This is a genomic window from Gordonia jacobaea (assembly GCF_001186365.1).
GTDB lineage: Bacteria > Actinomycetota > Actinomycetes > Mycobacteriales > Mycobacteriaceae > Gordonia > Gordonia jacobaea.
On record NZ_LDTZ01000021.1, the window covers coordinates 115,343 to 173,013 of the forward strand.

Sequence of the window (57,671 nt, forward strand, 5' to 3'; positions counted from 1 at the left end):
CAAGATTCACCAACACGCGGCCGAGTAGTGTCCATCCGAAATCGGGATGCTCACGCGGCGAGATCCACAATTCGGATACGACGGCCCGGATACTGATCCGACCCTTGTCGTGTCGCGGGTTGGGCGGATCGTTCAGGTACAGCACGAACGGTGCGACACAGGCGATCAGCAAGACCGCGAAGAGTGCGTACGACGGGAGAAATCCGAGTCCGAACGCAGACACCAGTGCGATACCGATGATCACACCGATCGCTTGCGGGGCCGACACCCAACTCGACACGACACCGCGTTGGAAGACCGGAACCTGATCGCTGATCAAAGCGGTTAGCGCCGCCGACACGGCGCTGAAGCCTGTCAGCGTCGCGCACCACCCGATGGTGATCGCAATGATGTTGTCGGAGAAGCCAAGTGCGATGAGTCCCGCCGCGAACAGCGCCGTACCGCCGACGATCCATGGTCGACGCCGTCCGTATCGGCTCGTCGTGCGATCCGACAGCGAACCGGTGAGGGGAAATGCCACGAGCGCGAAGGCCGCAGAGATTCCCGATACCACGCCGAACGTGAGAACGCTTTGCTTCCAATTGCTTTCGTCGACATTGGTGCCGATATCCAGCCAGTCGTTGATCTGGTTGGGAAGGGTGAGCTGGAACGGTGCGAGTTGCGCGAGCCAGATGCCGAGCCAGGAGAGTCCGAAGAGGCCGATCCACTTCGACGAAACGCGTTGCCACGGCGTCGTCGGACTGTGGTGGGCGTCGTGGTCGAGGGTCACCGTGCGTCGGTTTCCGGCGACGTCGGTGTTGTTGCCGGTGCCGGGGTCGGTGATGATGTCGGGTCCGCCGTCGGAGCGGCGAGTGTGACGATTGCGGTCGCGAGTACGTCGATGTTTCGACGCGCAGCCTCGGTGTCCCGGTCGGTCAACCACGACAGCGTGAGACCGTCTATCGCAGACGTCACCAGGTGAGCGACCTGCGTCAGCGGTAGCTCCCACGTGATCGACATGCGTTCGGCCAGATAACTCAGTGCGTCGGCGACGGCGCTGCGGTAGGTCTGCCACTGCTTGTTCACGGCCGCGCGGTCGTGGCGGATTGCGTGCGTCGCCACTTCGAGGAGCGCGAGCTCACGCGCGGGATCTTCCTCGAGCATGCGCAGGTAGCCGAGCATGGCCTCGCTGAGTACCTCGTGGAGGCTCGCGTCGTCGGCCACCATGTCGGCAGACAAGACCGCGGTGAGGCGCTCCTGCTCGGTGATGTGCGTGATGACCTCGGTGATCAGCGCATCGCGGGACGAGAAGATGTAGAAGAGCGCGCCCTGAGGCATCCCTGCCTCGCCGACGATCGCCCTGGTCGTCGCGGCGGCCAGCCCATCTCGTGCGATGACGCGAACGGCGGCATCGACCAGCGCCTGCCGCCGGTCCTCGAAAGTCATTCGACGCAACGAATCCCCCTGGTCATCTGTCGTGTGCGAGTTGACCATACGATCAACTGTCGACAAATGTGCGGGATTCGCTCGAAATCCGCAACAGGAGCGCTGCGATTTAACCGCGCCGCAATCGGCGCCGCCGTCAGGCGGGTTCGAGTTCGCCGACGGTGATCAGGGTGCCGTCGTGCAGCATGCGCACGATCTCGTCGGCGACGTCCTCGGGGTAGGTGTAGTCGTCGATGGGTCGCGGATTTGCAGGCGGTGGAGTTGCTGATTCTGCTACCGCGGCTGGCGGCGTCAGCTCGGCTCGCCACCGCTCGAGTTTGTCGTCGATGATCGCGTCGAGATCGTGAATGTTGTTGGTGCGCAGCGCAGTAGGCTTCCCGGGGAATGCCGGGTCCGGGTTGGAGCGCCAACCGTATCTCCCGCGGTCGGTGCCGTCGGGGATCTTTTCGGTGGTGAACTGCCCGGGACCGTCGCCGACCGCGCGGTTGTGGGGTCCGCAGGCTGGTGCGAGCTCGTCGATGTCGGTGCGTCCGCCCTTTGCCCAATCCTGTTCGGCGTGGTGGATTTCGCAGTGGCTGAAGGGGCGGGGGCAGTCGGGCATGGAGCATCCACCGTAGTTCGCGAACAGCATGAACCGCTGTGACTCGTTCGCGAGGCGGTTGGCCGTGCCGAAGTAGAGGGGTGCACCGGTGTGCTCGGAGAACACCGCCAGGTGCATGACCGATTGTGCGGCCAAACGGATCAGGTCGGGCATCGGGATGTCGGCGCCGGTGGTGGTCTGTCCGAAGCCCGCGTACTCGCGGAGCTGAGTGTCGGAGATGCGTACGACGAGGTGTGGCGGAAGTCCGCGATGGCTGGCGCCGAGCAGCCCGCCGTCGAGGACGGCCCTGAGAATCGCGGAGAGCGCGTCGTGGTTGCGTTGCGACTGGGTGCGAGTGTCGCGGGCCGCTGCCTCCTTGAGCGCGTCCACATCGGCGAACTCGTTGCTGCCGGTGGGCGAGGCCTCGTCGTCGGGATTGTTCATTCCGGGTGCTGCCCATGCTGCGAGTGCTGTATCGAGCATCGCGCGGGTCGTGGGATCGAGGGTGCCGAGGATTCGTGACATCGACTGTGTGTCCTGATTGTCGACGGTGAGTCGGCGCTGACGCTTGCGGTCATTGTCGTCGGTGATCGTGCCGTCCGGGTCGAGGTAGGCGAGTAAACGGTTGCCTGCGGCGAGAATCTGGCGTGGCGCTAGCTTCTGTGCGAACTCGGCGACTTCGGCTTCGGCGCGGGTCAGTTGCTCCGCATCGATGCCCTCCGGAATCTTGTTCAGCACGGTGAGTGCTGCGGTGAGGTGATCGGCACCGAGCGTGCCGCTGCGCAGTGCGTCGGCGAGCAGCGGGTAGAGCGCGGGCATCGTGTCGCCGGTGATCGTGAAGGTCTCGTTGAGTGCCAGGATCTGCCGCCTGCGCTTGGTTGCGTCGTGCAGGCGCAACGCGCCCATCATGAAGTCCGACAACGAGTGTGTGCCGACAGCGCGATACGCCGCACGATTGGACACATCCATGATTCGACTGTTGCCGATCGAGATCATCCTGCGCGCCGCACGCTCGTGTTCGATCGCCATGGCCGCCACCTCGGCCTCCGTTGCGCCGCTGGTGTCGACGTCGTCGATCTGATCGAGCAATGCGTGCAATTGCTCATACAGCGCAACAGGATTCGGCGCAGCAGTCTCTCCGGCCAGGTGCCCCTCGTGGATGTCTGAACTCTCGGTCCCCATGCCCGCCCCCGCCTCCGGTGTCGAACTGACGTTCTATTTCCAACGTACCCGTCAAATCGGACATGTCAAGGAGAATCTCTTTGCTTGTTGAGTACTGCCCGGGTCGGCCACGTCGACTTCATTCTTGACTCGACGCCTTCCCGACCGCGAGGGTGGAGCACATGGTCACAGTCGACGACACCGCAGCCGCCCGCGCCAGGCTGGCGTACGAAACACTCGAACCTTTCCACGTCCTCGCCTACTTCAACCCGGGACTCGCTGAGGCACAGGGTGATCTGAGCCTCGACCCGCACGCCTTCTACGTAGGAGCGCGAGGGGCTCCACTCGGCGATTGCGCAGCCCCGGTCGTCGTCTCGTCGTTCTACAACTTCGCGCCCGAACTCATCACCAACGCGTGGGAGTCCGCGCGCAAGGTCGGTCTCGACAAGGTTGCCGCGCGTCGAGAGCAGATGCTCGACGCCCAGTTCCGCGAGATTCTGGGCGAGCGGGTCGTCGAACCTGAACTTGCTTCTCTCGCAGAGCGTTACCAAGAGATCGCATCTTGTCTCCCGATGGGAGGTAGGCCGCTGGCCTCGGCATGGGCGGCTCTGACACCGCCGGATTCTCCGCACCTCGAGCTCTGGCACGCGCTGTCCGTACTGCGAGAGTGGCGGGGAGACAACCACATTGCGGTCCTCGTCCAGAACGGTCTCGACGGAATCGACGCGGCAACCTTCCACGAGGCAGGACTGCCCGACCCGACAATTCGACGTCGAGCACTGGGCCGACGACTCGCTCAGTTGACCCGCGGATGGTCGGACGAGGCGTGGGAGGCTTCGGTCGCCAGGCTGGTAGAGCGAGGGCTTGCCACCAGGATCGACGACGATGGGCACGAGTTGACCCCGGCCGGTCTCGATCTCTACCGCGCGATCGAAGCCGAGACAGACGCCATCACCGGTTCGGCTTGGGCGAGTGAGGATGTCGACGAACTGCTCGAGCGTTCCCGGCCGTTCGTGAAGGCCGTGATCGACGCGGGCGTGCTTCCCGGAACCAAGAAGAAGTAGCTGGGTGATCCGATTCTCCTGACCTGATCCCCGTCGGCGCCGCATCGGGCGGCGCCGACGGACCGGCTCACGCGAATCGTCTGTGCGGCAGAGTCGCTGGCTTACAGGTCACTGAATTTGCATGTCACTGAATCTTGGCCAGAGCGGGTTCGACCTTCTTGATCGCCCACGGCACGGAGTAGATCGACGGGCTGCTGAAGGCTGCCGCGTTGTTGTTGTCCAGGTACACAGTGCTGCCGCGCTGTACTGCGGGTAGCGACGTGAAGCCCGGAACCTTCTCGAAGACCTCGGGTCCTCCCGCCAGTGGCCAGAGAATCAGCAGGTCCGAGCGGAGCACGTCGATCCGCTCAGGGGACACGAGAGTGCGATCACCGTTGGGGGACAACGACTTCACCGTCGGGTCGAGTACCAGACCCATCTGACCCATCAGCTTCGACGCCGCATCACTGTCGGAGGTGATCACGCCGAGCTGATTCTCCTGAGTGAACTGTGCGAACGAGAATGTCTTGCCCTGGGCCTTCGGATACGTCGACTTGACCTGCGCCAGTTGATCATTGACCTCTGCGACAGCATCGGCGGCTTGCGTGCGCTTGTCAAAGATCTCGCCTGCCGTGGTGGTCACGTCCTCCCAGCTATCCACCTGGGTGCCCTGCTCGAGCACGGGGATGGTGGGGGCGATCTGCTGCAGGCGTTCCCACGACGCCTTGTCGGGAAGGAAGCCGGCCAGGATGACGTCCGGCTTGTACTTCGCGAGGGTCGCGATATCGGGGGTCGCGGTGTAGGGCACGACGGTCGATGAATGCGCAGGCGTCCACTCGAACCGGTTGTTCTCGCCCGAGTAGCCCTCCAGAACGAACTCTGCGGTGATCGGAACGTCGAGTTTGATCAGAGAGTCTGCCCAGGTCCAGTTCAACGTGACAGGGCGCTTGGGCGTGCTGGGGATCTCGGTGGTGCCGTACTGGTGTGTGATCGTCACCGGCCCGGACGACGACGATGACGAATCGGAATCGGAATCGGCGCTCGAACAGGCTCCGACTACCAGTGACACTGCTGCGAGCACCACCGCGAGATGGCCGAACTTGAATCTCATTAGGCAAAGCTAACTTATGTCCGGTTTGTGCGATAGGCCTGACGCGAGCGGTTGTGCCCAAACGCCCCCGCCGACCGGTCGCGCGGAGTAGACGTTGGGCATGGACGATCTCGAGCAAGTGAAGGCGCTCAAGTACCGCTACCTGCGGGCACTCGACACCAAGGATTGGGATGCATTCGCCGCGACGCTTACCGAGGACGTCACCGGCGACTACGGCGAGAAGCTATCCTTCGGTGACAGAGATGAACTCGTCGGGTACATGCGCAGCTCCGTCGGACCGGGTGTCATCACCGAGCATCGCGTCGATCATCCCGAGATCGTCGTCGCCGGCGATTCCGCTACCGGTCGGTGGTATCTACAGGATCGCGTCATCGTGCCGGAGTTCTCTTTCATGATGATCGGAGCGGCGTTCTACGCGGATACTTACCGCCGAACCGACGACGGCTGGCGCATCTGCGCGACGGGCTACGACCGGACGTACGAGGCGACCGTCGATCTGAAGGACGTACCGAGCTTCTCCGTCACGGTTGGCCGGGCGATCACTCTCGCCACTTCCTCGTGAGTCCGGGGTACCGGTTATGTCGTACCTGTTCGCAGATCGAGCCGATGCCGGGCAACTATTGGCCGAGCGCATCAGGGCCACCGGAGGTCTCTTGCCGGGTTCGTCTGCAGAACAACCGCTTCCGCTGATCGTCGGCCTCGCACGAGGTGGTGTGCCTGTCGCTCGTGAGGTCGCAGAGGCTTTCGACGCTCCGCTCGACGTGCTGGTTGTGCGCAAGCTCGGCGCTCCCGGTCAGCCGGAGTACGCGATGGGTGCTATCGCGGCGGGGCAGGTGTTCGTGGCCGACGACGTGCCGCGGCGACTAGGGGTGTCGGATCGGCAATTGCATGAGATCGTGATGCGCGAAGACGCGCTGCGTATCGAGCGAGAAACGAAATATCGCCAAGAGCGGCAACCGTATTCGTTTGCCGGAAGGTTCGTCGTCCTGGTCGATGACGGGATCGCGACGGGTGCCACGATGGCAGTGGCGGCGCGTGCCGTTCGTGCGGCGGGCGCTGCTGGGATCATGATCGCCGTGCCGACCGCTCCGCGCGATGCCCTGCGCAGATTCGCAGACGATCCCGACATCGACCGGGTGGTGGCAGTCGACGTTCCCGAACCCTTTAGTGCCGTTGGGTTTTCGTACCGCGATTTCGGTCAGGTCCCCGATGATGACGTGGTGAGTTGTCTACGTGATCGATGATGCGGGGCTGCAGCTAGGGGTGCTCCAGGGTCAGGCGGCTGGCCGGGTGCGCACCTGTGCAATGAAGACGGCGAGGCCGATTGCCTCGAGAAGCACCGCTCCCCACAGCGCCGGGCCGATCGTCTGCGCAACGCCTGCGCCGCACAGTGCGCCAACCAGAAAAGCGAGCACCACGATGGCGGTGGCGACAGCGGCGCGGACCTGCGCCGACGACCTCCCGCGTACGAGGTCTGCTGCCGCGGCGACGAACCGCATCAGGTTGCCCGTTGTCGCGATACTGACGAACGAGATTCCGCCCGCGGTGCGGAACAGTTCGAGCCGTACCCCGCCCACGAACGACAAGGGGATCACGAACAGTGCGGCAGGAGCGCTCGACGGCAGACATGCCAGCACGGTGAAGACGACGAGTTGGAAGACGAGCACCGAGCCGAGCGCGCGCGCCGGGAGCGTCGGGACCAGTGTGCGAAGCACTTGGGCGGCAACGAGACCCGCAAGGTAGGCCAGCAACGGCCAGGCGAACTTCGCCCATTCGTCACCCTTGACCAACCCGACCGCCAAGAACACGACGTTGCCGGTCTGTGCGAATCCGAACACCTGGTGTCGCAGATAGAGGAAGGCGTCGACGTACCCGCCGACGACGGTCATCAGCACGGCACTGATGAGTCCGACTTCGCCCCGAGTCGGCGGAAGGAACGCCCGTGTTGCTGCCATCGCCGAAACCTTCCAAATGTCTTGCGTACTCGTGGCGGGTCACCGAAACCTCGCACAGGGACGTGTGTGGTGACCGTGTGTGGTGACACATTAGCCGCGCTGGCCATTATCGGTGATGGCAGTGAACGTCATTGTGTGAATCGGCACCGCCAGACAGTGGCGGGAGAAGTCGCGTATGACGCTCGGCGAGTGGACTCGCGACTTATCCTGTAGGTGGCTCGACAGAGAGTGGACACCATGACCGCCACACCGACCCGACCAACGCCTGTGGAACTCACCCACCACAATCATCTCGCCGGGATCTTTGCGCCGCAGCGAACCGAGGTCGACGTCGCCGACCTGCCGGTGACAGGCGAACTGCCCGAATCGCTGACCGGCAGCTACCTGCGCAATGGACCCAACCCGCGGTTCGATCCGATCGGGTCCTACGTGTACCCCCTCGACGGCGATGCCATGGTGCACCGCGTCAGCATCGAGAACGGGCGGGCGTCGTACATGAATCGCTTCGTCCGCACACCCATGGTGGTAGCGGAAGAGGCTGCCGGACAAGCGATCTGGTCGGGTATCACCGACGGGTACACGCCACCGGCGGAGGAAGTGGGAGACAAGCTTGCCGGGACCGTCCGCGAGCTCCCGGACATCAACATCGTCTCGCATGCCGGCAAGCTGATGGCGATGGCCGAGGCCGATCAGCCGTATCTGCTCAACGCCAAAGACCTTGCGACACTGGGGCGCACCGACTGTTCCGGCGCGATGCGGGTGGGTAGCACCGCTCATCCGAAGCTGGACCCGTCGACCGGCGAGCTCGTGTTGTTCAACTACACGCTTGAGGTTCCATACCTCACGTGGTCGGTGATCAACGCCGATGGCACCACGAAGGTGGAGCCGACGCCCGTCGACGGTCTCACCGACGCGGTGATGATTCATGACATGGCTCTCACGAGCACTTACATCGTATTGTTCCTGTGCCCCTTGATCTTTGACCTGGAAGCGGCGATGACCGGTGGCTCGTTGCTGTCGTGGCGTCCGGATGATGGCACTCGCATTGCGCTGATTCCCCGCGACGGTGGTGCGGTGCGTTGGATCACGACCGACCCGTTCTGGGTGTGGCACTTCGCCAACGCCTTCGACAACCCCGACGGCTCGGTGACCGTCGACTACGTGGAGTGGAGCTATCCCGGCGGTTTCGCGACGGAGCCGAACCCGTCGTCGTCGACCTTGAATCGGGCCGTGGTGTCCCCGGATGGCCGCCTTTCGCGAACCGCCCTCAGCAGAAGAGACACCAACATGGAGTTCCCACGTGTCGACGACCGACTGCTGACCCGTGATCATCGCCGTGTCGCCACCGTGGCCAAGGGGCCCGGTGACGTTGGCGATCAGGACAGTCTGTGGTTCCACGACCTGGTCGCGGATACCGAAACCTGCTGGACCCCCGGCGTTGCCATCGGCGAGCCGATCTTCATCCCCGGCGCCGAGGGCGATTTCTGGGGCGCGATCGGCACCGACCCCGCAGACATGAGCTCGCGGTTCTATCTGCTTTCGGCCGACGATCCGGCGTCCGGTGCGATCGCGACGATCGACCTGCCGCAGCGCGTACCGGCGGGCCTGCATGGGGCGTGGCTGGCTGGGTGAGCATCGTGCCGGTCGGCGGGCAAAGTGCGATCTGCGGCATGTTCGCAACCACTGCGACCTTGGACCTCGATTAGCTGTCCCCGGTATCGGAGGCGGCGAGGAAATAGCAGAATCAGCGGCATGAGTGGTCTGTCGACCGACAGCCCCCGCAGCGGAGCATCGTCGGACATCGTCGCGCACGCCTGGGCGGCGACAACCAGCGATGTCACGAGCGCGCTGGAGACCGGTCCGGGTGGCCTGACCTCGGCGGAGGCTGCGGCCCGACTCATGAGAGACGGTCCGAACGCGCTGCACACCGTGCATGTCCGGCCGCTGCACATCCTGGTCAACCAGTTCCGCAGCGCCCTGATGGTGCTACTGATCGCGACGGCCATCCTCGCCTTTGCGCTCGGCGACCGCAACGACGCGGTGGTGATCGGCATCATCCTCGCGGCGAGCGTTCTCGGTGGATTCGTCAACGAATACCGGGCCGCGAAGGCCACCGAAGCGCTGCACGACCGGGTGCACCACAGCACAACCGTGATCCGTGACGGCACCGCGCAGACGATCGACGTCACCGGACTCGTGGTCGGTGACGTCGTCCGTCTGGTGCTCGGGCAACTCGTGCCCGCCGACATCCGGCTGACCGAGGTCACCGATCTGGATTGCAACGAGGGCGTGCTCACCGGCGAGTCCACTGCCGCCGCCAAACAGATCGACCCACTGCCCGCCGATACGCCATTGGCCGACCGCACCAATTGCGCATACATGGGGACGGTGGTGCAGTCGGGTACCGCTACCGGGATCGTCGTCGCGACCGGAGCACACGCGGAATTCGGTGCCGTCGCAGCAGGTCTCGGGGGCGATCCGCCGCAGACCGCGTTCCAGAAGGGCCTGTCCCGGTTCTCGGTGCTGCTGCTGCAGGTGGCGATCGTCCTGACGGTGTTCATCATCGCTGCGAACCTCATCCTTGGCCGGCCGCTCGTCGAGTCGTTGCTCTTCGCCCTCGCGATCGCGGTCGGAATCACCCCGCAACTGCTGCCCGCCGTCGTCACCACCGCCCTTGCCGCCGGCTCCCGACGACTTGCCGCGGCAAAGGTGCTGGTCAAACGTCTGGTGGCGATCGAGGACCTCGGCGACATCGACATCCTGCTGACCGACAAGACAGGCACCCTCACCGAGGGGCAGATATCGCTGATCGGCGCGCTGGCCCCCGACGGCCGACCCGACGACGACGTACTGCTCACCGGTCTGCTGGCCACCGACGCCGCCGACACGCAGTCGTCGAGCGGCAACGAACTCGATACGGCGCTATGGCGCGGCGCCGGGCCGGTCGCGGACCGGGTGACCGCTTATCACCGAATCGCCACACGGCCGTTCGATCACGTCAGGCAGATGGCGTCGGCGATCTCGGCGGGACCCGATGGCCGACACACTCTGGCCGTCAAGGGCGCACCGGAGCGAATCCTCGAGCGCTGCACTGGAACCGGACCGGAGGCCGAGGAGACGCTCGACCGGCTGTTCGCGCAGGGCTCGCGAGTGGTGGCGCTGGCCACTCGGGAGATGCCCGCCACTCAGACCACGATCGGCGACGACGACGAACGCGAGCTGACCCTGGTCGGTTTCCTCGTGTTCCTGGACCAGCCGAAAAAGTCGGCGGCACAATCACTTCGCGATCTCGACAACCTGCACATCACGGTCAAAGTGGCCACCGGTGACAACGTGGTGGTGGCCGACAAAGTCGTCGCCGACCTCGGTATGACGTCGGGTGGCAGCATCACCGGGGCCGAACTCGACCGTCTCGACGACGAGGAGTTCACCCGAGCGGCCCGGGAGCGCACAGTGTTCGCTCGGGTCACACCGGAGCAGAAGGCACGGATCGTCAGCGCGCTGCAGACGCACGGGCAGTCCGTCGCCTTCCTCGGCGACGGGGTCAACGACGCCCTGGCCCTGCACCGCGCCGACGTCGGCATCTCGGTCGACAGCGCCACCGACGTCGCGAAGGATTCCGCTGATGTGGTTCTGCTGGAGAAGGACCTCGGTGTGCTCGCGCGGGGCGTTGCCGAGGGACGACGCACCTTCGCCAACACGATCAAGTACGTGCAAATGAGCGCATCGAGCAACTTCGGCAACATGTTCAGCGCGGCCGGTGCCTCCGCGGTCCTGCCGTTCCTGCCGATGATGCCCAGCCAGATCCTGCTGAACAATCTGCTCTACGACTCGAGCCAGCTTGCGATCCCAAGCGACCGGGTCGACGCCGAAGCCCTGCGGTCGCCGTCGCACTGGGATATCGCTGCGATCCGGCGGTTCATGGTGTTCTTCGGTCCGATCAGTTCGCTGTTCGACTTTCTGACCTTTGCCGCGCTGATCAAGATCTTCCATGCTCAGGCCACCGAGTTCCACACGGCATGGTTCGTGGAATCGCTGGCGACTCAGATACTGATCGTGTTCGCGATCCGCACTCGTCGTATCCCTTTCTTCCGCAGCCGCCCGTCGGCGCTGTTGATCGCGGCGGTCGGAATAGTGCTGGTGATCGGGGTGGTGCTGCCGTTCACTCCGTTGGCCAGGCCACTTGGCTTCGAGGCGTTGCCAGTGTCGTTCTACGTGTTCCTGCTCGTGATGGTGATCGGCTATCTGGTCGTCGTGGAACTCGCGAAACACGTGTACTACTCGACCGCGACGTTCCGGCCACAGCTGCCGCCGCGCTGGCGTGGGCTTCAACACCGCCTGGAACGCCGTTCCTCACGCTTCACCGCTGTGGCGTGACCGAGAGTGGGTGTGACCGGGAGTGGCACCTCGAAAGCACTTGCGAAAGAATGCCATTCGGCGCGGCCCCCGGTTCCCGCAACATAGAATCCGAGAGCAAAAACAGGACCTCGGAGTGGATGTGCACAACTCACAATCTTCGATAATCAGATCACTCCGGGTGTACGACCCGGGCCACACCTGGCTGATCTATGCCACGTCGACGACGATCGCGACGGCGTTGGGGATTCTGGTTGCCCACTTCGTCATCGTGGCCACCCACGGACCCGACATTCTGCTGGTGACAGGCGGAATCATCGGCATGGTCGCGTTCGGAGCGACCGGTGACGTCACGGCGAAAGCCCGCTGGCTGACGTCGGTGACCGTCGTCGTCCCGGGGCTGGCCGCAGCGGCGCTGGGTGTCGTGCTGACGCATCATTCTCCTGCTGAGATCGTCGTGTCGATACCCATGGCCGGATTCTGTATCTGGGTACGACGATTCGGTTGGCGCGGCCTGGCCGTGGGTGGTGTGACTTTCTTCGCCTACCTGATGGCGATCTTGGCCATGCGAGAGCCCGGGGCGAACCTGCAGCAGATCCTTCTCGTCGTCGGAGGCGCACTCCTCTGCGGTGTGCTCCTGCGGACGGTGATGCTGATCGAGTTCCCGGCACGCCGACTCAGGTTGCACCTGCGGCAGTTTCGGGCGTCGTGCGCCGAAGCGCTCGAGCGGTCCCAACGACCCGGAACCGACGCCGAGATCCTGGTGCCGGTGAATCACCTGCCTGACCTCACCCTTGCCATGGCCGGGTGGCTACAACAGTTTGACGTCGCGTCGCTCGGAGTGGACCCGAACACGCTGCGCCGCACAATGTTCGACGCACAAAGCGCAACTGAGCTGGCATGCGAACAATTGCAGTCTCTAGCGAAATCGGGTGTCGATCCGCATTCGGATGCCACGCTCTCCGGTGTCCTTGATGCGCTGATGACCGTCGTTAGCGGCACGCCGTCGAGCCACGACGTCGCGGCCGTGGAACTCACGGCACGCTCGGCGATCACCACGGTCGACCCGTCGACTCCACTTGGCCTGACAACGCTTTTCGTCTCCCGCGCGCTGCTCGCCCAACTCGACCTCGACGACGCCGCGCGTGGCGATGCCGACGTGGATAACCCCAGCCCGCCCGAACCCGTCGTGTCTGATGCCGATGTCTCCACTACCGATGGGGCCGCCACCGACGACCACGTCACCAATAACACTGCGGCCGTGGTGCGTTGGTGGGACCACCTGCGGCCAACCTCGCGGATGGCGATTCAGGTGATGGTGGCGACCGCCATCGCAGCGGGTGTGGGACAGGCGATCGCAGCGGGGCGTTGGTACTGGGCGGTGATGACGACGTTCATTGTCTTCATGACCGCCGCCACCCGTGCCGACGTGCTGACCAAGTCGTCGTGGCGCGTTGTCGGGACTCTGGTGGGGGTGGCATTCGGTGCGGTGGTGGCAATCCTGCTCGTCGGGCACCCGCTCCCGCTGTCCATCCTCTTCTTGGTCTGTGTCTTCTTCGGCTACTACTACCAGGGCGCCAACAACGGTATGCCCACCATCTTTTTCACGATCCAGTTCGCGGTCATCTACGCCCTCCTGGGCTTCCACAACTGGACGCTCGCCTTCGTTCGACTCGACGAAACCATCGCGGGTGCGATCGTCGGCGTGGTGTGCGCTTACATCGTCACGTCGCAGCGATCCGACGGTGCTGTGGCCGCCAGCGTCGACAAATACTTTGCGGCACTTGATCATCTGATCGTGTCGTGCGGTGAGGCGCAGACGTCCGCGCATCAGTCGAAGCCCGTCGTCGACGCGGCGATCGCACTCGACAACGCGCATCAGGGGGTTCGGTCGACCCTGTCGAACATGGCGGCGGCGATGCTCGTCGGTCTCGGCGCACGACGCCGCGCTCGTTCACTACAACTCGGCCGCCTCACTCGAAGTGCACACGTGCTGGCGCAGACTTCGAGTGCGCTGTCTGCCGACCCATCACTCGTGTACACCGGGCACGACGCCGAGGTGGTTGGGGCCGCGGTCAGCCGACTGCGAGCCGACGCCGAGGACCTCCATCAGGTCTTTCTGGAACAGCCCGTGGCACACGCCGAACGAGGTGAATCGTTGGCGCAGTTGCTCAGTGGCGTCGACGCCCGACCGGATACCGCCCGCGGCGCAGGTGTCGCTGCGTCCGTGCGCCTGGACCATCTCCTCCGCACGCTTCCGGATACCGTTGCCGCTCCCGTCGCGTCTACTACTCCGAGCCGACAATGACAGCACCCAGGCGACGGCGCACAAGGGGCCACGTTAACCAGAGCGGTTACGTCGGCGGCGGCAGTGTGACCACTGGACACGGATACGTGGCGCCGGGAGGGTCACACTCGACGTAGGCGCACACACCGCCGGAATTGAACTGACTGCACAGCATGACCGGCGGCACCCCGTCGAACTCAGGGCCGCCGCCCCGCAACGTGATGGTCACCGAATCGATCGAATCAGCGTCCACATCAACGTATTTCGACAGAATCGCGTTCACTTCCAGTAATGCCTCAACGGCTGCGGATCGCAGCACGCGCACCCGCTCCAGGTCACCCGCTGATATGGGAACGCCCTCTTCGTTCGGCGTTTGCGCCGGACTCGCATCATCTCCACAACACATGATTCCTCCGATCGACGGTCATCCGATCGCCCACATGCGGGGCTTGTAACAAGAATGGGCCGCCTCACCTGCCAGCGCCGCCTGAAAGCCAGTTTCTGTCGGTTGATCGATCGATATGGCTGATCGCCGTCGGCTGCGTGATGGTCGTGGCGAACGCGGCCGCCTCTCAAGCCTGTGCTGTCTCGCTGATCGAATAGCCAGGCGAGCGCACGCCCTTCGGCACGCTCGCGAGCTCTCTGCTTAGAGACCGCCGAGCGTATCGAGACTCCCGAGCGATGCGAATCTCGTTCAGCGCGAGCCGGATTCGGCGCGCTGCGCCACGCGCTTCGCTTGGGCGCACTGCCAGAGGTAGCGAGGTGACGGGGGGAACCAGCCCAGTTGCTGTCCCATCCCGAGGTCGTCACGGTTGGCCCAGTGTTCGGCGCACAGCCCGTCGCGCATGCGGAACCAGTGGGTCTGGGTTACCGCGAAGGTCTTGCCGGTCGGCGCGAACACCTGCTCCACGCGGCCGGCAGCGTCGTAAACGACGAACGGTCCGCGGTGTGTGCCGGACATTGTCGCGTGGACGACCACCAATTCGCCGTCGACGACGGCGACATGCGGTTCATGACGCAGATCCGGGAAGGCGGCCCGCAACCAGAGCGCGGACGCCCAGAACGCTTCCGGCCCCACGCCGCGACAGTTCGGTGGCTCCGCGTGCGCCTCCCGATTCACCGCATCGGGATGCATCGTCGCGTCGAACGCTGCCCGGTCGCCGGCACCCATGTCGGTCACTGCGCGAACGGCCACCCCAGCTGGTTCCTGAATACTCATGACGACCTTCGACTTTCGATACATAGAGACTGTATTGAAAATCAAGTATTGATTACAGGGTGACTGGAGTCAATAGAAGGCGAGGCTACGACGCGTCGGGGCGACGCGACCAGGCCCGTGCCCGACGGCGCCAGATCGTTCTGTCCGCCACAGAGTTGTTCGAGCGCAACGGTTTCGGAGTCACGGTCGCCGACATCGCAGACGCCGCCGATGTCTCCCCCGAAACCATCTACAAGTCTTTCGGCGGCAAGGCCGGACTCATCAAGGTCGCCTTCGACCAGGCATTGGCTGGCGACGACCAAGAAGTCGAGGTGGCCGACCGGCCCGAGACCCGGGCCGTCGAGACCGAACCCGACCCCCGCCGCAAGCTCGAGTTGTACGTGGCGGCAGCGGTGCCGCGGATGGTCCGTGCCGGACGGCTGATGCTGGCGATCCGCGACGGCGCACGCACCGATCCAGCACTACGCGAGCTGTGGACGACTGCGCTACAGCAGCGACTGTTCGGGATGACCAAACTCGCCGAGCACCTCGCCGACTCCGGCAGCCTGCGGGCCGGGGTCACCGTCGAACACGCACGGGACACGCTCTGGACATTGATCGCGCCGGAACTCTATGAACTGCTTGTCGTGATGCGTGGCTGGACGATCCCCGACTACCGGGACTGGATGGTCCGCGCGATGATCGCCGAACTGGTCTGAGCCGAACCGGTTCGGGCTACGTGACATCGCGGTGATATGAGAGCCGATGACGGGAATCGAACCCGCGTATTCAGCTTGGGAAGCTGATGTTCTGCCATTGAACTACATCGGCGTGCGAGGTCTGCTCGCGAACGACAGCCTAGCAAACCCAGGCCCCGATGACGGTGACCGGCCGCGACGTCGCGGCTATCCTCGCGACCAGGCTCGCGTAGGCGCCCGGTGCGACACACCGCCTGCGACACACAGCTGCGACAGACAAACGACGACGGGGAGACCACTCATGGAGTACCGCAACCGCACAGCACTCATCACCGGGGCGAGCGGAGGGATCGGCGAACAGTTCGCGCGCGCCCTCGCGGCACGAGGTGCCGACCTGATCCTGGTCGCTCGCAGCGAGGACAAGCTGGTCGCGCTCGCCGACGAGTTGGCGTCGCGCCACGGAGTCCGCGCCGAGGTCATCCCCGCCGACCTTTCGATACCGGGCGCAGTCGACAAGGTTGTCGCCGACGCAGATGGCCGCGGGCTGCGCGTCGACGTCCTGGTCAACAACGCGGGTTTCGGCACCTTTGGATACCTCGCCGACGCCGACCCGTCGCGCATCCGCGACGAGGTCCAGCTCAACGTCGGCGCACTCACCGACTTCACCACGGTCTACATCAAGCGCATGGCTGAAGCGGGTACAGGGGCGATCGTGAATATCGCCAGTAATGCTGCGTTCCAACCGGTTCCGAGCATGGCGGTCTACGCGGCCACCAAGGCATACGTGCTGTCGCTGAGCGAGGCGCTCTGGTCGGAGGGCAAGCGCAAGGGCGTCCACGTCCTCGCCGTCTGTCCCGGAGCCACCGACACCGAGTTCTTCGACGTTGCGGGCGACGGCTCGGCGATGAAGTCGCGGCGCACGACCGAGCAGGTCGTCGACACTGCGTTCAAGGCGCTCGAGGCCGGCAAGCCGAGCGTCGTCGACGGTCTCGTCAATCGCATCGGTGCGTACGGTGCACGGCTCGCTCCGCGTCGGCTCGTGCTGGCTATCGCCGAGCGCGCCGTGAGCTGAGCAAGTAGTCCATTACCGGCGCCAACCAGCGGCGGACGGAGTAAACCGATTGCCATGCGATCGAGATGGGTAATGCTGGCAGCGGCGTCGGTTCTCGTCCTCGCGGGCTGCGCCACGGACTCGGGCACCGCGACGACCACCAGTCAGCACAAATCGAGTGCCCCGGCAGTCACGGTGACGGTTACCGCGTCGACGCAGACGCCCACGGTGACGACCACCGCACCGCCGGAGACACCCACAGTCGCCCCGGTCAACGAGGGTGCCCAGTGCGGCCCGATCGGGGCGACCGCAGTATTCGCGGACGGCTCGACGGCCTACTGCTCTCGTCTCGCGGGTACCGATAACGCGGTGTGGTCCAGCGTTCAGGGTGTCGCACCCAATCCGAATCTGCCTGAGACCACCACCGCGGGACCGGCGCTCGGCGACAACTGCATCGGCGCGGACATCGGCCGGACAGCCGTCGACGCCAACGGCAACGCCATCATCCGCACCGACTATCAGTGGCAACTCAACACCGGTCAGACTCCCGAGCACAAATGGGCCGACGACCAGCGGGCGTGGTCGGACTGCATCCAGACCAAGACAACCGAGGAGTGCCGCGCAGAGCTCAATTCCGGGGGTTGAGGCGCCCTGCGTCGCACGGTTCCGTCCCGATAACCCGGTGTGAGACCGCAGAACGCCGTCGTCGTACCTGCACCAGACACCGTCCGATACGCTCGCAGGCGTGCTGCTCTCCGATCGCGACATCCGCTCCGAGGTCTCCGACGGCAACCTGTCGATCGACCCGTTCGATCCTGCTCTCGTGCAGCCGTCGAGCGTCGACGTCCGGCTCGACAATCTGTTCCGGGTCTTCAACAACACCCGCTACACCCACATCGACCCGGCGCAGCGGCAGGACGAGCTGACAACGCTCGTCGAACCCGCAGACGGCGAGCCGTTCGTTCTGCATCCGGGCGAGTTCGTCCTCGGCTCGACGCTGGAGATCTGCAGCCTGCCCGACTATCTGGCAGGCCGACTGGAGGGCAAGTCGTCGCTCGGCAGGCTCGGTCTGCTGACACATTCGACGGCGGGCTTCATCGATCCGGGTTTCTCCGGCCACATCACGCTCGAACTGTCTAACGTCGCCAACCTGCCGATCACGCTCTGGCCCGGCATGAAGATCGGGCAGCTCTGCCTGTTCCGGCTCAGCAGCCCGTCGGAAAATCCCTACGGCAGCGCCGCGGTCGGATCGAAGTATCAGGGCCAGCGCGGCCCGACGCCGTCGAAGGCGTATCTGAACTTCATCCGCGACGCCGACAAGTAGTCCGTCAGCTCGACTCCGCCAGGTGTGCGTAGGCGACGTGCACGAAGATCCGCAGATAGTCGAGCAGAGCGTCGTCGTCGGCGTAGAAATCCGGTGAGTGATTCGACGCGAGGCCGCGCCCACCCGGCGTCGGAGTCAATCCCTTGGCGCTGACCTGAGCGTCCTGCACGCCGTAGGTGAAGTAGGCGCCGCCGAAGTCGCGCACGAACACCGAGACGTCGTCATATCCGAGCGCTCCGGGCACGTCGACGACGCGCTCCTTGCCGATGACGTCGTCGATCACAGGTCGAATCCTGTTGACCCACTCCGGTGTATTGACCACGGGCGGAACATCCTGCAGATACTCGACGGTCGCGCTCGCGCCGTACGCCGCAGCGGTGTTCTCGGCGAGACGTCGGAGTTTGTCTTGTACCGCAGTCATATCGGCGCCGTCGAGGCAGCGGATGGTGCCCCAGAGCGTCACTGTCTGGCCGATGATGTTGAAGCGTCCGACGTCGTCGACGTGTCCGAACGACACCGTGATGGCGTCGTTCGCGGGCACCTGCCGGTAGATCTGCGCGCTTCCGGAAATAATCTCGGCTGCAACGGGATACGGGTCGATTCCCATCCACGGTGTCGACCCGTGGACCTGTTTGCCCTCGACGGATATCTTGATCATGCACGACGCCGCGTACTGATTTCCCACGTGTACACCGACCATCCCGATCGGCAGCGGCACGACGTGCATTCCGAAGACCATGGTTGGGGTGTGGTCGGCGAAGGCGTTGTCGTCGACCATCGCCTGCGCGCCACCGCTCTCGCCGACGGGCGCTCCTTCTTCGGCCGGCTGAAAGATGAACATGACGTCGCCGGGCAACCGATCGCGAACCGAGGCCAACACATGCGCGGCAGCGAGAACCGTTGCCGTGTGGCAATCGTGGCCGCACGCATGCGCAACGGGGAACGGGCCGCCCGGATAGTCGTTGTCGACGACGGTCGACGCGAAGTCGACCCCTGACGTCTCCTTGACGGGCAGTGCATCGATGTCTGCACGGAGCGCGGCCAGGCGTTTGTCGCCTTCGCCTTCACTCTCGCCCCCGCGGAGGATGGCCACCACGCCGGTGCCCGCGATACCGCTGCGGATCTCGTCGATACCTGCGTCGCGTAGACGTTCGACGATGAACTCCGCGGTGTGATGCTCGCGATTGGAGAGCTCGGGATGAGAATGCAGGTGGTGTCGCCAGGCGACGAGGTCATCGAAGACATCGCGTGCTGCGGAATCGAGGGCCGAAGCGATCGTCGAGGAGGTCACATAATCGAGTGTGCCCGCGAACCCGGTCCGGCGGTGCCGAATTCGCCGGTGATGTCGGTATTCTCTTGCCGAATTCGACGAGGCGTTGTCCTGCGATTCTCCTGCCGGGTCACCTCGATTCGACTGCCGTTCAACACCTGAACACGACGTTCACACGCGCGCCTGCGACTGGTCACGTGCTCGTAGCAAGTTGGCAGATCGGCCCACGTAGTCACTTCAGGTATGAAGCTGACAGTGATCGGGTGTGGATACCTGGGGGCGACACACGCAGCGTGTATGGCCGAACTCGGACACGACGTGCTCGGCGTCGACGTCAATCCGGATAAGGTGGCTCGCCTGTCGTCGGGCGAGGTTCCGTTCTTCGAACCAGGACTCGGAGACATTCTGCGCCGCAACATCTCTGCGGGAGGACTCTCGTTCACCACCGAGGCCGACGCCGCTGCCGCACACGGTTCGGTGCACTTCATCGGGGTGGGTACACCGCAGCGGGCACGTGGGCATGCGGCCGACACGTCGTATGTCGAAAGTGCGGTGGACGCACTGGTGCCACACCTGCGTGGTGACCACCTGATCGTCGGCAAATCGACTGTCCCAGTGGGCACCGCAGCGTCGCTGGCTCGACGGATCAGCACGTTGACGGCACCAGACGCCACTGTTGACCTCGCGTGGAACCCCGAGTTCTTACGCGAAGGCTACGCCGTCGAGGACACGCTTCGTCCCGATCGGCTGGTTATCGGCACCGATCCGGATTCCGACGCGCGGGCCGCACGTGCGGTGCTGCGTGATGTGTACCGCGAGATCATCGACACCGGGCTTCCGGTCATCGAAACCGACTGGTCCACAGCAGAGTTGGTGAAGGTATCGGCGAATGCCTTTCTCGCTACGAAGATCTCGTTCATCAACGCGATCAGTGAACTCTGTGAGATCGTCGGCGCTGATGTCTCGACGCTCGCCGACGCGATCGGTCACGATAAGCGGATCGGGCGCCGATTCCTCAACGCGGGCCTGGGATTCGGCGGCGGGTGTCTGCCCAAGGACATTCGGGCGTTCGAGGCGCGCGCCGAAGAACTAGGGGCGCATGGAGCTCTCCGATTCCTGCGCGAGGTCGACACGATCAACATGCGACGACGCTCCGCCATGGTCGAGCTCATCGCACAGGTATGCCCGCGAGAGTTGTTGGGCGCCAACATCGCGGTACTCGGCGCGGCCTTCAAGCCAGAGAGTGACGACGTGCGCGATTCACCCGCGCTGAGTGTCGCAGGACAATTGGCACTACGCGGGGCGTCGGTCACGGTATTCGACCCGAAGGCCAACGCCAACTCCCAACGGATGTATCCGATGCTCGGCTATGCCGATTCGGCCGCAGAGGCCGCCCAGGACGCCGACGTCGTCGCAATCGCCACCGAATGGGCGCAGTTCGTGCACATGGCGCCATCGGAACTCGATCCAGTCGTGCGTTCACGCGTTATCGTCGACGGTCGTCGCTGTTTGGACCCACAGTCGTGGCGGCGAGCAGGCTGGTCGTACGCCGCGCTCGGTGGCGCGGTTGCGACTCCGGAGAACGCGTTCGACGCAGATCAGCGTGCTTCGGCCGGTCTCGGCCGCGGGTCCTTCGAAGGTGCGACACAAGTGGCGCACCGCTGACGTCATGCTAGGTTGAACACTCAGAAGTGCGGGGGAGTGGTCGAACGAGCGCGGCACGGGTGAACGAACACAGGTTTACCGGGCCCGACTCACGAGAATGCGCGTGGGGTTTCTCGATGACGGGGACTACCGAACTATGGACAACGGGGCGATCCCGAACGGGGTGATCGAAGACGGGCGGGTTATCGACGCGTCCGTGATCAGTCGTGTCTCCGACCACCTCCGACGCCGCCACTCGACGCTCGTCGACTCTTTCGCTGTGGTGAGCGTCGCCGAGGACGGTGTCGATGTGACGCTCGTCGACGTCGAATCCGGTGCGGCCGTCGTACGCAGACGCGCCGCAGGCACAAGCGGAGCCGAACTCGACGCCCTCATCTCCGACCACCTCGTGCGCGCGGGCCGCGTCGACGCCCCCGACTCCGACGAGTGGACGGCAGAACTGCACCTCCTGAGTCACAAGGGCCGATACCGCCTCGCCGAGTCCGACGGCACGTTCATCATGGGCGAGAAGCACGTCCGACTGTTCCGTGTCACACGACGCGACGTCGCACAGTCGACACTCGCCCGCGCCGAGAACGTGCCCGACGCTGTCGCGCAGTGCGCGGAATCGACGGGTCGTCAGGTCAGCGCGATGGTCTTCGATTCGACGCACACCGTGTGGCCAGGACTCCCGGAATTGCTCGCTCCGGTCGCCGACGTCCCGATCGTCGTTCTCGACGACGTGACACTGGCGATGCCCGACGCTGCCGCCGTGCAGGGGCCAGCCGCGGTACGGGGGCCAGAACCAGTGGCCGAGACCACCGATCACGTCGAGGTCCACCGCGAGCCGGTCGCGCACGTGGGTGCAGACCCCGTCGCGGAGCCCGAGGGTGCCCCCGTCGCGGGAATCCGTGGCGACTCGGTCGTAGAAGCGGGCCATGCACAACTGCCACTCGACCCGCCGCTCGCTCCGCCGGCGCGGTCCGTCGACAACGAGTTCGATGTGACTGATCGGATCGAGCCCGTCAGGCTCGCGTACTCAGATCCGTCGGCGCCCGCGTATCTGCACTCCGTGGGTGTTGGGCGAAACACCGAAAACTACTTTCCGGCAGACGAATTCGTTCCGATATCCCCCAGAATCGAGCCTCGCGAGCAAGAAGCCGTAGCGGTTGATGCGGCAGCGGTTGACAAGACACCGCCGCGCGGTCGAAAGAGGATCCTGATCGGTGCCGGCGCAGTCGGCGTCGTCGGAGTTGCCTTGGCTGCCACCGCACTTGGGCTCAGTGGTGGTTCCGCTTCGCCATCGGCGTCGAACCCGGTCACCACGACGCACAGTTCGACGACAACGCAGCTGTACGCAGATCTCGCCGACCTCAACGAGGCTCGCGCACCCGCTGCTGCCTACGTGCCTCCACCCCCGCCGCCGCCGCGGACCAAGGAGTCGCAGCGCGCCGAACAACCGCGCCCGCGCAGCAATCCTCGGCCGAAACCCAAACCGCGAGCGGTCATTCCGCTACCCGGAGGGTTACCCCCGATCGTCGTTCCCTGACCGCTTTCGTCCCTTGGCGGTCGAGCTCTGGCGTTCGCCCCGTATGTCGAGCGGATCCTGGTCGACGGAGTCGTCGGCGATGGCGAGATAGTCGTCGAGCTGACGAGCCATGTCGCGATCGAGCGCGCGGTCGAGAGCATTGTGCGCGATCGTCGACCCCGCTCGTCTGAATTCGACGAGAAGGTCACGCACCCAATCTGCCTCGGCAGCGGTCTGCGGTATCCAACCGTCCTTGTATTCTTCGGCGATCGTCCCGCGTCCGGCCGAGATGAGTGCCTCCGCAACCGAATCCATCTGTGTACTGAGGTTCTCATGCACGGAGAGAATTGAATTCAGTGTCAGACCGCGCCGCACGAGGCGGGCATATGCGTCGATGGTGTCTTGGTCGAGCACCGTGAATGACGTTGGGGGATCTGCTGTCCCCTCCGGCTTGATCAATCCGAGGTCGGTCAATCGCGTGAAGTATGCGGGGTTGCTGTTGTTGAGCAACTCGCGCAGTTCGTCGGCGCTCACCGAGGTCTTCGTCGTGTTCCCCCACGGGGCGGCGACCACTTCGCGCAGCCCGAGGACGTCGGCGAGGTCGTCGCCGCGCTGGATTCCGGTGAGGAATTCGCCGATATGGCGGATGGTGAATCCACGGCGGAGCAGATCGTTGATCACCCTGAGGCGATCGAGGTGAAGGTCGGTATAGATCGCAATGCGCCCGCGGCGCAGGGGCCTCGGCAACAGTCCGCGATCCTGATATCCGCGGACGTTGCGTGTGGTGGTCCCGGCCACCCGCGCCAGATCATCGATCCGGTACTCGTTGGTGGCCTTGTCGTCGCTGCTCATCGCGCTCATTCTCGCATCACGCGCTCAGGCCGCGGAGCACCACGGCCAAGACGTGCTCGTAGTTCTCGTCGGGATCGATCGTCGGGGGATGGGTACCTGCGAGTTCCAAGGACACCGCACCGTGAACGCAGCTCCACACCTGCATCGTCGCCTGATGGGGATCGGTCTTCACCAGTAGTCCCGCGTTCTGGCCATACCTGATGTGTTCGGTCAGCACCGAGAAGGCGTGTTCGGCGACGTCGGAGTCGGGGTGGTGCTCGCGCGAGAACATCAGCGAGTACGCGACCGGGTAGCGCAGCGCGAACTCCCGGTACGCCCTGCCGCTGTGCGCCAACCTCTCTCGGGCGTCGTCGTCTGTCACGTCGATCATGCGCGCGAACTCGACGAAGGCGTCGTTGACCAACGCGTCGAGTAACCCCTCCTTGCCGTCGAAGTGGTTGTAGACCCCCATGGGTGCGACGCCGGCGTCGGTCGCGACCACGCGCACGGTGAGGCCGGCGACACCGTCTCGTTCCAGAATTCGACGCCCCGACGCGATGAGGTTCGTGCGTACCTCGGTCGCCGGGGTACGACGCGTACTTCGTGTGGGAGCCATATTGACAACCTACTAGAACAGTGTTCTTCTAGAAAAGAACGGCGTTCTATAACAGTAGAACGACAATCCACTCGGAAGGGATTTCGCATGCGTTCTCGCTGGTTGGCGCTGTGTGCGCTGTGTTTGGCTGAGCTCTTGGTGATGGTCGACAACACGATCGTCAACGTCGCGTTGCCGACAATGTCGCGCGATCTCGGGGCGGGAATCTCGGGATTGCAGTGGATCGTCGACGCCTACACGCTGGTCTTCGCCGGGCTGCTTCTCACGGGTGGTTACCTCGGCGACCGGTTCGGGCACCGTCGGATGCTCCTGGTGGGTATCGCGGGCTTCGCGGGGGTGTCGGCCCTCGCCGCCTCGTCGAACACGTTGGGCCAACTGATTGCTGCGCGTGCCGGCCTGGGAGTGTTCGCGGCGCTGGTGTTTCCCGCAACCCTCGCACTGATCGTCGCGATCTTCCCGGAAGGGAAGCAACGTGCCACGGCGGTCGGCATCTGGGGTGCGACGTCGGGAATCGCCGTGGCGATCGGACCGGTGCTCGGAGGGTGGCTGCTCGAGCACTACTCGTGGGCGTCGGTGTTCTGGGTCGGACTACCCATCGCGGCGGTGACCGCGATCGCTGTGCTCGCGGTGGTACCTGGCACACGACCGGAATCGGTGTCGCGGTTCGACGTCGTCGGCCTGGTGCTGTCGGTCATCGGACTCGGCCTGCTGACCTACTCGGTGATCGAAGGTCCTCACCACGGGTGGACCGATGCACGAACCATCGTGGGAATCGTTGTGGCGATTGCGGTTATCGGACTCTTCGTCTGGCGTGAACTCGTGGTGGCGCACCCGATCCTCGACGTCACGCTGTTCGCCAATCGCAGGTTTGCGACCGCAGCGGGAATGGTGGCGGTCGCGTTCTTCTCGCTGTTCGGATTCATCTTCCTGATCACCCAGTTCTTCCAGGCCGTGAAGGGATACGGGCCGTTCGAAGCAGGCCTGCGCACACTGCCTTTCGCGATCGTGACCGCGGTGTGCTCGCCTGTTGCCATGGCGCTTGCGCATCGGTTCGGGCCACGCTGGGTGGTGACCGCGGGAGCGGTGCTGATGTCGGCAGGCTTTGCGCTGGTGGAGATCTCGTCACGGATGTCTGGTTACTGGGAACTCATCATCTGGTCGATGGCGCTGATGGCGGCGGGCCTCGCCGCGATCACGGGCCCGTGTACGCATGTGATCATGAACTCGCTGCGACCGGAGCAGGCTGGCGCGGGCAGCGCCGTCAACGACACGACGCGCGAGATCGGCGGAACATTGGGCGTAGCCGTACTCGGCTCGGTGCTCACCTCGGTGTATGCGTCTTCCGTATCGGAAAGGATTGGCGCGCTCGGGCTTCCGCGTCAGATCGCCGAGATTGCCGAACAGTCGGTGATGGGCGGAGCGGAAGTCGCTGCCCGCGCTCCTGAGTCGATCTCCAGCCCTATGACCATCGCCGTGCAGGAGGTCTTCGTCGAAGGGCTGCACAGCGCAGTCTGGGTGGCGGTCGCGGTGACCGCCGTGGCTGCCGTTGCCGCTGCGGTTCTACTGCGCGGCGAAAGTCACTCGCGCGGCGTCGAACTCACGTCGGATGCGCACTCAGAGGTCGACGGTCAGGTGATCGCCACCGGCGCGTGAGACGCAGGTGAGGATGGAGCCCGCTGCGCGCTCCGGCTCGGTCAGGATGTTGTCGCGGTGGTCGATTGCCCCCGACAACGTCCTGATCTTGCATGTGCCGCAGAAACCCTGGCGGCATGAATACGGCACCGACGGAACCTCTTTGCGGAGCGCGCTCAGCAAGGTCTCGTCTGCCGCGACGTCGATCTCCTGCCCGGTCGACTCGATCGTCACGGTGAACGGACGACCGTTCTCCACCGGCGGCGGACTGAAGCGCTCATAGTGCAGCTCGATGTCGGGGCGGTCGTGTAGATGGCGCCGCAACGACTCCAACATCGGTACCGGGCCGCAGCAGTAGACTGCGAGACCCGATGGGGCCCTACCGGTCTGCGGGTCGATCGGTCCGAGCAATTCCTCCATGCTCGGCAGTCCGTGCTCGTCGTCGGTGCGGATGGTGATCTTGTCGCCGAATCGCGCGACCTCGTCGCGGAACGGGATCGAGTCCATGCTGCGACCGGTGTAGATCATCGACCAGTCGAGACCGAGGCGCTCTGCGGCCGCCAGCATGGGCAGGATCGGCGTGATGCCGATGCCCGCGGCGACGAACCGGAGTGAGCGGGCTTGCGATCCGTAGCCGGGCAGTGCGATCGGAAATGCGTTGCGCGGACCCTTGATCTGAACGGTGTCGCCGACGCGCAGGGTGTCGTGCACCTCGACCGAACCGCCTCCGCCGTCGGGGATGCGCCGCACGGCGATTCGGTAGGTCTTCCTATCGGCGGAATCGCCGCAGAGGGAGTACTCGCGCATCCTGCCCGACGGCAGCAGGAGGTCGAGATGCGCTCCTGCGTGCCACCTTTCGAGAAGCTGATCGTCGAGTCCTGCGAAGGTCAGTGCGACGACGTTCTCGTCCTGCGCGACGACCTCTCGTCCCACGATGCGCAGCGTCGTGACACCGTCGTACTCAGCGGTCGACCGCAGTGGCGAGAACGGACGCCAGAACGGCAGCCACGTCTTGGACAGCACGGTGCCGAAGGTCATCAGGGGATCATGGCGCCACCGTCCGTAGAGATGTGGTGGCACCGAAGTCATTTCGGTGGTGTGCGGGTGTGCCCGTTGATTCATGGTCTGTTCGGTTCCGTGTGTACTCAGGAGGCGTTTCGTGCTGCCGGCGAGGACGCCAGGTAGGCGACAGCCTGTGCGGTCGAACCGATTTCGGTTGGATGAAAGCCAGGCCTGAAGTAGCTCGCCGTTGCGAAGAGCACACTGCGGATCGTCGGGAGAACGCCTGCCCGCACGCCACGCGCGTAGTGATACTGGCGGTAGAAGTAGTTGTTGTGCTTGATCGCCGGATCCTGATGGGTGATGAAGCGGAAACCGCGGAAGAGTAGGAGCAGCAGGGTGGGCAGTGCGATCAGCATCGCCCGACCGCGCCGGAGGTAGCTGTCACCGAAGTAGACCGCGACGTCGTGTGCGACGGCTCGGTGCTCGACCTCCTCGGCTCCGTGCCAGGTGAACAGGTCCGACATCGTCGGATCGGCCCCGACTTCGGTCCAGGTGTTGTTGAGCGCGAAATCGCCGAGAATCGCGGTGTAGTGCTCGATCGCGGCGATGAGCCACAGTCGTTCGATGAGGTGCTTCTGCTTGGCCTCTACGCTGCCCTTTTCCAGAGGGCCCAACACCTTTCGGAACACCCACTCCATCTGGCGGCAGTACGGCCGAGGGTAGATTCCGTGATGGTCGAGGAACTCCCAGAGCACGTGGTCGTGCGCCTCCGCGTGCATGGCTTCCTGGCCGATGAAGCCGCGCATCGTCGCGGCGAGCTCCTCGTCACGAACCAGGGGGAGTGCTTCGTTGTAGGTCTGGACAAACCAGCGCTCTCCCTCGGGGAGAAGCAGGTTGAGCACGCTGATGAAGTCGGACGCGATCGGATGACCCGGAATCCAGTGCAGCGGAACGTCGCTCCAGTCGAATGTCACGTTGCGGGCGTGAAGCTCGACGTCGCCGGGATCGGTGTCGTTGTTCTGAGGTGGGACTACGTGTGGTGTGGACGGGTGTGGTGCGAATGTGTGAGCTGAGGTGGTGTCCACCTTCTCGGCGTGTGCGTGCACGGTAGAAACTCCTTCGCGATGGCAGGTCAGCGGATAGCGGCGCGGTCGGGGATGGTCGCGGTGGATGTTCGGGCGGCGATGCGTCGTACGAAGTCGCGGATCGAGTCGGCGACGTAACCGGGATTGGTCGTCGGGGCCCAGTGGGTGGTCGGTGACTCGAGACGGGTGAGATCGGGGGCGAATCGGTTCGTGTTGCGCAGCAGGTGTGTTCGCACCGCGAAGTCGCGGGTGTTGACCATCTCCAGCACGGGGACGTTGGTCGTGCGCGGGTTGGGTTTGCTCACCTTGCGCACCATGTTGGCTCGGTAATAGCGCGCGCCGGAACGCATGTCGCGCCGCAGCGATGGCGCGACGACGATCTGCTCGGCGGGCGTACCGTCCATGAGTCGCAGAAAACGTCGCCATGCGCCGGGCGAGCCGAGCGTCGCGGAGATCAGCGTCGGACCAAATGGCAGGTGCAGCAGCACGATGTACGTCGAGAAGAAGGACTGCAGGAGGGTGTCGAGCGCTCGACGAGGCGTCGGATGAGAGATGTTCTCGCGCAGGAGCACTCCCACGTGGTCCAGGCACGGGCCGGAGATGGTGGTGAACGACGCGAAGTGATCTGCGGCATCGGGGCGCGACACCGCTTCCCACGACTGGATGGAACCCCAGTCATGCGCGACAACATGGACGGGCGCGTCGGGGCTCACGGCACTGGCGACGGCGTACAGGTCGTCCGCGAGCGTTTCGATGCGATACGCCGACACCCCACGCGGGTTGTCGCTGACTCCGAGCCCGCGGGTGTCGTACGCGACGGCCCGGACGTCGTCGGAAAGACGCGCCGCAACCTCGGTCCACACCTCATGCGTATCCGGCCATCCGTGCACGAACAGCACCGTCGGACGCTCGGCGTTTTCGGGAGTAGCTGGGCCGGCGGGGTTGCCGGCTCCCGAGACGGCGGATGTGTCACCGGCAGGATCGTCGAACTCGAAAGTCGCGAGCCGTACGCCGTCGACGTCGATGAGTCGTTTGACCCACTGCTTCATGCGTCACCCCTTCGGTACCGTGATCTGGTTAACGTAACCGAGCGTCACAGCTATGTCCAGAGATGGTGACAACGAAGAGTGTCACATAACGTGCAGGCGGGGATCAGCGAATCGCGCAGAAGGTGCCGCGCTGCAGGTCATCGTGGGTATTTCGGCCCGTGAACTACTGGCGATACGACGACAGGAAGTTGCCGATCCGTTCGACGGCGTCCTTGAGATCGCGCGACCAGGGGAGCGTGACGATGCGGAAGTGGTTCTGATCGTCGAGGTTGAACCCGCTGCCCTGAACGACCAGGATCTTCTCCTGCAGCAGCAGGTCCTGGACGAAGAGCTCGTCGTTGTGGATCTCGTAGACCTCGGGATCGAGGCGCGGGAACGCGTAGAGCGCGCCCTTGGGCTTGACGCAACTGACGCCGGGGATCTCGTTGAGCTTCTCCCACGTCACGTTGCGCTGCTCGTAGAGGCGTCCTCCGGGCGCGACGAGCGCCTCAATGCTCTGGTATCCGCCGAGGGCCACCTGAATCGCGTGCTGTCCGGGAACGTTCGCGCACAGGCGCGTCGACGCCAGGATGCCAAGGCCCTCGATGAAGCCCTTGGCGTGGTCCTTGGGGCCGGTGAGCACAACCCAGCCAGCCCGGTAGCCACAGACGCGGTACGCCTTCGAGAGCCCGTTGAACGTCAGGCAGAACAGGTCGGGGGCGAGCGACGCGATGTTGATGTGCTCAGCGTCGTCGTAGAGGATCTTGTCGTAGATCTCGTCGGCGAGGATGAGCAGCGAGTGGCGTCGGGCGACGTCGACGAGTTGCTCGAGCACCTCGCGCGAGTAGACAGCGCCCGTGGGGTTGTTGGGGTTGATGACGACGATCGCCTTGGTGCGGTCGGTGATCTTCGCCTCGATGTCGGCGATGTCGGGGTTCCAGTCGTTGTCCTCGTCGCAGCGATAGTGCACAGCTGTGCCGCCGGAGAGGGCCGTCATGGCCGTCCAGAGGGGATAGTCGGGCGCGGGGATCAGCACCTCGTCGCCGTTGTTGAGCAGCGCCTGCATCGTCATCGTGATGAGCTCGGAGACACCGTTGCCGAGGATCACGTCGTCGACGTCGAAGTACGGGAAGTCGGGGAGGAGCTCGTAGCGCGTGACCACGGCGCGTCGTGCCGAGAGCACACCCGCCGACTCCGAGTACCCCTGCGAGTACGGCAGCGCGTGGATCATGTCGCGCATGATCACGTCTGGGGCCTCGAAGCCGAACAGCGCCGGGTTGCCGATGTTCAGCTTCATGATCCGATGGCCCTCGGCCTCGAGTCGCGCCGCATGCGCGTGCACCGGCCCACGGATCTCATAGCAGACGTTCTGCAGCTTCTCGGACTGCTCCAACGGCTTGAGGTTCTGGTTCAGGTGCGATACATACGGCCTACTCACGGGTTCAATTGTCTCAGCCGCAGGCAAATCGATTTTTTCGGGCCGTCGGAAATGCAGAAACACGCGCCTCTGACACGTGCGAGCGATACTTCACTCGCAGGTGTCAGAAACGCGTGTTTCTGACGGGCGGCGGATTCTTACCGGCGGCCGATCAGCGCTGGCCGGGCCGCTTCTTACCGGCGGCCATGCCGAAGCCCTTGGCCTTCGACGCTCCGGTCTCGGCGATCGTTCGGCCGTCATCAGCTGCGCCAGCGGGGGCACTGCCGTTCGACGACGCTGCCGCGCCCTCGGCCGCTGTGTCCGTGGACGCCTCTGCCGGGGTTTCTGCCGGTGCTGCTTGGGCTGACTCGGCTTCGGGCGCCTCGGCCTCTGGTGCAGCGGCTTCTGGTTCCGGAGTCGACGCTGCGGGAGCCGTCGACGCTGCCGGAGCTGCGGCCTTGGGAGCCGACGCCCCGCCCGGGCGCTTCTTGCCCGCGGCCATGCCGAAGCCCTTTGCCTTGGCGGGCTTCTCCTCGGTCACCGCTGCGGCCGACGCTGTTGCAGTCGACGCCGTTGCAGCGGGCGTCTCCTCGGTCGCGCTGGCCTCGCCACCGGTCTCGGGCTGTGCCGGAGCGGATTCTGCCGGAGCGGACTCGGCCGCCGACGTCTCAGCAGGTGCCGAAGCCTCCGCAGCCGAGGCGGCAGGCTTGGCAGCCCCCGACCCGGTGCCTCCCGGCCGCTTCTTGCCCGCGGCCATGCCGAAGCCCTTGGCCTTGGCAGGCCTCTCCTCGGTCACAGCGGCGGGTGCGGCAGCAGAAGTGCTTGCGGCCGTTGCCGATTCGGTGTCGGCGGTCGGGGCGGCGTCGGGTGCGGACTCGGTCTCTGCAACCTTGTTCTCCGCGGCGGCGGTCACTCCGGCATCGGACGCGGCCGCATTTGCGGTACTCGCTGCGCCCGGCTTCTTGGCGCCGGGACGCTTGCCGGCAGCCATGCCGAAGCCCTTGGCCTTGGCCGGCTTCGGCGCATCGGCTGTGGCACTTGCTGCCGTATCACTCGCCGCGTTCTCGACTGCCGCCGACGACTCGGCCTGAGCAGGTGCGGGCTGCGCGGACGCCGACGCGGGCTTGGCCGCCCCGCCGGGCTTCTTCATGCCGCCCTTCATGCCGAAGCCCTTTGCGGCGGGCTTCTTCTCGGCTGTGTCGGTCGACGCTGTCTCTGCCGGTGCCGACGCTGCTGGCGCCTTGGTCGCTGCGCTCCCGGCGCCGGGCTTCTTGCCGCCCTTCATCCCCAACCCGACCTTGGGTTTGGGCTTGGCGTCGGTTGCAGCACCTGCTGCGGCCGCGGCAGGCGCTGCGGCTGCCACCTTCTCGGGCTCGGGTTCCGGCTCGGGTGCGGGCTTGGCGACCGGTCCGAGGAAACGGCCGCCCCGCTTGACCTCCGGCAGACCACGCTTGACCGAATCGAGCAGCATCTGCGAGACGTCGACGACCTCGATCTTGCCCTCGTTCTCGGTGCCGGACGTCCGTGCGGTCACACCGTCGGTCAGCATGACGCGGCAGAACGGGCAGCCCGTCGCGATCTTCTGCGGTGCCTCGCCGATGCTGCCCGAAGCCCCATTGCCCGAAGCCCCCTTCGCGGAAGCCAGTGTGTCGAGTGCCTCGTCGACGCGGTCGATGTTGATGCGCTTGCCGATCTGCTCTTCCATCCACATACGCGCGCCGCCGGCGCCACAGCACATGGAACGCTCGCCGTGGCGAGGCATCTCGCGCAGCGTCGAACCCGATGCTTCCATCAGCTCACGCGGGGCGTCGTAGACCTTGTTGTGTCGTCCCAGGTAGCAGGGGTCGTGGTAGGTGACGCCCTCGCCCATCGGTGCCACGGGCACCAGGCGCTTCTCCCGCACGAGGCGGTTGAGGAGCTGCGTGTGGTGGACCACCTCGTACTTCGCGCCGAGCTGCGGGTACTCGTTGGACAGCGTGTTGAAGCAGTGCGCGCAGGTCACGACGACCTTTTTGCGCTGCGTCGGCGCCGTCTCGAAGACCCCGTTGATGGTCTCGATGTTCTGCTGCGCCAGCATCTGGAACAGGAATTCGTTGCCGGCACGTCGTGCCGAATCGCCGGTACAGGTCTCACCCTCGCCGAGGACCATGAAGTTCACCGCGGCGATGTCGAGGAGTTCTGCGACAGCCTTGGTGGTCTTCTTTGCGCGATCCTCGTACGCGCCTGCGCAACCGACCCAGAAGAGGTACTCAAAGCCTTCGAACGATTCGACGTCGGCACCGAAGACCGGGATCTCGATGTCCATCTCGTCGATCCAGTTGGTGCGCGCCGACGCGTTCTGACCCCAGGGATTGCCCTTGTTCTCGAGGTTCTTGAACATGCCCGCGAGCTCGGTGGGGAAGTCGGACTCGATGAGCACCTGGTAGCGCCGCATGTCGATGATGTGGTCGACGTGCTCGATGTCGACGGGGCACTGCTCGACGCACGCACCGCAGGTGGTGCAGCTCCACAGGGTCTCGGTGTCGATGACAGCACCGAGCTGCTCGGGGTCGAATGCGCCGTCTTCGTCGACGATGCCCTCGCCGCCGCCCATCGCGCCCTTCGACTCACCGACCAACTTGCGCGACGCCTCGGCCCGCGCGGCCTCGGGGATCTTGGCGAGCTTCGCCTCATCGACGTTGCCCTCTGCGTCGACGAGACCGACCTCGTCGCCGCCCATGTCCTTGCGGCCGCCGGCGATCAGATAGGGCGCCTTGGCCTGTGCGTGGTCGCGCAGCGACATGATGAGCAGCTTGGGGCTCAACGGCTTTCCGGTGTTCCAGGCAGGGCACTGACTCTGGCAGCGACCACACTCGGTACATGTCGTGAAGTCGAGCCAGCCCTTCCACGAGAAGTCCTCGACCTTGCCCGCGCCGAACGCGTCGACGTCGGGGTCGGCGGTCTCCATGTCGAGGACCTTGCCCTGGCTCATCATCGGCTTGGCGGCACCGAGCGCGACGCCGCCGTCCTGCTCACGCTTGAGATAGATGTTGAAGAACGCGGCGAAGCGGTGCCACGCGACACCCCAGTCGATGTTCGCGCCGACGACTGCCAGCCAGATCATGCCGCTCATCAGCTTGACGACAGCGGCGGCGGTGACCCAGTAGACCGACGAGCCCTCGAAGAGTTGCGCGAAGTAGTGCGTGAAGAACGACGTCCAGATCGGCGGGTCCTCGATGCCCGACGAGATCTTGAACGTCTTCACGAAGATCATGCCGAGGCCCTCGATCAGGACCACGAGTTCGACGAAGTACGCGGCACCGAAGCGTGAACCCGAGAAGCGGGACAGCCGCTTGGGCATCCGCGGGTGGTTGAGCTGGCGGATGATGATCAACGCCATGATGCCGATGACGGTGCCGAGGCCCAGCACCTCGTCGGCGAAGATGTAGATGTTCCACGAGCCGATCACGGGCCAATGGAACTCGGGGTCGAAGATCTGGCCGTATGCCTCGAACCAGAAGATCGCACCGATCATGAAGCCGAACATCACCAGCCAGTGCGCCCAGCCGACGGTCCGGAACTTCACCATTCGCGTGTGGCCGACGAACTCCTTGAGCATCGTCCACAGTCGCGGGCCGACGGGCCAGTAACGGGTGCTGTCGACCTTCTGGCCCTGGGCGATCGCGCGCACCATGGTCCACACGCCGCGCAGGAAACTGGCCCAACAGAACAAGCTGATGACCGCGGCAATAGTGCCGATGGTGATCGTCGTGGCATTCACGGCGTCCCGGCCCCTCTCATATTGATCATCGACCTAGTCGCGCAGGGCTGACGTGCGCGGGGTCGGACGTCTACTACAGGTAACCGTAATTCTTCCTCGGTACCTCGCGCTGCCAAGGCTGCCCTTACCTGGAGCTGGTACTAGGCGTTGCGATATAGGAATGATACTCACGAGTAACTGACTATCCAGTCAGTTCCGAGTGACGTAAACCTCTCTCGCTGCCCCGCCGGTGCCATTTTGCTTGATGAAGGGTCTCGCTGTGTGCTGCGGTCGCGCTCGCCGAAGGAAATAGAGTGATCCACGCCACATATATTGGATAAAGCGTCGCACGTCTCAGCAGAAAGGAGTTTATTCGTCCACGGAATTGGGGACAAAAACCGTTTCGTGTGGCGCACAAATTTTGTATTTGGGTAAACAATTCAAATATGTACACCAGACGGAGTACGGCGGGTTGCGGGTGCCCCTGAACTGGGCAAGAATCGTGGATGAGCTGCGACGAGGCGGGTCGATGTTGTGGGATCGATGTCAACTCGGAGGTGGGGATCGTGGGGCCAGCGCGGCTGTTTGCCGTCAGAATCATTTCCATTCTTGTGGTTTCTTTCGGCTGTGCCTATATCTTTTGGCGATGGAGTGACACTATCGCCTGGTCCGCTTGGTGGATTGCTATTCCATTAGTTATTGCGGAAACATATTCGCTTTCTGAGTCCATTCTTTTCGCATTTATGATGTGGAATGCGCGGGAGCGCCCGGCTCCACCCATGGCGCGACCCGGCCTGACCGTGGACGTATTCATCACCACATACAACGAGCCCCTCGAGCTCGTGGTCCGCACCGCGATCGGCGCGCGCGATGTGAGATACCCCCACAACACCTGGATCCTCGACGACGGTGATCGCGAGGAGTTCCGGATCGCGGCGGCTGCGCTGGGCGTCGGGTACCTCACGCGAGGCGAGGAGTGGAACGGGCGCCAGCGGCATGCCAAGGCCGGCAACATCAACAACGCGCTGTTCCTCACAGACGCGGAGTTCGTGGCGATCCTCGACGCCGACCAGGTCCCCAAGCCGGAGTTCCTCGACGCCGTCCTCGGCTACTTCGACGACGACGCCGTGGCCTTCGTGCAGACGCCGCAGTACTTCTGGAATGTGCCTGACTCCGATCCGCTGGGTAGTCAGGCCGAACTGTTCTATGGCCCCATCCAGCAGGGTAAGGACGGCTGGGGTGCTGCATTCTTTTGCGGCTCGAACGCTGTCCTGCGGCGCGAGGCTCTGATGGCGCTGGGCCTACGGACGTACTCGCGCGGCGCTGACCCGCAGGTCAGAAGGGCTATTCGCGACGAATGGGCGCGCCTCGAGGGTCTCATCAACGAAGCGGGGCATGGATCGGGACTGCGCATCCCACTCGAGGATGCGCTCGACGTCGTGCGTGGCGCGCGACGCAGGTTGCGGCGTGGCGCGCCAGTCGGCGAGGTCGCCTTCGAACTGCGTGCCGGTATTCACGACGTCCTCGACTCGCACCCGTGGCTACCGGAAGAGGTCGTCGACGAGCTGCACAAGACAATGGACTCGGTTGAAGTGTCTCGGATCGACCAGGCATTGGCGATCCAGCCGATCAACACCGCCACGGTGACCGAGGACATGGCGACCGCCATGCATCTGCACGCCATGGGTTGGGAGAGCGTCTACCACCACGAGGTGTTGGTGGAAGGCCTCGCACCCGACGATCTCGCGACAATGCTCGGCCAACGCCAGCGATGGGCCACGGGGTCGATGCAGGTCTTCTTCGCCGACAACCCGCTCTTCCAATCCGGGCTGACGTTTGCGCAGCGGTTGATGTACCTGGCCACCATGACCTCGTACCTCAACGGTTTTGCAGCGGTGGTCTACATCGCCGCGCCGATCATCTACTTCACGCTCGGTGTGTTCCCCATGAACGCCTACCCCCTGGACTTCTTCGCCAGGTTCATCCCCTTCTTCGTTTGCTGTCAGTTGCTGTTCCAGGTGGCCGGGTACCGGTCCGGCGGTCTGTGGCGTGGGCAGCAGATGTCGTTCGCACTGTTCCCGATCTGGATATCGGCCACCCTCTCGGCTGCCGCGGCAGTCTTCTTCCGACGCCACATCTCCTTCTCGGTGACCTCCAAGGAGCAGGTCGACGCGCGCGTCGACTACCGGCCGATCATCCCGCAGATAGTCGCCATGGTGGCACTTGTCGCATCATCTGTTGTCGGCATCCTGCGCTGGAGTCACGGCGATGCCGAGACTTTCCCGACCTTCCTGTCACTCGGGTGGGTCGGACTCGATCTCCTCCTGCTTTCGTCCGTCGTCCGCGCCGCCCACTACCGCCCGACACCCACCGACCCGGTCGACCAGTACATCAATGGTTCTGTGTTGACCAATAGCCCTGCGCCACAACGTTCTACCTGATTGACGACCTCCCAGCCCCCTGAATCCTGGAGAAGAACATGTCACTGGCCCACGAAGCATTCGCAGAGTTCGACGATGAGACCGCCGACGTCCGGGTATCCGGCCGGCTAGAAGTTAAGTCGCGTCTGTGCGACGACGTTGCCCGCGCATGTTCGGGCGGCGCACGTCTCGTGCTGGTCGACGTCGGCGAGGTCACCACGGTGACACCATCCGGTATGGCCGAACTCATGCACGCTGTGCGCTGGGCAAGGTCGCGCCGCGCCGATCTGCGTATCTATGGAACATCGGTGGCAATGCTCGACGCGCTTGACGCCCTCGATCTCGGTAGGGTCATGGTCCTCTACACCGACCGCGCCGCAGCTGCTGACCGCGATCAGACAAGGATCGAACAAGTTACGCGCACAGCACGATTCGCGCGACGCAGGCGTCTGTTCTCGGTCGCCCGCGGGGCCACGGATGCGTCGGGTCCTGCTAGTAATGCGCTGGACGCAACGCTCCCCGAGGAGCTAGAGGTGGTCACACAGCTTGGCGCCAATGACGCGATTCACGTCGATAAGCCGGCCGAGGTTGATGGTGGCAAGGCCATGGAGGGTTCATCGGGCATCGCCGATGTCGCCGTGAGTGGCCTGTGGGACGTGTCCTCGACTGTCCACATCGATGTGCACCAGCTGTGCACTGCCGGTGCGAGGCTGGTGCTCGTAGACGTTGGCGGTGTCTCCCGTGTGACGCCTTCGGGCATGGCCGATCTCATGCATGCGGTTCGGTCGGCGCGGAAGCTCCGTGCAGAACTGCGGATCTTCGGGCACTCGCCCGCTGTTGCCGACGCCCTCGACGCCCTCGGGTCGGGAAAAATTCTTGTGCTCTATCCGGATAGGAGTGCGGCGCTGACCCGTGATCGACGCGTACCCGACGCTAGGTCGCGGGGACGGCGTCCAATGCGGACCGGAATGCCTTCTCGCTCTGTGGGTTCGAATTGAAGCGCCAGTCTCGCTCCTTGTTCGCCTGGAACCACACGAACCCGTCGACGTCCGGCTCGCGACTGACGAGCGAGACGAAGTCATGGATCCACGTAGCTTTTCGTGTCGGATCCGGGTCGTCGGCGGATGCCACTTCGGTGACCAGGATGGGCTTGTCGCCGAGTCGGCGGAGGCTGACGAACGCGTCCGAGAAGATGAATCCCGGTGAGGCCCAACCGTGTTTGCCATCGTTGCCCCAGTTGTAGCCATCGATCCCCAGGTAGTCGACCTCGTCGTCGCCGGGGTAGGCGGCGTCGAATCCGGGGATGCCCGAAATCGCCGCCATCGGCGCCCAAACCATCGAGATGTTGTGCGGGTCAATCGAAGTCAAGATCGATCGGACGTGGCGCCAGGCGTCAATGTAGGACTGCGGCGTGTTGCCGTTCACGTGCATTCCCCACGGGTACCAGTCGCCGTTCATTTCGTGGGCGAACCGGACGATCACCGGCTTGCCGAACTCCTTCAGTCCGGTCGCCCATCGTCGGAGATCGCTATCGAACGCGCCGTCGGCAATTCGCGACAGTCGGTAGTCCGGTTGGTTGACACCGCCCGACGGGTTCCACGGTTCGATGCTCACGATCGGAACAGCACCCGTCTCGGCGATTCTGGCCAGATCCGCGTTCGGTACCGGCTCGCGGAGTCCGCTGAAGGTGAGGATCAGATCCAACGGGCGATCGGCAAGGGTGGTGACCCCGACCACCCCGGCGTCGGAGTCGACGTCGCTCCCCTTCAGATCGGGAAGATAAGCGCCCCAACGAATGTGGTGCGGAGCGTCGGAGTCGCCGCCGTTGCTGCACGCGCCGAGCGTGAGCACCAGGATCAGTGCGACGAGCGGCAAGGCGATACGCGCGACGTCGACATTCTCTGTCTGTGTACGTGGTCTCACAACAGTTCCGTTCCGTTCGGTAGCACTGGTGAGGAAAGTGTGGCATGACATGACCAGCCCGCCAATCGATAGCGAGACGACGCGTCCAGATGACCTGGCGGAGCAGGGCTTCGCGGAGCGGTGGTCGCGGCGTCGTCGGCGTCGCCCCTCCGCACTGATCCCGATCATCGCCATGGTGGTCGGAATCGGCGCCGCGGCCACCCTGTTTCAGCACTACCTGCCCGAGCCGACACCGCCCTGCGCGGTCACCGACTACCATCGGGCAGTCCCGGCGTCGGGAGTTCTGTTCGGCGTCAATCTCGACTGGCAGTCCGAGAGCCTGCGAGAACATCACGACAACCTCGGGCACGCTCCCGCGGTTGCTGTGCAGTTCTCCGACATCCCGTACAACAACGAGACCTGGGCACATACTGTCGCCGCCGCCGATCAGGTGCGTAACGAACGCGGCATCATGGTGCTGACCCTGGAGCCTCACGCTGGATTGGCGGCGATCACCGAGGGCGTCGTCGGTCGTCTGGGTGACGACCTGCGCAAACTGAACGATTCGGGTGTGCCCGTTATCCTTCGATTCGCGCACGAGATGAACGGTTCCTGGTACGCGTGGGGTCAGCAACCCAGGGCCTACGTCGAGACATTCCGTCGGGTGGCCGCGATGGTCCATCGCAAAGCGCCTGGGACGGCGATGATGTGGGCGCCGAATTACGGCGGCGGGTATCCGTTTGAAGGCGGAAAGTACATGGCGCGTAGCGGAACAGAGGACTACCAGTTGACCGACACCAATGGTGACGGGAAACTCACCGCAGACGACGATGCGTATGCGCCGTACTATCCGGGCGACGACGCGGTCGACTGGGTGGGGATTTCGTTGTATCACTGGGGAAATCGCCGTCCGTGGGGCAACAACGAGGTAAGCGAACCCGGAAAGTTCACCGCGATGCTGGAGGGTCGCTACAACGGAAGCGCGGGTCACGACCTCACCGTGCCGAACTTCTATCAGATCTACGGCGCGGAGCACAACAAGCCGGTGGCGATTGTCGAGACCGCCGCGATCTATACCCCGGCGCGTGCGGCTCAGGGTGCCTCGGAGCTTGCGGTGAAGTCGACGTGGTGGCGGCAGGTCTTCGCCGCCGACATACCGTCGCGTTACCCGATGCTGAAGATGATCAACTGGTTCGAATGGCGCAAGTACGAGATCGAGATCAAAGATGTCGTCGACTGGCGTGCTGCCGGTTCACCGGAAACCAGGGATGCATTCGTCAGCAGCCTGCCGAAGTGGCTCGACTACGCCGACGCGGTACACCCGTGCTGAAACACATTGCTCTGCAATCTGTCCGATGTTCAGATCATGCCCCTACGTCCGCGACCTTCTCCAACTCCTCCAGCGAGGTGTCGAGGTGGGTGAGCAGCCGCTGCAGGCTCGGCACTTCCTTGCGGGCGCCGGTCAGACCGAAGTTGATGTGGTCGGCAGTGGTGGCGACGGTGATGTTGATCGCCTGCCCGCCGAGCGGGATCGATGCCGGATAGACACCGTCGAGTTTGGCTCCGTTCCAATACAAGTCGGTTTTCGGGCCGGGAACATTGCTGATGATCAGATTGAACTGCGGAGGCGTGTATCGCACGAATCCCGGGACCGTCGCGAGGGCGAGCGGTGCAAAATTGGCCGCGCCCAACGCCATCGACTGCACCGGAGACAGGCTCCGCACCAGTTCTTTGCTCTTTCGGGTCGACGCGATGATCGTGGCCAGCCGTCGTTCCGGATCCGGCTGGTCGGTGGCCAGATTCACCATGATCGCGGTGATGTTGTTGCCATCGGCATCGTTGTCGGTGTGTAGCGAGACCGGCATCGCCGCGATGAGCGGGGCGTCGGGAAGCGCGTCCTGATCGATCAGGTAGGCGCGCATCGCTCCCGAGCACATCGCGACCATGACGTCATTGATGGTGATCTGCATTTCGTCGGCGATCGCACGTAGGCGTGTGAGCTCCCACCGTTGCGCGGCGAACCGTCGGGCACTGCCGATGGGGACGTCGAGGATCGTCTTCGGTGCGGCATGTAGCGGCGGGACGAAGGCGTCGTCGGTGAGTCCGGTGTAGGCGACCTTCGCTGCGGCCATGCCCAGTCCGGCGACCTCACCCGCGAGTCCCGTTGCCGTTCCCGCGATGTCGCCGATGCGCGACAGCAGCCCCTTCGCGGGTGCCGTCGGCTTGGGGTGCCGTCGCTTCAATGACGGATCCCACGGCGCGGTACCCGACCGGTCGTCGGGGTCCTCGCTCAATGTGCGTTCCAGTAGCCGCAGCGCCGATACGCCGTCGACGATCGAGTGATGAATCCTCGTGTACAGCGCTACACGACCGTCGTCGAGACCGTCGATGATGTGGACCTCCCACATCGGACGGTTCCGGTCGAGGAGTGTGCCGTGATGGAGTGACACGTAGCGGAACAGTTCGCGGATGCGCCCGGGACGGGGCAAGACGGCACGACGGACGTGATAGTCGAAGTCGATCTCGTCGTCGAACGACCACATCAACGAACCGATGAGGCTGACCGGCTGGGCAGGCCTCTTGCGGAACAGGGGGTGCACGTCGGTGCAGGAGTAGAAGGTATCGAAGATCTCCTCGGCAAGTTCGGTCGACGACTGGCCCTCACGAGGAATGAAGAGTTGTAACCCGCCGACGTGGATCGGTTGATCGCGGGTCTCGGCGAGCAGGAACATCGACGCGGTAACCGGCATGTACGGCATGCTGTCCCCCTCACGGTTCGGAATAACCTCAGTATCGTCGTGACTGCGCGTCAGATACGACGAACGGCGATATCGGGACTGTGTCCCGGCACACGTCAAGGGTGCGGTTACCGTGAGACGTGCTCAACCGTCGTCGTATCGGCTTGTCGCTGATGTGGGTGGCGGTACTTGTGGAACTGATCGTCACCGTCGCGGCCACCGTGGTGTTCGTCGGCGCGCACGGTCGGGTCTACGCCATCGACGATGCCGCGCTGCGGCCCGGCTCGGTCCCCGCGACGGCCATCGTCCTGGGTTCGCTGGTTTCTGACGGCGAACCCGGCACCTATGTTCGGGGTCGGCTCGACACGGTACTCGACCTCTATCACCGGCGAATCGTCACGCGAATCATCAATTCCGGCAACGGTTCTGCCGACGCGGGTGATGAACCGGCGGTGATGCGCGCGTATCTCGAAGAGCGCGGGGTTCCGCCACACGCCATCGTCGACGACGCTGCGGGTATAAGCACCGAACAGAGTTGCGTTCGCGCCCGCGATGCTTTCGGCCTGCGGGCGGCACTTCTGATCACCCAGGACTTCCATGCCGACCGTGCCGTCACGCTGTGCCGGGCGGCCGGAATCGACACAAGCGCGGTCATTGCCTCGTGTGAGTGCCCATGGCCGACAGTGGTACGAAACCACGTGCGCGAGAGTCTGTTCGCCAATCCGCGAGCGCTGCTGTCCATGCTGTCCCCATCGAGATAGCGACCTTTTGGATCACGTGCGAGCGCCGTGGAACCGTGAGTAAAGCACCCGAACATCGCATTCGTGTTGTTAAACTTCGCGCGGTAAGGCGCTGGTAAAGGGTCGTCGATAGGAAGATCGGTGGACGCAGTCGTGCGGGACGTGGGCGCGCGGGAAGTGGGCGTGCTCTCGTGACTCGACGGCGGTTATCAATCGGACCGTCGGGCATGCTGGCCGTCGTGTGTTCTGCCGTCATGCTCGCTGCGGGCTGCTCGGCGACCGACACATCGGTGGGCGGGGGATCGTCTGCTCCTGCCGCGACCCCGGTCAATGCGGGCGCGGCCGACGGTCAACTCGCCAAGGTCAACTCGTCGTCGGATGTCGAAGCCAGGCGGTATCTGTACCCGACCACGACGGGCACCCGCGACGATCGGCAGAACTGGGCTGACCTCTACCTCCCTCCCGGCGATCACAAAGACGGATCAGTGCCGCTGGTGATTCTGATTCACGGAGGGTCGTGGCAGGCGCAGGTCGGCGCGGACAGCTTCGTCACTTTCTCGAGGCGTCTCGCGGAGCGGGGCCTGGCCGTCTACAACGTCGAGTATCGGCGAGTCGGGTCGGGCGGTGGCTGGCCGACGACCTTCAAAGACGTTGCCGCCGCGCTCGATTTCGTGCCGCAGGTCCGCAGCAGCAACCCGGAGATCAACACGACGAATGCCGTCGTCGTCGGACATTCTGCTGGAGGCCAGTTGGCGATGTGGGCCGGAACCCGACACAACCTCGAGCCGCGCGAAGTCGGTGCATCGCCCGCCTTTTGGCCGACGAGCGTGGTCTCGCTGGCAGGGCCGCTCGACATGCGAACAGCCGTGAAACTCGGTGACGATCGGATCGTCACGGCGCTCGGCGGTCGGCCAGAGCAAATTCCCGACCGCTACACGTCGGTCGATCCGATACAGAACATCGACCCGAAAGCGCCCATCATCGCGATGGTCGGGACCAACGATCACGTTGTCCCGCCGATCCTTTCGCAGAACTACGTCAAGGCGGTCAAACGTGAGGGCGGAACGGGCACGGTGGTTCTGCTCGACGGCGCCGACCACGTGTCGATCGTGACTCCCTCCGCTCCGACCTTCCCGCTCGTCGTCGAAACGATCAGCAGGGCCGCGCACAATGCTTCCCGGTCATGACGGGCTCGCAGGTCATGACGAGCTCACCGCACGTGAAAGGAGGCCAGAACCCATGTGGCGCTTGAGAAGATGTCTACGCTCGGCGAGCGTCGCCGTGATCGTCGCAGTAGGTGCGGTCGCGCTCGGTGCATGCGAATCCGACTCGGCGAACAGCGGTTCGACGTCGACGGCGCCTGCGTCGCTGAGCGTCGACTCCGCACTCGCGGCTCAGCTGCCCGCGCGCATCCGCGAGAGTGGGCAACTCCTCATCGCGACCGACGTACCCTACGAGCCGATCATCGCGTCGCAAGGCGGGAAGTACGTGGGATTCGACGCGGACGTCGCGACCGTGCTGGGCCAATTGCTCGGCGTCACACCGGTTTTCCGCACCACGGCGTTCTCGACGATCATCGCGGGGGTGCAGGACGGTACCTACGACACAGGGCTTCGCGGCATCTTCGACACCCTTGCCCGCGAGCGTCGGGTCGACCTGGTCAGCTACTTCTCGGCGGGTACTCAATGGGCCCAACCGACGGGAAAGCACGTCGACCCCAACAATGCGTGCGGACTGCGGGTCGCGGTGTCGGCAGGCACCGTGCAGGCAACCGTCGAGATTCCGGCAAAGAGCCAGGCGTGTACAACAGTCGGTGAAAAGGCAATCACTGCAGTGCCTTTCGATAGTATCGACGCCGCCGTCGCTGGGCTCGAGGCGGGCAAGGCCGATGCGATCTCGGCCGATTCGCCTGCTATCGCGTTCGCGGTGCACAAGTCTCACGACGCCCTGGCGCTGGCAGGAGACATCTTCGACACCGAGCCCTATGCGCTTCCGGTCGCCAAGAACTCGCCGCTCGGACCCACGTTGCGTGACGCGGTTCAGCGGCTCATCGACAGCGGCGAGATGCGTCGTATCGCACGCAAGTGGGGTCTCGAAGACGGCTTGATCAAGCAGTCGACGATCAACACCGCGATCAGCTGACGGAAACGCCTTCGCGACGGCTCGGCGCATCGTCGGCGAGGGTCGGCGCGGAGTCCGCGCGCGGCGAACGGAACGGAACTCGCGGACGCCCCGTCAGGTACAGCGCGCCGGGGAGTCGTCGCAGAATCTCGACGAGGAGGAGCGACCCGGCCAGCGTGCCCACGTAGACGACGATGGTCGCCCACGGCTGTCCGATGGCGTCGAGCACCCACGACGTGCCGTTGCGCTGCGGGTACATGATCATCGTCAGCACCAGTACGTGGACAAGGAACACCGGGAACGAGCGGTTGGACGCGTACTTCACGGCCCGGGCGAATCGCGGGGTGAACTCGCGTCGGTTCTCGGCCCAGTGCAGGGCAACCGCGTACAGGCAGGTCATCGCGACGACCAGGAACGGGAGCAACGTGGGGTAGAACGCCGAGTTGTTGTCGTGCACCGGTTTGCCCGCGAACCAGACGCCCCCGACGTACGAGCCGACGGCGATCGCTGCGGTCACCAGCAGCGCGCCGAACAACCACCAGCCCTTGCCCTGCAGCCATGCGCCGATCTGCTTGCGGTGCACCGCGGCGACAGCGCCGTACAGGATGAAGAACTGATACGGGATGAACGTCGCGTAGTTGTGCCACCAGTGGGCCGCGACGGCTGCGGGCGGATTCCAATGCGTGATGGTCGCGGCGACGGCGAACTGCAGCACCAGGCTGACACCGAGCAGCGCGACGTGGTGCCCGGCGGTTGCGCGCAGCAGCCAGACCACCAGCGGGAAGATCAGGTAGACCTGCAGCATCACGAACAGGAAGTACATCTGGAACCCGGAGAGACCCCAGCTGAGCTGGTAGAAGAAGTTGGTCAGGCTCGTCGGGACCTCGGTGAGCCTGCCCGCCAGCCACATGTTGACCACCCAATAGATGGCCGACCAGATCACGTACGGATAGATCACCAGCTTGATTCGACGCTTCCAGAACGTCGGCGCACTGAAATCCTGCTTGTCGAAGTTCTGGTACATCAGCACGAAGCCGGTGAGGGCGAAGAACGTGTTGCGCGTGAAATGCAGCAGCAGCGACGTGGTGTTCACCGGCATGCTGGTGAACTCGTTGGTGGTCTGCGTGAGGCAGTGCACGAAGATGACCAGCGAGAACGTCACACTGCGGATCAGGTCGACCTGGTGCAGGTAGGGGCGGCGCGTCGGTCGCGTGGTCGAGGCGTCGGCACCTGCCGTCGACTCGTTTGCACGCGAAACCAACGTCGTCGACATACTCAGACTCAGCCCCTGACAGTTCTCGTGGACGGTGTGCGGGGCCGGATCTCTTCACGTTGACGGGGTGCTCGAGCCTCGACGCTCGCCCCGTGCGTCAACGTTGCGGCCCCATCGCGTTGATAGGCCGTGATCCTCCCGTTATCGCGTCTGAGCTTATCAGTGGAGTCTGGACGCTCCCTGAGACGTGGCTGTCAGCGAGTCTCACCGGCGCTCAGACTCACCACCACCGCAGCGCACGGCCCAGATCGGCGTCGACCGCAGGGATCAGGCTGCGGACAAACGTCGCGGACAGGTGGTGGTAGTCGTGCCAGACGAGGATGTTGCCGACGACAGCCGGGCAGTAGGCAGTACCGCACATCGCGTCGGTGTAGTCGAGAAACGACATGTTCGGATACTGCGACGCGATGGCCCCCGTAGGGTCCGTCTCCGCCATCGCCGCATCCCGGTCGACGCCGCAGACCTGCGGTTTCTTGCCCTGTGCCAGGCATTCCGGCGGCTTGAGCTTGCCATGCGCCCAGGGATTGTCGCGCACCGCGACGACCCGCTGTCCCCGGTCACGGAACTGCGTGAAGATGTCGGTGTAGTCCTTCGGAACGGTGTCGCCGGGCCCGTTCTCGACCGGGCGGGTGCTGTTGGTGAACACGACGTCGGGTTTGTCGACGGCCAACCTGTCCATCACGCGCCGTGACCAGTCGTTGCACTGGTAGTACTTCTGCCCGAACCAGGTGAAGACGTGCGAGGTGGTCAACGCGCAGCCGACCTTGAGGTAGGTGGTGACCCTGAATCCGCGCTGCTTGCCGACGGCGTCGAGCGCGGTGATCCACTGCTCGGCGTGCGATCCGCCGACCAGCGCGACGGTGCGCGTGGCCCCAGGATCGCCGTAGACGCCGACCTTGATCGACGGGTCTTTCCAGCCGCTGATCATCGAGTCGTACGAGGTGATCGGCCAGTCCTTGTCGACGACCTCCGGACTCGGTTGGGGGTCGACGCGGGGCGTCGGCGCGCCGTCGAGGTACGCGCGAGCACCGGGGTAGAGCCGGGGATCGAGGTTGTCGGTGTTGACCGTCGCGTTCGCGGCGTTGCGCTGCCAGACGACGGCCGTCGTGCCCGCGACGACGCTCGCGATCACGAGCACAGCGGTGAGCGTGACCCGATACGAGCGGCCGAAACCGGTGTCCCTTCCGGATCGCAGCGGAGCTTCGATGTACCGGGTCGTCAGCCACGCCAGCAGCAGCGACACCGCGAGGATCGCTGTGCCCTCGTACCAGCTCACGTCGTCCTGGAAGCGCCACGCGAGGTAGAAGATGAGCAGCGGCCAGTGCCACAGGTAGAGCGCGTAGGCCACCGAACCGAGCCACACCAGCCGCGGGTGCGCGAGTGCCCGGCTGACCAGCCCTGTGTCGTTCGACGCCGCGTCGCGGGCGGCGGGTGAACCGGTCCAGATCAGCGCGAGCGTCGCGCCGACCGGAATCCACGCCCAGACGCCCGGATACTCCGACACCCCGCTGATCCACCAGCCGCAGCTCACGATCAGCGCAAGCGCACCAACACCGACGACGTCGCGCAGCCAACCGGGCATTGCGAGGCGGTTGCGGTGGACCTGCGTGAGCCTTTGGGGGATTGCGACGGCCAACAGCCCACCCGCGAGCGGCTCCCACAGCCTCGCGACCGTGTCGTAGTAGTTGAACGGCTGGTTCACGTCGTGCCGGTAAACCGCCCAGGCGAACGAGACGACTGCGACGGCAAGCAGGGCGACGCCGACGATGCCACGGATGACGCGGGCCTCGCCGAACACCGAGATGCGACGTGCGAGCAGCTTCAGGACGCCGCCGAGCGCGAGCATGCACACGAGCGTGAGGACGAAGAACTGGCCCTGCATCGACATCGACCAGAGATGCTGCATCGGACTGTTCGCCGAATCGGCGGCAGCGTAGTCCTGTGAGTCGAATGCCAGGTGCCAGTTCTGGTAGTAGAGCGCACTCGCTTGGATCTCCGAACCCAAAGGGCCCCAACGAGTTGTGGGCATGATCAGCGCGATCAAGGCGGTGATGACAGCCAGGACGACGAGAAGAGCGGGCAGCAGGCGCCGTGCCAGTCGCCAGAAGCGAGGCCACGGATTGACCGCCCGTCGCCACGACACGTTCGGCGGGTTGGTCGCGATGACGTGCTTGAGCAACGACGCGATGAAGAAGTAGCCGGACAGCGTGAGGAACACGTCGACGCCACCGGACACCCGACCGAACCACACGTGGAAAATCGCGACGAGTGCGATCGCGATACCCCGCAGGCCGTCGAGGTCGAGGCGGTACCCCGAGGTGTTGCCGGTGGCGGCGTCCTCGTTGGGGGTGCCGGGAGCGATCCCGGCGTCGGAAAGCGTGGAACTCACAGGCAGCGATGGTAGCGCGGCGAATGACCCAGTCCGCGGACCCCATCGGCGCGGGAGGTTTGCGCCTTCGTGCTTCTAAATCTTTTCCCACCAGAGTGCATCGCGCACGCTGTGTCCATTGTCGAAAAGTTCAGACCACAAGGAGCACAGATGGCAGACCAGAAGCGCGTTGCAGTCGTCGGCGCGGGAGTGACGGGTACGAGCGCTGCGCTCGGCTTCCTCGACGCGGGATTCGACGTCACTCTCTACTCTGACCGCGATCGAGAGTCGTTGCGAGACAGGGTCCCACCGACCGGCGTCGGCGTGCTGTTCGGTAGCTCGCGCGACTGGGATGCGCAGATCATCGACGACCTCTACGAGGTGGGCAACACCACCGGCATCAGCGTTCGACTGTCGTCGGGCGAGGGCACCGAGCGCGTCGACGTTCTCGAGTTCAACCCCGACTACGGCTACGTCGCGCAGGCCGTCGACCTGCGTCTACGTGCTGATGACCGCCTCGGTCGATTCCTCGAGCGCGGCGGCCGCTTCGAGGTCGAAGCCGTCGATCCCGACCGCCTGGACGAGATCGCTGCCGACAACGACCTGACCCTCGTCGCCACCGGCAAGGGCGGCCTGGCGTCGTTCTTCCCGGTCGACGACGAGCGCACGCACTATCGCGAGCCGCAGCGTCGACTCCTGCAGGTCACCCTGACCGGACTCGACCACGGTCCCGACACGTTCGCCTACCGTGCTGCCGACGGCGGACGGCAGTCGCTGTTCAACCTCGACAGCGACAACGGCGAGATCTTCGTCGGACCCTTCCTGCACAAGGACGCGGGCGCCACATGGTCGTTCATCGTCTTCGCCAAGCCCGACGGCGCGTGGGCGCCGAAGATCGACGAGGTCACCGACGCCGCGTCTGCGCGGCAGGCGATCGTCGACATCTTCGACGAGTGGTTCCCCGCGGATGCTCCGGCGATCCGCGAGCTCGCGGTCATCGACTCCGATCCCTACTCGTGGTTGAAGGGCGCTGTCACCCCGACGGTCCGCAAGCCCGTCGGCACGACGAAGAGCGGGCACGTCGTCGCGGCGATCGGCGACACCGCGATCGCTGTCGACCCGGTTGCCGGCCAGGGCGCGCAGAACTCGCTGATCCAGGTCGCCGAACTGGTGCAGGCCGCCAAGGCGCGCCTCGACGACGACCCGTCGGCGGAGTTCTCCGCGCAGTGGCTGGCCGACGAATTCGAGAAGCATTGGGAGAGAAGAGGACACGCGTCTGTCGAGGTGACGCGGCTCTACCTCGGCGACCCCGATTACGCGACGCACCTCGAACTGGCCTTCCCGGCCGCGGCTGTCAACGTCGACGTCGCCTCTGCGCTGTTCGGCTTGCTGTCCGACCCCAATCCGCTTCTCACGCTTGGTGATCGCGACGACGTGCTCGGCTTCATCTCGGCGGTGTCGGGCGAGCCGGCCGACGACGTGCTCGGACGGTTCGAGCCGCTGGGAAGCTTCAATTCGCGCGCAGTTCCCGCCTGATTGACTGGCAGCAAAAACTTTCTGACGCAACGGGTTCCGGCCACACTCCTGTGGCCGGAACCCGTTGTTCTGTCAGCCGGTTCGTGGCCGCTGGTTGGTGTCAGGCGGTTCGTGTCAGGTGGCGTGGTGCGTCAGGATCCGTTGGCGTGCACGTCGTTCGTGACGCGGGTGATCAGCTCGAGGACCTGCTCGAACGCCCTCGACTTCGGATCGACCAGCGACGAATGTGTTTGTCCCGGCATGATGATCGCCCGTGCCCGGCCGCCCGCCTTGGCGTCGGCGGCGACGTAATCCTGCGAAAGCACATGCGGCACCACATGATCCGACGTTCCGGCGACTGCGATGACCGGCGTCTGCGGATCGAGATTCTGGATCGGGTCGACCGACGCGTAACGGTCGGGAACCTCGTCCGGTGTGCCGCCGAGTACACGCACGATGCGCGTGTCGCCCATCGCGACGGCCCTGCGCATGTCGAGCGGACCCGCGAGCGAGATGACGGTCGTCGGGCGGAACGTCGGGGATGCGCCGACCTCGCCCGGACGTAGATCCTGTCGCGTACTTGCCCAGACAGCGAGTTGGGCACCCGCAGAATGTCCGACGGTGACGGCATTGTTGAGGTTGAGCTGGGGATAGGCCTTCGCGAGGTCGGGGATGGCGTCCATCGCCGACGCGACGTCGACGAAGGTCGTCGGCCAGCCGCCGCCGTTGCCGAGCCGGCGATACTCGACGTTGACCACAGCGAGTCCGCGTTGAGCCAGGCGTCGCGCGAACGTGGCGAACGTGCCGGCCCCGATCTTGGCCTGCCATCCTCCGCCGTGGATGAGGACGACCAGAGGGACCTTGCCCGCCCGAGGCGGAAGGTAGAGGTCCATCCAGTTCTGTCGCGGATCGGCCTGCCCGGTCGACACCGCGTAAAAGTAGCGATGCAGAGTGATCCTCGACTCGGTCGCCTGATTGTTGATGTCCTTGGCTGCGGCGCCCCGGGGAACAGCGGCCGACACCTTGGCGGTCGCCGGTACGGCCCCCGACGGTGCGGGAATCGATGCGCCTACCGACTCATGTGTCGGCGTCGAGCACGCTGCGGTCACCGCGCACACGAGAGCAAGCGCAGAGACCGTCAGAGCACGGACGGGTGACGGCAGGTCGCGGGTGGTGGCCACGTGAGACAAGGTCCTCGGCATTGGTGACGGGTGTCGGGTGCGGGTTGGCAAAGTGCGGCGAAGAGTTCGCGTATGCCATTGTGCCCGCGGGACGGCGCCCGATCCTTGTCAGAACGTGTGAGATCGTACGAATATCCGACGTGGGAGGATGCAGCGATGGGTAAATCGCGGTGGTCGGTGTCCGATGCGCCGGATCTGTCCGGACGTACCGCAGTGGTCACCGGTGCGAATTCGGGCGTCGGGTTGGCGACGGCGAGTCACCTGGCACATCTCGGAGCGCGGGTCGTGCTCGCGTGCCGCAACGTCGAGGCCGCGGAACGCGCGCGGGACGTGATCGTCGCGGAAGGCGGTTCCGGTGGCCACGGCGGCCGGATCTCTCCCGACAGCCGGATCTCTCCCGACATCGAGATCGTGCAGGTCGATCTGAGTGAGCTGGATTCCGTGCGGCGCGCCGCCGACGAGTTGGTCGAGCGCTTTCCGACGATCGACATCCTCGTCAACAACGCCGGGGTGATGCGCGCGGAGCGTGAAGTCACGAAAGACGGCGTCGAGATGGATTTCGCGACCAACTTCCTCGGACATTTCGCGCTCACAGGGCTGCTGCTCGGTCCGCTGCGTGCCGCGCGTGGCGCCCGCATCGTCTCGGTGTGCTCGAAGCTGTCGACGGTTGGTCGACTCGACCCCGACGATCTCGCGATGACTACCGGCTACAGCGCCGCGGCCGCGTACTCGCGGTCGAAACTGGCTCAGGCGATCTTCGCCGTGGCGCTGCAGCGTCGGCTTGCGTTGCTCGGCGACGGTGCGCCGTCGTCGGTCCTGGCGCATCCGGGTGCGACCCACAGCGGGGTGATGCGCGATCAAGGAGTGCTGAGCTGGCTGTTCAGCACGCCGAGCCTGCGGTGGGTGCGACGGACTTTCATCATGGACCCGGCTGAGGGATCGCTGTCGTCTGTGCGTGCGGCGACCGATCCCGGTTTACTCGGCGGCCAGTACATCGGGCCGGGAGGGTTCCTGGAACTGTCCGGCGCGCCGGTCCTGGTTGCTCCGCCGGAGGAAACCGACGACCTTCGCCTGGCTCGCGCATTGTGGGAGTCTGCGGAAAAGGCGACGGGCGTCGGTTTCGACCTGCCGGACTACCCGGTCAATCCCCAGTCCTGATTCCACGGATGGAAGGTGCACACGAGCGGCGTCGAAACGCCGAGTGCACGTAGCGTCACGGAGATCGCCCGCGGGGAGTAGGTCATCACGGAGTGCCCCGAGATGTCGACCGGACAGCCATCCTGGAGCAGGACGTTGTTGACCCTCGCGCCGGGACCAGCAGTCAGGAACGTGGCGGCATACGGCGTCGAGAACTGGTCGAAGCGGGTCGCGATCACGGTGTAGTCGACGCCGGCGAATGTCTCGCCGCCGCGGTTGAGGTCGGTGATCATCGACGATCCGACGAGCTGTTCGTATCCCGCGCTTCCCGCAATGGCCGTGACGCCTGGTTCGACGTTGACACCGGCGTCCCGCAGCACCACGGCGAGCGCGCCCGAGCCACTCAGTGTCGTCCCGTGATTGGTGGCGCCGAGCGTCACCACGTTCGCGACGACGTTGTGCGTGGGGTCGGATGGATCTGCGCCGCCCTTGTACTTGAGGTAACGACGGATGAGCACGCCGCCCTGCGAATGACCGATGGCATCGATCTGGCTTGCTCCCGTTGCCTTCCGCACGCGTTGCACGAACTGCGCGAGCTGCTCAGTGGAGTCTTCGACGGGACCCGTCCCGTATAGCCCGGGGATCACCGACAGTGCGCCACCTTCTGCGACGCCGCCACGGCCGTAATTCTGTGTGAAGACGCAGAATCCGGCGCGCTTGAGGGCGGGCGAGAGTCGGGCGAACGTGCTGAATGCGCCCTCCCAGGTGCCGTGGACCAGGACAACCGGTCGAGGATGCGCGGCCGTCGGACGACACGTCCAGTCGTTGGCGCCCGCCGGGGCGGCTTCCGGGAACGGGTAGGCGAAAGCGGCTTGGAACCCTTTGATTTCCGGTCCGACGCCGCGGGTGTCGGAGGCGTAACTGGTTGCGGCCGCTGCGGTGGGTGTCGCAACGATCGTCGCGGTGAGCGCGGCGATGGTCGCGGCAGCGACGGTGAATAGCGTTGTGAGATAACGGTTCATGATGTGTCCGGGCCTCAGCTGTTCGGCGGCGTCTGGTCGGGCCAGCGTCGAGCCTTTTGTAGTTGTGCCGCGACCTGGCAGATCAGGGGTTCGCTGTTGTTGGGGCCGACGAGCTGCACGCTCAACGGCAGGCCGCCGGAGAAGCCGGCAGGGACCGCCGCTGCCGGATTACCCACGACGTTCCACACGGATGTGTACGCCGCGACCGGTGACGCCTTGGCCGATGCCTCGACGAAGCCCGCGCCGTCGAGTTGTCCTATGGGATAGGCCTTTCCGGGCGTGGTCGGACAGATCAGCAGATCGTAGGCGGGAAACACCGACGCCAGGATCTGTTTTCCGACGGTCTTGCTGAGCTCGATGGCCTTGGTCACTGCGAGATCGGACGACAAGCCCGTGCTCCGTCCGACATCGACACCCTCGCGGGTTCGCCGCTCGAGCAGTTCGTAGTGGTCGGCGCGGCGGGCTTCGGTGCTGAAACCACCGAGAACCTGCGGTTGGAATGCAGCGGTGAGCGTCGCAGGGTAGACCGGATCGTGTGCGACGACGCGGTGGCCCAGCTTGCCGAGTATGGCGCCGGTCTGCAGCACGGCGCGACGGGTGTCCTCGTCGAGGTGAGTGCCGGCGGGCTGCGCCGTGGAGATCGCAATCCTTAGTGGCCGAACACGTTTCGTCAACGCCTCGGTAAGGGAGTACGGCCACGGATCAGCCTTGTAGAGGTCGACTCCGGCGACGCTGCCGTGGATGCAGTCGAGAATCAGCGCGGTGTCTTCGACCTTCCGGCACAGCGGGCCGATCACGCCGAGAGACTTCCACAGGTCGACATTGGGTGCAGCCGACACTCGGCCGCGCTGGAGCTTCAGTCCGTACAAGCCGCACCACGACGACGGCAGCCGAATCGATCCGCCGCCGTCGCCGCCGATCGCGGCGGGCACCATGCCCGATGCCACCGCCGACGCGGTCCCTCCCGACGATCCCGCGGTGGAGTGCAGGATGTTCCACGGGTTTCGGGTGTATCCGTGTGCCGACGTCTCCGTGAACGGCCAGATGCCGAACTCCGGCATAGCCGTGATCCCGAGGATGACTGCACCCGCGGCACGCAGGCGTTTCACGACTTCGGCGTCGTCGGTCGCGGGAGTGGTGAATGCCGCACCGCCATAGGTTGTCGGGACACCTTTGACGTGATTCTCGGCTTTGATCCCGATCGGCACGCCGTGCAGTGGACCAAGGCGTGCGCCGCTCGCCTTCTTGGCGTCGAGAGCGTCCGCCTCGGCGCGGGCACGTTCGTGAAGCGGAATCGTCCACGCGCGCAACGTCGGGTTGAGCATGTCGATCCGAGCGAGGAAGAAGTCGGTGATCTGTCGAGCGGTGAACTCGCCTGCCGCAATGCGTTTGGCGATCTCGACGACGCCCGCGAATGCGATGCTTTTGTCGTTCGGGTCGAGGTCACGGCCCGCAGCAGCAGCGGGTGCGGCCCCCGTCACGCCTTGCAGCGCAACCGCACCCGCTGCCGCTGCAGCCATACCCCCGACGAGGACGGAACGTCTGCGGAATCCCGAACGCTGCGCGCTCTGGTCCTGTGATGCTGTCCCCGTTGAGTTTTCGTGTGAATGAGACGCACTCTCCGCGCCCCTTACCGCCTGTGATGCCGACATGGTTCCCCTTTGCCCCGGCCGTCGTGAGTCATCATCGCCAGCGCGTTCCGGTGGCGATGGCATGACTCTAGGAGTCAGGTGTGACCTGGCGATCGCCTCGGCGTTGCACTGACTGCGAAGATCTGCGTCCGTCACTCGCGAGCGGATTTACCTGTCTGTCACACAAGGATCCGTGACCGACGCCCGACCCGGCGCAGCCCGGGTGACCTGGATCAATTGCGCACGGCCGGCGTAGTACGTCTCTCACCCCGGTTAACGCGACCGTGACCTCAATTAGCCGAGGCGCAACGTGGGGGGTCCACTGTGAACGCGATCATGACCTCGACTTCCTCTTCACCGGTTCCCTCGCCGCCTGTGCCCTCGCCGCCCGTGCCGTCGGTGCCACTGATTGCCGACGAGTCGCCGGTCCGCGGGCTCACGCGCAGGCAGCTCCCGTTCGTAGCGGTTGTCGCGCAGTCTGTCGCGGCGATCGCGCCTGCGGGCACCTCCGCCGTGACGCCACTCTTCGTCATCGTCGCGGCGGGTGGGGCGAGGAGCATCGCGGCATTCCTGACCGCGCTCGTGGTGATCATGTTCGTCGCACTCTGCATCCGGCCGATGGCACAACGCGTCGCGGTCGTCGGTGGTCTTTATTCCTATGTGGCGCAGGCGTATGGCGCGAGGACGGCGATGGTGACGGCATGGTCGGCGGTCGTCGGCTATACCGCCGTGAGCGTCGCCGGTCTCATGGCTGTCGGTCTGTACACGAATCACATTGCGATCAGTGCCGGTGTGACACAACGTGTATCACAGGTGGCGATGAGTGCGATCGTCGTACTCGCCGCTGTCGTCATGGCTTTCGTGATGATCAGGGGAGTGAAGGTCTCGGCGGTGGTGATCCTCTGCATCGAGCTGCTCGCGGTGGTCGTGATGGTCGCGCTGATGCTGTGGCTCGGCTACACCCATCGCGACCAACCATGGAGGCTGTCCGACGCGCACCCGAATCCCGACGGCTCACTGGCACTGAGTGTGGTTGTCGCAGTGAGTGCATTCGTCGGATTCGAGAGTTCGACGACGCTGTCTGCCGAGGCGCGTCGACCCTTCCGGTCGGTGCCACGTGCGCTGCTGTGGACACCGTTGTTGGCGGGCGTGATCTATCTGCTTGCCGTGTCGAGTCAGTCGGCGGCAATGGCGGGAGCGTCGGAGTCGGTACGGGAGAGCAGCACACCGCTCGCGGCACTGTTCCTCTCGGACGGAAGCCCCGTCGCCGCAGTGATTCTCGACGTCGGTATCGCTACCTCATTCCTGGCGTGCGCTATGGCATCGGTGAATGCGCTTGTGCGCGTGCTCTTCACGCTCGGGCGTGAGCACATCATTCCGAAGCAGTTCGGCGCCACGCATCGTCGACTCCACACGCCGGCGTTCGCCACCGCGATCGCGACGTCGGTGGTGGCGCTCGGGCCGTTGATGTTCCTGTGGTTCGGCGGCGATCCCGAGGAGGGTGTCCGTGACTTTCTCACCCTGAGCGCCCTCGGCTACATGGGCAGCTACGTCGCGGCATGTCTCGCGGCGCCGCGGTTGTTGCGACGCATGGGGGAATTGACGCGGCCCCTTCTGGTCGCGAGTTGGGGAACCGCGTCGGGCCTGGTGATTCTTCTCGGGTTGGGCGCCACGATGTCGGACTCCGGTGATCGGGTGACGTTCCTGTGCTTCTTCGGTTCGGTGGCTGTCGTTGCGATCGCGGTGGTGGTGATCTATGCACAGTGGCCCGCGCGGTTCGCTCGGGTCGGTGTGTTCGACGAGACGAACCGTGACGACGTGCTGGCGTTACCGGGGTTGCGCTGATGGGGATGGGCTGATGGGGATGGGACGGCCCGGCGCGGGTGAGTCGATAGCGCGGGCGATGCAGATCATCGAGGCCGTCGGTGATCTCGGACCGGGAGCAACGAGCCGCGAGATCGCCGACCGTTTGGATGTGCCGCCTGCCAACATCTATCGCCTGTTGAACACGTTGGCCGTCGAGGAGTACCTCGTGCGGACAGCGGATCTGCGCGGTTTCGCGCTGGGAAACAGATTGAACACCATGGTGCACTCCGCGGTGACCCCGTACATGTCCAGCCGCGCACAGGAACTCTGCGAGAAGTTCCGGGCATCGGTGCGTTTCGGCGTGTACGTCATGCACTTTCGTCCCGCGACCCTTCGGATCGTCGACATGGATCCCGACCATCCGTTGGTCGCCGAGCACGAAATGATCCGATCCCTGCACGCGTCGGCCGCGGGAAAGTTGTTGCTCGCGGCGGACTCGCAGTGGCGCGAGCTTCTGCCGCCAACACTTCCCGCGCTGACGCCGTCGACCGTCACCGAGATGCGTGAACTCGCAGCGCAAGTCGAGGAGACACGTCAGCGCGGTTACGCCGTGTCGGTCGACGAAATGCTCGACGGAGAGGCGTCGATCGCCATACCGATACTCGACGTCGAGGGTGTGGTCCGCGGTGCGGTCACGGTGACAGGATTCTCTGCGCGTCTCGATGCCATCACCTCGCTGGTGCCCCGCTGTCGTGAACTCGCCGCAGAACTCGGCCCCCTGCTGTACTGACCCCTGCTGTACTGACCCTGCTGGTGCCCTTTCGGCTGGGCAGTCGAAGTTTCTGCGGCATATCGGTCCGACGTCTAGTGTCGAGAGCACGGCGTTGAAACAGCCCGACGCCCCCGTTGACAACTTTTCGCCGACCCCAGCCCCTTGGAGGCGATATGTCGGATCAGAACGATTTCTACACAACAAGAGACTCCGGAGCGCCTGCCGGAAGCGATGAGCATTCGCTCACCGTCGGAGCGGGCGGTCCCATCGTCCTGCACGATCACTACCTGATCGAGCAGATGGCGCAGTTCAACCGCGAGCGCATCCCCGAGCGTCAACCCCACGCCAAGGGGAGCGGTGCGTTCGGCACGTTCGAGACAACCGAAGACGTCTCGGCCTACACCTGCGCGGCGCTCTTCCAACCAGGCGTGAAGACGGAGATGGTCGCGAGATTCTCGACCGTCGCCGGTGAGCGGGGTAGCCCGGACACGTGGCGCGACCCACGCGGCTTCGCGTTGAAGTTCTATACCTCAGAGGGCATCTACGACATGGTCGGCAACAACACGCCGGTCTTCTTCATCAAGGATCCGCTGAAGTTCCAGCACTTCATCCGGTCGCAGAAACGCCGCGCCGACAACAACCTGCGCGACCACGACATGCAGTGGGACTTCTGGACGCTGTCTCCGGAGTCGGCGCACCAGGTCACCTGGCTGATGGGCGACCGCGGTATCCCGAAGACCTGGCGCCACATGAACGGCTACAGCTCGCACACCTATCTGTGGGTGAATGCCCAGGGCGTCAAGCACTGGGTGAGGTACCACTTCATCTCCGATCAGGGCGTCGAGTTCTTCACCCAGGACGAAGCCGACCAAATGGCTTCTGCCGACACCGATTTCCACACCCGCGACCTCTTCGAGAACATCGCGGGCGGCGGTCGACCGAGCTGGACTCTCAAGGTGCAACTGATGCCGTACGACGACGCGGTCTCGTATCGGTTCAATCCCTTTGACCTGACCAAGGTGTGGCCGCATGGTGACTACCCGCTGCACGAGGTCGGGAAGATG

The 57,671-nt window shown here is 64.7% G+C and carries 46 protein-coding genes and 1 tRNA gene (2 of these 47 running past the window's edge); 24 read left to right on the forward strand and 23 right to left on the reverse strand.

The window, feature by feature from the left end; genetic code table 11:
• From ABW18_RS18215 to ABW18_RS18225, 3 genes are all read right to left on the reverse strand, one after another.
• Positions 1–769, reverse strand: partial view of an MFS transporter gene (locus tag ABW18_RS18215; protein WP_049700403.1) — the 5' portion only. It extends 512 nt beyond the left edge of the window; the window shows 769 of its 1,281 coding nt (coding positions 1–769); the start codon lies at positions 767–769; the stop codon falls past the left edge of the window.
• Entirely contained in the window at positions 766–1,425 is a 660-nt protein-coding gene (locus tag ABW18_RS18220) for a TetR/AcrR family transcriptional regulator (RefSeq protein WP_064866132.1), read from the reverse strand. Before ABW18_RS18220 ends, ABW18_RS18215 begins: the two co-directional genes overlap by 4 nt.
• A 136-nt stretch (positions 1,426–1,561) precedes the next feature.
• Entirely contained in the window at positions 1,562–3,187 is a 1,626-nt protein-coding gene (locus tag ABW18_RS18225) for a DUF222 domain-containing protein (protein ID WP_049700404.1), read from the reverse strand.
• Between the two features lie 161 nt (positions 3,188–3,348).
• Between ABW18_RS18225 and ABW18_RS18230 the strand changes: the two genes are divergently transcribed.
• On the forward strand, positions 3,349–4,230 hold the full coding sequence (locus tag ABW18_RS18230) for an SCO6745 family protein (RefSeq protein ID WP_049700405.1): 882 nt from the start codon (positions 3,349–3,351) through the stop codon (positions 4,228–4,230).
• Between the two features lie 124 nt (positions 4,231–4,354).
• On the opposite strand, the gene ABW18_RS18235 is transcribed toward ABW18_RS18230, so the two are convergent.
• Positions 4,355–5,320, reverse strand: coding sequence for an ABC transporter substrate-binding protein (locus ABW18_RS18235; RefSeq protein ID WP_049700406.1), 966 nt, complete (start codon positions 5,318–5,320; stop codon positions 4,355–4,357).
• Between the two features lie 100 nt (positions 5,321–5,420).
• On the opposite strand from ABW18_RS18235, the gene ABW18_RS18240 reads away from it, so the two are divergent.
• Positions 5,421–5,882: a nuclear transport factor 2 family protein gene (locus tag ABW18_RS18240; RefSeq protein ID WP_049700407.1), complete on the forward strand. Its 462-nt coding sequence runs from the start codon at positions 5,421–5,423 to the stop codon at positions 5,880–5,882.
• Between the two features lie 16 nt (positions 5,883–5,898).
• Positions 5,899–6,564: a phosphoribosyltransferase gene (locus tag ABW18_RS18245; RefSeq protein WP_049700408.1), complete on the forward strand. Its 666-nt coding sequence runs from the start codon at positions 5,899–5,901 to the stop codon at positions 6,562–6,564.
• 30 nt (positions 6,565–6,594) lie between these two features.
• Here the strand turns inward: ABW18_RS18245 and ABW18_RS18250 are convergent, their stop codons facing one another.
• Positions 6,595–7,275 carry a YoaK family protein gene (locus tag ABW18_RS18250; RefSeq protein ID WP_049700409.1) on the reverse strand — a complete coding sequence of 227 codons (681 nt, stop codon included), beginning with the start codon at positions 7,273–7,275 and terminating at the stop codon, positions 6,595–6,597.
• Positions 7,276–7,512: 237 nt separating this feature from the next.
• On the opposite strand from ABW18_RS18250, the gene ABW18_RS18255 reads away from it, so the two are divergent.
• The 3 genes from ABW18_RS18255 to ABW18_RS18265 all read left to right on the forward strand — a co-directional run bounded on the left by ABW18_RS18255 (position 7,513) and on the right by ABW18_RS18265 (position 13,939).
• On the forward strand, positions 7,513–8,907 hold the full coding sequence (locus tag ABW18_RS18255; RefSeq protein WP_049700481.1) for a carotenoid oxygenase family protein: 1,395 nt from the start codon (positions 7,513–7,515) through the stop codon (positions 8,905–8,907).
• A gap of 120 nt (positions 8,908–9,027) precedes the next feature.
• On the forward strand, positions 9,028–11,652 hold the full coding sequence (gene mgtA, locus ABW18_RS18260; protein ID WP_083444448.1) for a magnesium-translocating P-type ATPase: 2,625 nt from the start codon (positions 9,028–9,030) through the stop codon (positions 11,650–11,652).
• 160 nt (positions 11,653–11,812) lie between these two features.
• Positions 11,813–13,939, forward strand: a complete 2,127-nt coding sequence (locus ABW18_RS18265) for an FUSC family protein (RefSeq protein WP_049700410.1) — start codon at positions 11,813–11,815, stop codon at positions 13,937–13,939.
• A 46-nt stretch (positions 13,940–13,985) separates the two neighbouring features.
• Here ABW18_RS18265 and ABW18_RS18270 read toward each other — a convergent pair whose 3' ends face one another.
• Together ABW18_RS18270 and ABW18_RS18275 are read right to left on the reverse strand one after the other, a co-directional pair.
• Positions 13,986–14,243 (reverse strand): hypothetical protein, encoded by a 258-nt coding sequence (locus ABW18_RS18270; RefSeq protein ID WP_152930135.1) that lies wholly within the window; start codon positions 14,241–14,243, stop codon positions 13,986–13,988.
• Positions 14,244–14,612: 369 nt separating this feature from the next.
• Positions 14,613–15,137: an ester cyclase gene (locus tag ABW18_RS18275; protein ID WP_049700483.1), complete on the reverse strand. Its 525-nt coding sequence runs from the start codon at positions 15,135–15,137 to the stop codon at positions 14,613–14,615.
• Positions 15,138–15,196: 59 nt separating this feature from the next.
• Between ABW18_RS18275 and ABW18_RS18280 the strand changes: the two genes are divergently transcribed.
• A complete protein-coding gene (locus tag ABW18_RS18280; RefSeq protein ID WP_049700412.1) occupies positions 15,197–15,835 on the forward strand; it encodes a TetR/AcrR family transcriptional regulator in 639 nt (212 codons plus the stop codon).
• A 41-nt stretch (positions 15,836–15,876) separates the two neighbouring features.
• On the opposite strand, the gene ABW18_RS18285 is transcribed toward ABW18_RS18280, so the two are convergent.
• A tRNA-Gly gene (locus tag ABW18_RS18285) sits at positions 15,877–15,947 on the reverse strand.
• A 168-nt stretch (positions 15,948–16,115) separates the two neighbouring features.
• Between ABW18_RS18285 and ABW18_RS18290 the strand changes: the two genes are divergently transcribed.
• From ABW18_RS18290 to dcd, 3 genes are all read left to right on the forward strand, one after another.
• Positions 16,116–16,886, forward strand: coding sequence for an SDR family NAD(P)-dependent oxidoreductase (locus ABW18_RS18290; RefSeq protein ID WP_049700413.1), 771 nt, complete (start codon positions 16,116–16,118; stop codon positions 16,884–16,886).
• Between the two features lie 54 nt (positions 16,887–16,940).
• Positions 16,941–17,510 (forward strand): hypothetical protein, encoded by a 570-nt coding sequence (locus ABW18_RS22790; RefSeq protein WP_152930136.1) that lies wholly within the window; start codon positions 16,941–16,943, stop codon positions 17,508–17,510.
• Between the two features lie 100 nt (positions 17,511–17,610).
• Positions 17,611–18,189 (forward strand): dCTP deaminase, encoded by a 579-nt coding sequence (dcd, locus tag ABW18_RS18300; protein WP_049700414.1) that lies wholly within the window; start codon positions 17,611–17,613, stop codon positions 18,187–18,189.
• 4 nt (positions 18,190–18,193) lie between these two features.
• Here the strand turns inward: dcd and ABW18_RS18305 are convergent, their stop codons facing one another.
• Positions 18,194–19,480 (reverse strand): M20 metallopeptidase family protein, encoded by a 1,287-nt coding sequence (locus ABW18_RS18305; RefSeq protein WP_049700415.1) that lies wholly within the window; start codon positions 19,478–19,480, stop codon positions 18,194–18,196.
• A 222-nt stretch (positions 19,481–19,702) separates the two neighbouring features.
• On the opposite strand from ABW18_RS18305, the gene ABW18_RS18310 reads away from it, so the two are divergent.
• Both ABW18_RS18310 and ABW18_RS18315 read left to right on the forward strand, forming a co-directional pair.
• Positions 19,703–21,124 carry a UDP-glucose dehydrogenase family protein gene (locus tag ABW18_RS18310; protein ID WP_049700416.1) on the forward strand — a complete coding sequence of 474 codons (1,422 nt, stop codon included), beginning with the start codon at positions 19,703–19,705 and terminating at the stop codon, positions 21,122–21,124.
• Positions 21,125–21,260: 136 nt separating this feature from the next.
• Entirely contained in the window at positions 21,261–22,652 is a 1,392-nt protein-coding gene (locus ABW18_RS18315) for a hypothetical protein (RefSeq protein WP_235434438.1), read from the forward strand.
• Here the strand turns inward: ABW18_RS18315 and ABW18_RS18320 are convergent.
• Complete coding sequence (locus ABW18_RS18320) at positions 22,629–23,483, reverse strand: MerR family transcriptional regulator (protein ID WP_049700486.1); 855 nt, start codon at positions 23,481–23,483, stop codon at positions 22,629–22,631. The genes ABW18_RS18315 and ABW18_RS18320 overlap by 24 nt on opposite strands.
• Before the next feature lie 16 nt (positions 23,484–23,499).
• Positions 23,500–24,078, reverse strand: coding sequence for a TetR/AcrR family transcriptional regulator (locus ABW18_RS18325; protein ID WP_049700417.1), 579 nt, complete (start codon positions 24,076–24,078; stop codon positions 23,500–23,502).
• A 48-nt stretch (positions 24,079–24,126) separates the two neighbouring features.
• Between ABW18_RS18325 and ABW18_RS18330 the strand changes: the two genes are divergently transcribed.
• Positions 24,127–25,731: an MFS transporter gene (locus tag ABW18_RS18330; protein WP_331436691.1), complete on the forward strand. Its 1,605-nt coding sequence runs from the start codon at positions 24,127–24,129 to the stop codon at positions 25,729–25,731.
• On the opposite strand, the gene ABW18_RS18335 is transcribed toward ABW18_RS18330, so the two are convergent.
• The 5 genes from ABW18_RS18335 to ABW18_RS18355 form a co-directional block, all read right to left on the reverse strand.
• On the reverse strand, positions 25,693–26,832 hold the full coding sequence (locus ABW18_RS18335) for a PDR/VanB family oxidoreductase (RefSeq protein WP_049700419.1): 1,140 nt from the start codon (positions 26,830–26,832) through the stop codon (positions 25,693–25,695). The genes ABW18_RS18330 and ABW18_RS18335 overlap by 39 nt on opposite strands.
• A 23-nt stretch (positions 26,833–26,855) precedes the next feature.
• Positions 26,856–27,818, reverse strand: a complete 963-nt coding sequence (locus ABW18_RS18340) for a metal-dependent hydrolase (RefSeq protein WP_049700420.1) — start codon at positions 27,816–27,818, stop codon at positions 26,856–26,858.
• A 26-nt stretch (positions 27,819–27,844) separates the two neighbouring features.
• Complete coding sequence (locus ABW18_RS18345) at positions 27,845–28,846, reverse strand: alpha/beta fold hydrolase (RefSeq protein ID WP_049700421.1); 1,002 nt, start codon at positions 28,844–28,846, stop codon at positions 27,845–27,847.
• 163 nt (positions 28,847–29,009) lie between these two features.
• Entirely contained in the window at positions 29,010–30,263 is a 1,254-nt protein-coding gene (locus ABW18_RS18350) for a pyridoxal phosphate-dependent aminotransferase (protein ID WP_039854185.1), read from the reverse strand.
• A gap of 151 nt (positions 30,264–30,414) precedes the next feature.
• Positions 30,415–34,002 (reverse strand): (Fe-S)-binding protein, encoded by a 3,588-nt coding sequence (locus tag ABW18_RS18355; protein WP_049700422.1) that lies wholly within the window; start codon positions 34,000–34,002, stop codon positions 30,415–30,417.
• A gap of 758 nt (positions 34,003–34,760) precedes the next feature.
• On the opposite strand from ABW18_RS18355, the gene ABW18_RS18360 reads away from it, so the two are divergent.
• Positions 34,761–36,422, forward strand: a complete 1,662-nt coding sequence (locus ABW18_RS18360; RefSeq protein ID WP_049700423.1) for a glycosyltransferase family 2 protein — start codon at positions 34,761–34,763, stop codon at positions 36,420–36,422.
• Positions 36,423–36,460: 38 nt separating this feature from the next.
• On the forward strand, positions 36,461–37,399 hold the full coding sequence (locus tag ABW18_RS18365) for an STAS domain-containing protein (protein ID WP_049700424.1): 939 nt from the start codon (positions 36,461–36,463) through the stop codon (positions 37,397–37,399).
• Here ABW18_RS18365 and ABW18_RS18370 read toward each other — a convergent pair.
• The gene (locus ABW18_RS18370; protein ID WP_235434439.1) at positions 37,335–38,324 is read right to left on the reverse strand and encodes a glycoside hydrolase family 26 protein; all 990 of its coding nucleotides are present in this window, start codon (positions 38,322–38,324) and stop codon (positions 37,335–37,337) included. The genes ABW18_RS18365 and ABW18_RS18370 overlap by 65 nt on opposite strands.
• Positions 38,325–38,373: 49 nt before the next feature.
• On the opposite strand from ABW18_RS18370, the gene ABW18_RS18375 reads away from it, so the two are divergent.
• A complete protein-coding gene (locus ABW18_RS18375; protein WP_235434440.1) occupies positions 38,374–39,633 on the forward strand; it encodes a glycoside hydrolase family 26 protein in 1,260 nt (419 codons plus the stop codon).
• Between the two features lie 34 nt (positions 39,634–39,667).
• Here the strand turns inward: ABW18_RS18375 and ABW18_RS18380 are convergent, their stop codons facing one another.
• Positions 39,668–41,062, reverse strand: a complete 1,395-nt coding sequence (locus tag ABW18_RS18380) for a WS/DGAT/MGAT family O-acyltransferase (protein ID WP_049700426.1) — start codon at positions 41,060–41,062, stop codon at positions 39,668–39,670.
• Positions 41,063–41,181: 119 nt separating this feature from the next.
• Here ABW18_RS18380 and ABW18_RS18385 point away from each other — a divergent pair, with 119 nt between their 5' ends.
• The 3 genes from ABW18_RS18385 to ABW18_RS18395 all read left to right on the forward strand — a co-directional run bounded on the left by ABW18_RS18385 (position 41,182) and on the right by ABW18_RS18395 (position 43,923).
• On the forward strand, positions 41,182–41,802 hold the full coding sequence (locus tag ABW18_RS18385; RefSeq protein WP_331436294.1) for a SanA/YdcF family protein: 621 nt from the start codon (positions 41,182–41,184) through the stop codon (positions 41,800–41,802).
• 218 nt (positions 41,803–42,020) lie between these two features.
• Entirely contained in the window at positions 42,021–42,968 is a 948-nt protein-coding gene (locus ABW18_RS18390) for an alpha/beta hydrolase family protein (RefSeq protein ID WP_235434441.1), read from the forward strand.
• Between the two features lie 94 nt (positions 42,969–43,062).
• A complete protein-coding gene (locus ABW18_RS18395) occupies positions 43,063–43,923 on the forward strand; it encodes a transporter substrate-binding domain-containing protein (RefSeq protein WP_049700428.1) in 861 nt (286 codons plus the stop codon).
• On the opposite strand, the gene ABW18_RS18400 is transcribed toward ABW18_RS18395, so the two are convergent.
• Positions 43,916–45,175 (reverse strand): acyltransferase, encoded by a 1,260-nt coding sequence (locus tag ABW18_RS18400; protein WP_049700429.1) that lies wholly within the window; start codon positions 45,173–45,175, stop codon positions 43,916–43,918. The genes ABW18_RS18395 and ABW18_RS18400 overlap by 8 nt on opposite strands.
• 220 nt (positions 45,176–45,395) lie before the next feature.
• Complete coding sequence (locus ABW18_RS18405; protein ID WP_049700430.1) at positions 45,396–47,564, reverse strand: acyltransferase family protein; 2,169 nt, start codon at positions 47,562–47,564, stop codon at positions 45,396–45,398.
• Between the two features lie 150 nt (positions 47,565–47,714).
• Here ABW18_RS18405 and ABW18_RS18410 point away from each other — a divergent pair, with 150 nt between their 5' ends.
• Positions 47,715–49,079 (forward strand): styrene monooxygenase/indole monooxygenase family protein, encoded by a 1,365-nt coding sequence (locus ABW18_RS18410; RefSeq protein ID WP_049700431.1) that lies wholly within the window; start codon positions 47,715–47,717, stop codon positions 49,077–49,079.
• A gap of 131 nt (positions 49,080–49,210) precedes the next feature.
• Here ABW18_RS18410 and ABW18_RS18415 read toward each other — a convergent pair whose 3' ends face one another.
• Positions 49,211–50,239 carry an alpha/beta hydrolase family protein gene (locus tag ABW18_RS18415; RefSeq protein WP_083444450.1) on the reverse strand — a complete coding sequence of 343 codons (1,029 nt, stop codon included), beginning with the start codon at positions 50,237–50,239 and terminating at the stop codon, positions 49,211–49,213.
• Between the two features lie 156 nt (positions 50,240–50,395).
• Here ABW18_RS18415 and ABW18_RS18420 point away from each other — a divergent pair, with 156 nt between their 5' ends.
• Entirely contained in the window at positions 50,396–51,397 is a 1,002-nt protein-coding gene (locus ABW18_RS18420) for an oxidoreductase (RefSeq protein WP_049700433.1), read from the forward strand.
• Here the strand turns inward: ABW18_RS18420 and ABW18_RS18425 are convergent.
• Complete coding sequence (locus ABW18_RS18425; protein ID WP_049700434.1) at positions 51,373–52,398, reverse strand: esterase/lipase family protein; 1,026 nt, start codon at positions 52,396–52,398, stop codon at positions 51,373–51,375. The two genes, ABW18_RS18420 and ABW18_RS18425, sit on opposite strands and share 25 nt — an antisense overlap.
• A 14-nt stretch (positions 52,399–52,412) precedes the next feature.
• Positions 52,413–53,918 carry an amidase gene (locus ABW18_RS18430; RefSeq protein ID WP_082938021.1) on the reverse strand — a complete coding sequence of 502 codons (1,506 nt, stop codon included), beginning with the start codon at positions 53,916–53,918 and terminating at the stop codon, positions 52,413–52,415.
• A gap of 486 nt (positions 53,919–54,404) precedes the next feature.
• On the opposite strand from ABW18_RS18430, the gene ABW18_RS18435 reads away from it, so the two are divergent.
• From ABW18_RS18435 to ABW18_RS18445, 3 genes are all read left to right on the forward strand, one after another.
• Positions 54,405–55,874 (forward strand): APC family permease, encoded by a 1,470-nt coding sequence (locus ABW18_RS18435; protein WP_235434442.1) that lies wholly within the window; start codon positions 54,405–54,407, stop codon positions 55,872–55,874.
• 13 nt (positions 55,875–55,887) lie between these two features.
• A complete protein-coding gene (locus tag ABW18_RS18440; protein WP_049700435.1) occupies positions 55,888–56,625 on the forward strand; it encodes an IclR family transcriptional regulator in 738 nt (245 codons plus the stop codon).
• A 155-nt stretch (positions 56,626–56,780) separates the two neighbouring features.
• Positions 56,781–57,671 carry the 5' portion of a catalase gene (locus tag ABW18_RS18445; protein ID WP_049700436.1) on the forward strand. 630 nt of this gene lie beyond the right edge of the window, so the window shows 891 of its 1,521 coding nt (coding positions 1–891); the start codon lies at positions 56,781–56,783; the stop codon falls past the right edge of the window.

What these genes read in the sequence shown, in the direction of transcription:
- ABW18_RS18310 (WP_049700416.1), top strand. Translation starts at nt 19,703, where the DNA reads ATGAAGCTGACAGTGATCGGGTGTGGATACCTGGGGGCGACACACGCA.
- ABW18_RS18410 (WP_049700431.1), top strand. Translation starts at nt 47,715, where the DNA reads ATGGCAGACCAGAAGCGCGTTGCAGTCGTCGGCGCGGGAGTGACGGGT.
- ABW18_RS18375 (WP_235434440.1), top strand. Translation starts at nt 38,374, where the DNA reads ATGACCAGCCCGCCAATCGATAGCGAGACGACGCGTCCAGATGACCTG.
- ABW18_RS18425 (WP_049700434.1), bottom strand. Translation starts at nt 52,398, where the DNA reads ATGAACCGTTATCTCACAACGCTATTCACCGTCGCTGCCGCGACCATC.
- ABW18_RS18420 (WP_049700433.1), top strand. Translation starts at nt 50,396, where the DNA reads ATGGGTAAATCGCGGTGGTCGGTGTCCGATGCGCCGGATCTGTCCGGA.
- ABW18_RS18335 (WP_049700419.1), bottom strand. Translation starts at nt 26,832, where the DNA reads ATGAATCAACGGGCACACCCGCACACCACCGAAATGACTTCGGTGCCA.
- ABW18_RS18250 (WP_049700409.1), bottom strand. Translation starts at nt 7,275, where the DNA reads ATGGCAGCAACACGGGCGTTCCTTCCGCCGACTCGGGGCGAAGTCGGA.
- ABW18_RS18380 (WP_049700426.1), bottom strand. Translation starts at nt 41,062, where the DNA reads ATGCCGTACATGCCGGTTACCGCGTCGATGTTCCTGCTCGCCGAGACC.
- ABW18_RS18240 (WP_049700407.1), top strand. Translation starts at nt 5,421, where the DNA reads ATGGACGATCTCGAGCAAGTGAAGGCGCTCAAGTACCGCTACCTGCGG.
- ABW18_RS18440 (WP_049700435.1), top strand. Translation starts at nt 55,888, where the DNA reads ATGGGGATGGGACGGCCCGGCGCGGGTGAGTCGATAGCGCGGGCGATG.
- ABW18_RS18400 (WP_049700429.1), bottom strand. Translation starts at nt 45,175, where the DNA reads ATGTCGACGACGTTGGTTTCGCGTGCAAACGAGTCGACGGCAGGTGCC.
- ABW18_RS18365 (WP_049700424.1), top strand. Translation starts at nt 36,461, where the DNA reads ATGTCACTGGCCCACGAAGCATTCGCAGAGTTCGACGATGAGACCGCC.
- ABW18_RS18290 (WP_049700413.1), top strand. Translation starts at nt 16,116, where the DNA reads ATGGAGTACCGCAACCGCACAGCACTCATCACCGGGGCGAGCGGAGGG.
- ABW18_RS18320 (WP_049700486.1), bottom strand. Translation starts at nt 23,483, where the DNA reads ATGAGCAGCGACGACAAGGCCACCAACGAGTACCGGATCGATGATCTG.
- ABW18_RS18430 (WP_082938021.1), bottom strand. Translation starts at nt 53,918, where the DNA reads ATGGCTGCAGCGGCAGCGGGTGCGGTTGCGCTGCAAGGCGTGACGGGG.
- ABW18_RS18245 (WP_049700408.1), top strand. Translation starts at nt 5,899, where the DNA reads ATGTCGTACCTGTTCGCAGATCGAGCCGATGCCGGGCAACTATTGGCC.
- ABW18_RS18230 (WP_049700405.1), top strand. Translation starts at nt 3,349, where the DNA reads ATGGTCACAGTCGACGACACCGCAGCCGCCCGCGCCAGGCTGGCGTAC.
- ABW18_RS18275 (WP_049700483.1), bottom strand. Translation starts at nt 15,137, where the DNA reads ATGAGTATTCAGGAACCAGCTGGGGTGGCCGTTCGCGCAGTGACCGAC.
- ABW18_RS18315 (WP_235434438.1), top strand. Translation starts at nt 21,261, where the DNA reads ATGGACAACGGGGCGATCCCGAACGGGGTGATCGAAGACGGGCGGGTT.
- ABW18_RS22790 (WP_152930136.1), top strand. Translation starts at nt 16,941, where the DNA reads ATGCGATCGAGATGGGTAATGCTGGCAGCGGCGTCGGTTCTCGTCCTC.
- ABW18_RS18220 (WP_064866132.1), bottom strand. Translation starts at nt 1,425, where the DNA reads ATGACTTTCGAGGACCGGCGGCAGGCGCTGGTCGATGCCGCCGTTCGC.
- mgtA (WP_083444448.1), top strand. Translation starts at nt 9,028, where the DNA reads ATGAGTGGTCTGTCGACCGACAGCCCCCGCAGCGGAGCATCGTCGGAC.
- ABW18_RS18325 (WP_049700417.1), bottom strand. Translation starts at nt 24,078, where the DNA reads ATGGCTCCCACACGAAGTACGCGTCGTACCCCGGCGACCGAGGTACGC.
- ABW18_RS18360 (WP_049700423.1), top strand. Translation starts at nt 34,761, where the DNA reads ATGGCGCGACCCGGCCTGACCGTGGACGTATTCATCACCACATACAAC.
- ABW18_RS18255 (WP_049700481.1), top strand. Translation starts at nt 7,513, where the DNA reads ATGACCGCCACACCGACCCGACCAACGCCTGTGGAACTCACCCACCAC.
- ABW18_RS18225 (WP_049700404.1), bottom strand. Translation starts at nt 3,187, where the DNA reads ATGGGGACCGAGAGTTCAGACATCCACGAGGGGCACCTGGCCGGAGAG.
- ABW18_RS18235 (WP_049700406.1), bottom strand. Translation starts at nt 5,320, where the DNA reads ATGAGATTCAAGTTCGGCCATCTCGCGGTGGTGCTCGCAGCAGTGTCA.
- ABW18_RS18345 (WP_049700421.1), bottom strand. Translation starts at nt 28,846, where the DNA reads ATGAAGCAGTGGGTCAAACGACTCATCGACGTCGACGGCGTACGGCTC.